The organism is Vibrio sp. Vb0937, from assembly GCF_033338855.1.
Map to the genome: position 1 here is coordinate 1 of NZ_JAWOTK010000009.1, position 57,671 is coordinate 57,671.

The following is a 57,671-nucleotide window of genomic DNA, read 5'->3' on the forward strand; positions in this document are numbered from 1 at the left end:
ATTTGAACAGCAAGTGTTGGCACTGAAAAAATTCGTATAACAAATTGTTCAAGAGTGATTCGGCACGCGTGGCATTTTTACTATGCGTTGGCTTTAGTGGTTAAGGTGTTATGCGGAACCTTCGGTATTGCGTGCCTCACACCTTAACAAGGCGTTAGGCTTCAAGGAGGAAGTTGTTAGTGCTGAAACGACACTGGACATCAGAAAATCTGGTCTTCTCTGAGTTTTCAAATGATGAGGCGCATTTAGCCAAGTCAATTTTTGACAGTAACTCAAACGTAAAGGTATTGGATCCAACGTTTAGAGAATGGCCTTTAGCTGAATATGAAAAACTGATCAATGAAAGTTGTCGGTCAAAATTACCTGATGACCAAGAAGCATTTTACCTAAGAAAAATCAGTACCAAGAAAGATGAGGTGGTTGGTTATGTGCAGTTGGAATTTCATGCTCCTTCTGACGGTACTCTTTGGCTCCCAATGTTAACTATTCTCCCGAGTTTTAAAGGTAAGGGCTTAGGCTCAGAAATTGTTAGTAGTGTCATCGCAGTAGCCCGTGAATATACAAAGATTCAGCGCCTAGGTTTAAATGTTTATGTGGAAAACATCCCTGCTTTTAGGTTCTGGTACAAACAAGGTTTCACACAAATCCGGGCTTTCGAGCCAGAAATAGAATTAGGCAAAGAGTACAATTGCTTAGTGTTATATCGTGAGTTAGAAGCCTAACAAAGCGTTCAAGAGTGACTCACAACGCGTGGCATTTTTGATTTGCGTTGAGCTAAGTGACTACGGTGCTTTGCTGAAGCTTTTGTATTGCGTTGTTCGCACCTTAACGCGGCGTTAGCACTGGGTTGGCATCAAAGGCTAAAAGTTTCTGTTTTTATTGGTTTCTTTTCCTCGCTTTACACCTGATCAAATGTGCCTTTCAGGTTCGCTCCGGTGGCACTAGATGTGAAGTTTTCGCTTTGAGTTTATCGTTTACGGTTTCTAACTTTCGGGCTATTTCTCTGGCGTGGTTTCTTTGGTGCTGAGAAATTTTCGGTAAAACAAGCGTTTCTTTGTCGTTGTTGTTCAAGTTCGAAGCCCGTATTCTTTGCTAAATTGAAGGCGGTGAAAAAGTGCAGTTTCGCATGTTTTTCTTCTAGCCAACTTACGTCTTGAAGTTTGTTTTTAGTTTGGCAGTTGTCCGTTTGGTTTCAGTGTTTTAAGCCATAAATTTAGTGCTATATTTCAATGCGTTGGTGTGTTTCAAAGGCTTTATGGGCGCGTGCTAACAAACAATTCAAGGGGGATTCGTAACGCGTGGCATTTTTACTATGCGTTAATTTTAGTGATTAAGGTGGTTTGCAGCGGCGTCGGTGTTGCGTTACTCACCCCTTAATTGGGCGTTAGAAAATTTGGAGAGTTCTGGTGTTTGAAAAAGTTGTACTTAGACGCTCAGAGAGCGGTATTCCCGTAACCAAAGGGGAGATCGCTGAGGCGTTATTGTTTTATCAAAATATTCACATCATTATTGACTACGCAAGTTTTCATGGTCTTGTAACTCAACTAGGCATGGATCTATTCTTGAGGCTACTTGCTTTACCATGTGTAACTGCGGTGTATACGGAAGAAATCCTGTCAACCTACAATGACAATAATGAGTTTTTGTATGCGGCAATAAAGTTTGTTGGGGATCAAGAGCGAGGGGAGTTACACAGCCGAAAGAAAAGGCTTCAATACCGAATTGAAAAAATGGGTTTTGATAGAAAGAAAGCTTTGAAATACGCAGAACGTTTTTTAAATCTAGTATCAAAACATGATCTATCAAGTGACCATTTTGTGAAAAATGGTATTACACGCAGCGCTAGAATACAACTTCAAGACCAAGAGTATGTTAATCAATGTGCTCAAAAGATTGTTTCCAATCAATTAGGTAAAGAAGAGATTGATAGTCGTTTGTTCTTAAATGTTGATTTCCTTAAGAACACAGAAAAATTTAAGATACACAGCAATATCGATTTTGATTTTATTACTTTTAAATCAAAGCGCCTTAATCCGAATTGTGGTGACTTCAACCAAGCTACCTTATTGAACCAAATTTTGGAATCTCATGCAGATCTATTGCTTTCATCACATTATGGAGGTGACTTTTTTAGCTCATCAGTTTCATCCCAATTGACTAATATAAAATTCTCTCAGGCAACTAAGAGGACTGAGTTAAACAAAAGTGAACTAGCTTCTTTCAAACATGTGGTTTTAAATGACTTTCCTTCAGTGAAGGAAGTAATAGACTCTGATAGACGATCATTTTCAGAATTTCTAAAATTATTAGAAAAATCTGACAGGTTTAAAAAATGGACAGTTGGAGTTAATCCTGATGTTGGCGTGGTTTCTGAATACCTAAGTGAGTTGGGTGGGCAGCACTGGTTGGAAAGAACCCCCGGAAAAACAATAAGGTATGCTTTGGGCTCAATGATATCTGCTTTTGAGCCATTTACTGGCTCGGCTTTGTCAATAGCAGACACACTAATTACTGACAAACTAGCTGTAGGTTGGAAGCCTAACCATTTTGTAAACAAGCACGTAAAACCATTTCTTAACGAGGAATAAATTTTCTAACAAAGCATTTAAGAGTGATTCCTTACGCTTGGCAGTTTCGCTTCGCTCAAGTATAGCCAAGCGTCGTCACACCTTAATGCGGCGTTAAGCGTACACATCGGAACCGATGTCTAAAGGAAACTATGAAAATAACAACATTAGTGGATAACACTCGGCTGGACGGTAGGCAAGATTTGGCTGTTGAGCGTGGGTTATCATTACATATTGAAACTGAATCATTGAATATACTATTTGATATGGTTGGAGGAGATACGTTTTGTCAAAATGCGCCTCTACTAGGTGTTGATATCGAACGCGTTGATATTGCGGTTATATCGCATCGGCACCATGATCACTGTAATGGTGCTGTAGATTTTGTTTCTCACAATTCTAAAGCCAACGTGTTTTTGAAAGATTGCGAAGAAAAAAACTACTATTTTCGTGCTTATGGCTTCAAAAATGATGTTGGTATCAATACAGATTTACTAAAAGACAGCTATGAGCGGCTCGTATTCGTTAACCAAACAACTGAAATTGCGCCTAATGTATTTGTTATTACTGATATAAGTACCAAACACGAAAAGCCAAAAGGGAACCGGTATCTATATACGCAATCTCAAAATGGATGGGAACCCGATACATTTGACCATGAATTACTACTAGTGATAAAAGAGCACGACGGTTTAGTTATATTTACTGGTTGTGCTCATAGTGGAGTTCTTAATATGGTTGACACTGCTGTTAGCTATTTTCCGAGTGAGAGAGTTAAAGCAGTCGTTGGGGGCTTTCACCTAGTTGGGTTGCCACTATTCGATAGTATCGGTGGGACTAAGCAAGACATCAAAGACCTTGGTCGCGCATTGTTACAATACCCCATTGATAAACTGTATACAGGGCACTGCACAGGTAAGAAGGCTTATGGTCTGCTAAAAGGAGTACTCGGAGAACGTTTAGAGGCAATCCCCACGGGAAGCTGTATTAATGTATAGCGAAAAGTACGCTTAACAAAGCATTTAAGAGTGATTCGCAACGCTTGCCGTTTTCGTTTCACTCAAAGTATAGGCAAGCGCCGCTCACACCTTAATGCGGCGTTAGCTGGTGCATGAGATTAGTATGGATATCAATAATGTAGATTTTGCAGATGAAGTTGTATCTAGTTTCAGTTATGACTCTATAAGTAAAGAAATGCAGCTTACTTTCCATTCTTTTATGCATAAGGGAAAGTCGGTTACTAAATCGCACACTCTAACAATTAGTTCCTGGTTGGAGGCGCAGAGTAGAAGATGGGAATCCACTGCGTTTGATGATTTTGAACAACACTTGGGGGTACCGAGTCTTTTGCTTAATTTCAGTTTTCAGGACGATCTTTGTTCTTTGGTCATTAATACGGTAGATGATCGTTACATTGAGTTAAAGTTTTATAAAGCTCAAATTGAGTTTGGTGAAAGTATCATCAGCTAACAAGGCGTTTAAGGCGGATTCACAACGCTTGGCGGTTTCAGTTCCGGTCAGGTTTAGTGTTTAAGGTACTAAGGTTTTGGTTTGGTGGTTGGCGTTGTTCACCACTTAACGCGGCGTTATGTGCTTATGAGGAAAATTGACATGGAAGTGATAGAGGCCAACCCTGATTTGGCCCCAATATTAGCGAGTTATGCGAAAGAATGCCTAGAATCGGGTATTCCAAAATATTCGGGTGTGGAGCAAGATCCGACAGCTTATTTGTCAGGTTTGGTCGAACGTTCAAAGGCAATCTCCGAGTTACCAAAGGGATATTTACCTAGTACAACTTACTATTGTGTATCGAACTCCGAAATTTTAGGTGCAATCCGAGTTCGCAAAGGTACTAATGCCAACGTAGAAAATATCATTGGTCATGTCGGCTACGAAACTAGACCGTCAGCTCGTGGTAAGGGTGTAGCCTCATTTCTGCTTGCTTGGGTGCGAGACCATGTTGTCACTGATTCAGTTATTGTTACTTGCTCAATTGACAATCCTGCATCTCAAAAGGTCATTGAAAACTGTGGTGGTGAATACCTCGGTAACTACACAGATGAGAGTGAGGGTACGGTAAGGCGTTACCGTTTAGCGCGCACATAACAAAGCATTCAAGAGTGATTCGCAACGCTTGGCAGTTTCGCTTCGCTCAAGTATAGCCAAGCGCCGCTCACACCTTAATGCGGCGTTAGTTGCCAACGAGAAAAACGGTACCTAAAGCAGAATGTTTCGGGCTAATGTCCGTGTGTTTCTGGCTAGGTTTTCGTATTTCAATTTCTAGTTATTAGTTATTAGGTGTTGTGGAAATCGTGCTTTGGCTCCTTGCGCGATTTGGGCTTTCTGTTTCAGAAGCTGATTAGCGTGTTGAAAGCCTGCTCTGCAGCATTGTCGTTCCAAAAGGTGTGTTTGGTGTTCAAAGTCCGTTTTCTGCGGCGTTGTAAATTCCAAGTGGTTTCAGTGACAGGCGCTTTGAAACTGCGCCTGATTTGAGTTTTCCAACATACGTAAAGCAAGTGTTGGCAAAACGGTAATCGGCTTCAAATCAAAGCTTTAGGTTTGGCAACTAACAAAGCATTCAAGAGGGATTCACAACGCTTGGCAGTTTTGGTTTTAATTAGCTTAAGTGTTTACGACACAATGGTTTAGGTTTGGTGGTGGCGTTGTTCACCCCTTAATGCGGCGTTATGAGCTAAAGGGTAATTAGGAGAATAGTTCTGTTGATCAGTATGGCTGTTTTTTGTGTCATTGTGGGTTTCTACTTTTGGTATGGAGAAAGTGATACGTCGGTAAAGGAAGCTGGTATTGCAATGCTTGCCTATATTGCGTATACGATTTTGTATTTGTTTGTTCCGCCTTTCCCTTTGGGCACGTCATCACAAATGGGGCAATTATACGGTTTTGTGCCACTGTTATCTTTTGGGGCCATTTTATTTCCTCATTTCAATACACAATCACCGGAAACAATAACACGAACAATCGGTTGGGTTGGCCTTATCACAGTTGCGCTTATCCTCGTTTGTTTCAAACTTTTTGTCTGGTAAGTGGGCAACGTAAGTACGCTCATAACAAACTGTTTAAGAGGGATTCGCAACGCGTGGCATTTTCACTATGCGTTGGTTTTAGTGTTTAAGGCGGCATGCGGCGGCATCAGTATTGTGTTGCTCACCCCTTAACAGGGCGTTAGCTGAAACGGGAACATTATGATATTTACAAGTTCACAAAATGATGGTGAGCACGGAATTATCTATGATCGTGAATTAACGGGCTATTCCTATAAAGGAACACCAGTTGAATTATGGCTTAGCAGATATTCTGGATATGATACGTTTGATGAATATAGTGCTCAGATTGTTACTTGCGATGACAAATGTGAAGAACTAGCTGCAAGTGGTGATAGAAAGAGTCTTTATGCTGTCCTAAATTGGGCAAGAAAAACTATAGATGGTCAACCTCACGTATTTGGGGAAACGGATTTAAGGCATAAAAAAGCATTGGCAGCAATTCACGGTGAAGGGGCAGAGCTATATATAGCGGGCTACCTTATGCTCGAGTTTGGTTATGTTGTTTCGCTAGCTAGTCCAAACATGCCTGGTTATGATCTGCTTGTCGTAAATCCCATCAATGGTAAGAGTTGTAAACTTCAAGTGAAATTTAGAACAAGTCATAACTCAACGTTTAAAATGAATGGATATGATTTCGACTTCCTCGTTGTAGTTGATAAACCTAAGCATACACACGTTACGGTTGATGCAGCTGACGGTAGTCAGGAGTTTCGAGCTGTTGCTAAGTTCAATACTTGGATAGTCAACCAAGGCGATGTGAAAAGTAATTGTGAGACTTTTGGTTATTTAAAGAACCCTCGAAAACAATCCTACTTTCATAACTGGCAGGAAGTTGTAGGTTTTCTCTCTTGATCGTTGAACTAGAATTTCAGCTAACAAACTGTTTAAGAGGGATTCGCAACGCGTGGCATTTTCACTGTGCGTTGGTTTTAGTGTTTAAGGTGGTCTGCGGCAGGTTCGGTATTACGTTGCTCACCCCTTAACAGGGCGTTAGGCTTTGTAATTAAGCAATTCATTTATTTATCATGGTACGATGTGCCAAAATTTGTTGTAAATTCGGATAGAAACAATGCTTAATAAACTTTTAACTTCACTTATAGCAAGCTTTTTATTATCAGGATGTGTCTACTCCGTCCATACTTCTAAGCTTGATACTCCAGTCAAAAAACCAGCTTTCGAAGGTCAGTTAACAACTGGTTTCCACTCTGAAATGTCGATCGATAATAGCGAAAAAATGGTTTCCATTGGTGATGACCTGTTTAATGTTGCTCGTTACAACAAGACGGTTAATGTTTATGAAGTTATTCCATTTTCTAGTCCTACAAATACTCGCTTCCCACAGAATCAGCAGTGGGTAGCAACTCACAAATATAACGATGGAGTATCTGGTGATCTTCTTGTGTATACGACGCCTGCATATCACCGTAGTCAAATTGGTATCATTTTGGACGACGATTATTCTCTTTCTACGTCAAAACCATTGGTGCAGCTAAGTGGTGCAAAAGAGGGGCGTCGTTGGAAATTAATAGGGCAGGGTAAGTTTTTTTCACTAAGGGAACAATCTAGCCGAAAGACTGAAGAGCCAACGTGGGGTTTAAGATTTGGCGGCGTTCAATCTGGTATGTATGTTTTTGAAATTGTGAATCGCTCTGAGTCGACGGTAACTGAAGTTCTACAAACAGTAAAAGTCACGGAACAAGACTTTATGGCCGGCTTTGTTGTACGAAACGTGTTTGTGAAAGGTACTCGAAGCTATAAATCTGGTGTAATTGGGTTTAAGGCTAAGGACCTGAAGGCAGCCAAAGCCTAACAAAGCATTTAAGAGTGATTCGCAGCGCTTGGCAGTTTCGCTTCGCTCAAGTATAGCCAAGCGCTGCTCACACCTTAATGCGGCGTTATAAATCAATTGAGGATTCATCGAAGAATGAAAGATATTGTTAAGTCTATAAAAGATAATGCGACATCTAGGCTTAAAATTCCTGTTGTAGGGGCGTTTGTACTTGCTTGGACAGTGCTAAACATTAATGGTGTATCACTGTTTCTGCTCGTAGATTCAACAACAAAAATTGAGATGGTTAAAGGAAAAAGTTGGGGGCTAATTGATGACTTCGTACTTCCTCTACTAGTTGCGGTCACGTACCTATTAGTTCTTCCTTTGCTAAATATGTTTTATGAATTCATTAATGATGGTCTAATCAATTTTCATCGAAATCGTCAGAGAAATATAACGGCAAAGAAGTTAGCAACACAGAAAAAGGAAACTGTAATTGCCGAGATAGAGTCAGATAAGACGTATCTACAAAAGCTAAAAGACAAGGACATTGATAATTGGCTAGAACAAAGAACAGCCCGAAATAATGAATTTATTGCCTTAAAAGAAAGATACTCAAAGTTAGTTACGGACTCTGCTGAAGATAAACGGAAGTCACTTGCTGAACTGTCAGAAACTAAAAGCCAGTTGTTTTCAATGCAATCCGAGCACGGGAATCTTGAAAAAGATCAACAAAAGAAACGGTTAGCTGTAGAACAAACGACCGATCAGTTGGAAACATTATTGAAGAGTATCGAAAATAGAGGTAGCGATGGGCAATTGACCGCTACTGATATGAAAAATATCAGAAAACTTATAGATTCTTTGCGCCTTGAGTTCTTTATATGGGATGAGGAAATACCGTTCTAGTGTGTTTGATTTATAACAAAGCATTTAAGAGTGATTCCCAACGCTTGGCATTTTTCATTCCATCGTTGGGTTTTGTGTTTACGGTGGTAAGGTTTAGTTTCGTGGTAGCGTTGCTCACACCTTAATGCGGCGTTATGTTTATCGGAGGAATGATGCCTGAATATGCTTTATTAAATAATGTTGTCGACCATATGGAAGAGCATGGTCATACATATAAAACCGTTCATCTCGATATAGACGAAAAATTGGTTCAAGAGATTAACGAGGTTAACAAAGGTAAGTCCACTCTTGAACAACTAGAAAAAGCGGCGGACAAGTGCTTAGCGCATGAATGGCTTAAGCATGCGTATTTAGGTGGTGGTAAGTACAACGGATTACAAATAACACCTAAAGGAATTGGTGTTGCTCGCTCTAAAAAGCGTTCGGATGAACTTAAGGCAAACAGGTCGTTTTTGAAGAAAACCTCAGATTACATAGAGGAACACAAGGGGCTTTTTGTTGTTCTAGGCTTTCTTCTAGCGCTAGCGACGCTTGGTCTTAAAGTGATGGAGTTTTAATAATGGATGACAGCAACTTTACTGTTGAACTTAAATGTCTGTTTTGTGACTGCCCATTAGAGGGGGAACCCGATCAGGAATTTTCTTCAGGGGACTTAATAAAATGTCAAAACTGTAACGAATTAAATGATTACGATGCGTTGTTAGACGTAGCGGCAGAAGAGGGGCTGACAATAGTTCAAGCACACTTAGACGACCATTTAAAAAAGACATTTGGTAAGCTCTTTAAAAAATAAACATAACAAATTGTTCAAGAGGGATTCGCAACGCGTGGTATTTTTACTATGCGTTGGCTTTAGTGAGTGGCATGCGGTAGCATCGGTATTGCGTTGCTTACCCCTTAACAAGGCGTTAGCCGTCATGGAGCTTGCTATACTAAAAGTGATAGAATAGTATCACTTTTAGTATTCCTTTGGAGCAGCTCTCATGAAAGTAGAACTAGTTACATCACTCAAACGTCAAGCAACTAAGATCCTCGCCGATCTCCACGACACCAAAGAACCAGTGTTAATTACTGAGCATGGTAAGCCGTCCGCGTATCTCGTTGATGTTGATGATTACGAGTTTATGCAAAATCGTTTAGCTATTCTTGAGGGTATTGCACGAGGTGAGCGTGCACTAGCTGACGGTAAAGTGGTAAGTCATGATGAAGCCAAGGACAAAATGTCAAAATGGCTGAAATAATCTGGACTGAACCAGCGTTGTCTGACCTCAACGATATCGCTGAATACATCGCACTTGAAAATATCGTAGCTGCGAAGCAGTTAGTGCAAACGATCTTCTCTAAAGTCGAACGCCTACAAACTTTCCCAGAGTCAGGTCGTATTCCACCCGAGCTAGAACATTTAAGTTATCGTGAAGTTGTCGTTAATCCATGTCGTGTTTTCTATAAACAAGACGGTGACAAAGTGTTTATTCTTCTTGTTATGCGTGCAGAGAGAGATTTGCGTAAGTTCTTGTTGAGTAAGCAATCACCTTTGGGAATGAGCGGCTAACAATCTGTTTAAGAGTGATTCGCAACGCTTGGCATTTTTACTATGCGTTGCGTCTAGTGTTTAAGGTGATATGCGGCGGTTTTAGTATTGCGTTGCTCACACCTTAACAGGGCGTTAGCACTCTTTGGAAGGAATAAAATATTGCTTTATAAATATCTATCTTTATCTTCATTATCATATAAAAGCATTATTTGTGACCAGCAAGTATACTTTGCTTCTGTTATGAGCATGAACGATCCGTTCGAGGGGCTACCAAGCTATAAACTGCCTACCCGACAAGAGGTGAAAAATCACCTAATTGAGAAAGGTGCAAAACGTAAAAATATAAATAAGTTATTACCTCGTGCAATGGAAGATATGAGGCATAATTATGATCGCGCTCGAACGGTGGATGAGGCATATGCGTCCGAAACTGGATTACTATGTATGACGCCACATCGAGACAACCTTCTAATGTGGAGCCATTATGCGGACTCTCATCAAGGTATTTGTATTGGTTTTGACATAAAGAGGCCATATGACGTTGAATTTGGTGTTGGTTATGATGTTGAGTACACCGAGAAGTATCCTGAAATTTGTCTTTTGCAACGCGACTGGTTGTACACAGAGGCTAAGGTAGGGAGAACTCTGATGAATCAGCAAGCTCGTGAAGACTTAATGACAAAGCAATTTTATACAAAGTCTAAAGAGTGGTCATATGAAGATGAGGTTCGATTCGTGAGACCTCCTTATGGCGAAGGCGTCGGCTTAATGCCTTTTCGTAAATCTCAAATTAAGGAAGTTATCATTGGGTGCAGGGTGCCAGAAAACAAAAAAGAAGAAATCATAGCTTTAGTTACAAAACATTGCCCAACCACAGATATTATTCAGTCTCACGTATCGAAACATGAATATGGATTGACTTTCGAGTCGCTTTCAACAGCGTGCTAACAAAGCATTTAAGAGTGATTCGCAACGCTTGGCAGTTTCGCTTCGCTCAAGTATAGCCAAGCGTCGCTCACACCTTAATGCGGCGTTAACTGGCACAGAAAATACGAAAGCACATTGATACGGTTTCTAGGTTCGGAGGTTTAGCGTGTTCGGTCGGTTTCCTTAGCTGAGGTAATGCGACTAATTTCAGTTTGGTACTTAAGTTTACTGATGTGAAAGGCGGCATAAAGCCTTCTAATAATATAAGGCGTTCGCGATTAGTTCGGCGCACTTACATCGCCGAAGTATGGTGTTGTGAGACGCATTTCAAACTAAAGATCAACGGTAATTTTTTTGTTAAACACATATTTGAGTTAGCTTTGCTAATCATTAATTAGCAAAACGAGCTTTGGCGAAAGTGGCTGAAAAATCGGCGAAAACTGAAATGCGCTCAGTTAACAAACTGTTCAAGAGGGATTCGCAACGCGTGGCATCTTCACTATGCGTTGGTTTAAGTGATTAAGGTGGTATGCGGCGGCATTGGTATTGCGTTGCTCACCCCCTTAACAGGGCGTTATGTGCTTTGGGAGAAAATGGAAATGGATATTCCCGACAGATTCAAAAATGTAAGATACGTTTCATCCCGCATTCCGGGTTGCAAAGATGATTCAGACTTAACGCTTGGAGCTAACTGTCAGGTCTTTGCTTATAACCTGCTCAGAGACTTCGGTCTAAATCCACCTAACTACCGTTCTAGTGAATGGTGGGATGACTCGGAGTTTAGTGAGGTGGTCACTGAGTTTAAGCCGCTAGATATCATGATGTACAACGACTTTACTGACTCATACGGAGCACACGTTGGGGTGTATGTCGGTAATGGACTCGTCTACCACCTTTCTTTATCCAATGGCGTACCCATGTTTGAGCGCCATTTAGACTTACTTCAACAAAGTAAGTATCAGTTTTTATTGGCGCTAAGCGTATAAAACAGTTTGGTGCATAACGTAAGTACGCACATAACAAACTGTTCAAGAGGGATTCGCAACGCGTGTCATTTTCACCATGCGTTGATTTTAGTGATTAAGGCGGCTTGCGGCGGCTTTTGTATTGCGTTGCTCACCCCTTAGCTGGGCGTTAGCCTTATTACGGGGAATTGAAGCCCTCAGCAGAGGACTCCCGATATAAATCACGGTTTAAAAACGTGGTCTAAAACTGCAATATGATACGCATTTACTTGTCCCCAACGTTCATCAGGAACTTTATTGATCTTACCTCCAATTTTTTGGGTGTAAGCTCTAGCTTCCAACCCTTTAGCTTTTGCTAAGGTCAGAATGATTGGGATATTTTTAGAGTTACAATAAGCGATAACTGTGTAGTAATCCTTATCTCCAAATTTATGCTCTAATGCAGCATTTGCCGCTTTAAATGCATCGTCGGCTTTTTGATTGGCTTTTGTAACTTCGGCATTTGTTCTAGAAATGTGAGCTTGTGTATTTAACTGAGCCTTTTCTAAGTTGTTAATTCGTTGGTCATGTTGAACTAGCAAATTAGCTTGGTTTAATAGTTGCTCCGCCGATGATAGTACTCTCTGTGCTTCGAAATATGCATCTGCCAATTGTTCTTGGACTTGCCATGAAAAATCATCGGTAAATGCTTTTACCAACATTGAGTACCCACGTTGTGTAATTAAAATAATTCCAGATGGCGGAATAGGGTGTGGGTAAGAAGCTGCAAATGCTTGGTCCGTAGGCATTGCTATGAAGTAGTGTTTGTTCTTAAGCAACTTCGATTGGTTTGCAGTAAAAATGTTGTAAGTAGTGTTTTGAGAAACTCTATGTTATTTGTCAATGTCCCACAAGGTTAGGACACGCTCGGAGTTAAACTCAACGACAGGGATCGTAACCAAAAGGTCATTAATACTCAAAGGTCAAATATGGATATTTACCCAGAAATCGAGTTATCTAAAGCGCAGCATAATGCAATTGAAGCTCTTAGAAACAAGTCGTTTCCTGAACACCAAGTTACTCGCTCTTACTATAAGCAACTCCCGCATATGAGAGTTCTGAATTACGAAGGTGATCAGTTAGTTGGTTACATGGGATTAGACTACAGAGCTGTTCGCGTTGGTGATGAAATTTATAAAGTATTAGGTGTGAGTGACTTTTGTGTCGAGAGCACAGTTCAAAGACAAGGTATTGGCACAAAAATGTTGTCTCAACTCAGCGAGTATGCGTCCACTAAAGATGTCGACTTCATCATTTTAGTCTCCGATTTGGAGCGTTTTTATGTGGCTAATGGTTATATGCGTCTTAACTCTCTAAGTTCTTGGTTGCGAGTTCACGAACATAAAAATTACGGTGTCGCTGTAGAGCAACTAGATGATTTATATGTTAAACCTATCAGCGGTAAAACTTGGGCTGTTGGTCATATAGATTGGTTAGGGTATATGTATTAGTCTGTAGTGGGCTAATAAATTGTTCAAAAAGAAATACTACACATGGCACTTCCAATTAGCGTTTCTTATACCTTACGAGCGCGTTTTCCCACAAGGAGTAATATGTGATTGTAGTAGCAAGGTTTTCTTTTCCTCATGAAGCGCATATTGCGAGAGCAAGCCTAGATAGTGTCGGAATAGAAAGTTACATCGCTGACGAGCACACGGTAAATACTCAGTGTCTTTATTCAAATGCAATAGGCGGCGTCCGTCTGATGGTGGCCGAAAGTGATGCAGAAGATGCGAAACAAATACTTAGTAGCGATTTCTCAGAATCATTGGGAAATGAAGTTGACGTTGATGAAGAAAAAGACGTTTGCCCTAAATGTAGTAGTAAAGATCTATTTGTATTTACAAAAGGTAAACGCCCAGCTTTCTTAGTTTTTATTTTACTGGGTTTTCCACTGTTTTTTTACAAGCATGGTTATAAGTGTAAGCAGTGTGGGGAGTTTAGTGAAAAACTTTAAATCTTTAGGTAACAAGGCATTAAAGAGATAACTTGTACTCGTAGTATTTTTACGATGAGTTAGGTCTAGTGCCTATACAAGAAGTCAGAGTTACTGCTTGCTTACAAGCAAAGCATTATACGATAGTGAAGGAACAACATTGAATGAGTGAAATTAAAACAATAGAGCAGTTAAAAGAAATTTACGCAGAGCCAAGTGCGAGAGCTAAAAATAAAGCGCTGCCTGTGCTGGATGTTCATGCGATTACATTAATTAATAATTGCCATTTTGCAGTTCTAAGTACCGCTGATTCACAAGGGTATATCGATCTCTCTCCTAAAGGAGGGGAGCCTGGCTTCGTAAAAGTTTTAGATGAATCAACATTGTTGCTCCCTGATAGCTCGGGGAACAATCGTATAGATAGTCTAAAAAATATCATTAGTAACCCCAAGGTAGGGTTGTTATTGATGGTAAATGGTATTGATGAAGTGCTCCGTATTAAAGGAATCGCAAGTATTCACACCGACTTCAACTTGATATCTGCTTGCCCCGATGGAAGTAAAGATCCTAAGGTTGTTATCAAAATAGTCATAGAGAGTATGTACTTTCATTGTGCGAAAGCGGTGATGAGAGGGAAACTTTGGTCTGATGACTATAAAGTAAATCGCTCAATTCTCCCTTCATTAGCTCAAATCTTTAAAGATCAACAAAAGTTAGAAAGTAAAGCGCTTAATCAAGAAGAGATGTTGAAGTATTACCAATCTAGCCTTTAGAACGAGCTTGGTAATATATTGAAAAGATAGCAAAATCAGGTTCGACCGTGCTCTGCGGAAGTATGGATTAGGTTTAGTGGGGATGTTACTGTCTCAATAGCGTTAGTTCACAAATAAACAATTGTTAGTCCAAATTTTAAAATGAAAAATGCAGAAAAATTTACTCTAGAAAATTACGTTTTGGCTAGTCCGGGAGTTAGGTGTGTTGGACAAATGATTGATCTTTTTGTCAGTTTTAGCATTTTTACTCTCGTTTTATGGGTCGGCTTAGAAATCGGTATTGAAAAAGAGCTTGTGCGCGCTACAGCAGTAACTGCGACTGTATCGTATTACCTTTTTTCTGATTGTTTACCAAATGGTCAAAGTGTGGGTAAAAAACTTTTGGGCATTGCAGTTATAAGTGCAAGAACGGGTAAAAAGTGCAATATTTTTCAGTCGCTCTTTCGAAATGTTATTACTCCATTCTTAGGTTTTATTGACTCAATTTTCATTCTTGGTAAAAAGAGGCAACGGCTCGGTGATAAGTTAGTGAGAACGGTGGTGGTAGTGCACTAGTTTGTTGAAAAAATTGATAGCGCTGAGGACTTGCGTTCAAGTCGGGCTTTGTTTTCGTGGTGGAGCAGCCTTGCTTAGGTGGTAGCGTTACTCACATACTTAATGTAGCGTTGTAAGAAAATTGGTATTGGAGTCCAAGTTTTATGTCAGAAAAAGAGAAAATGTTAGCAGGTGAGCTTTATGACCCAAGTGATGAAGAGTTATTAAAGTTAAGGTTGAGCGCTAGGTTACTAACTGAAAAATTGAATGCTACCTCTGTTGAGCATAAACAAAAGCGAGTTGAAATAACTAAGCACTTGTTCGGCACAACAGGTGACGATATTCATGTTGAATCTTCTTTCAATTGCGACTACGGATCCAACATTCACGTTGGAGATAATTTCTACGCTAATTTTGGTTGTGTGATTTTGGATGTTGCGGAAGTTAAGTTTGGTGATAACTGTTTACTTGGGCCTCAAGTTGGAATTTATACTGCGACTCATCCCTTAGATCCTATCGAGAGGAACAGTGGTTTAGAGCTAGCAAAGCCCATAAACATTGGTGACAATTGTTGGATAGGTGGCCATGCCGTAATCAACCCCGGCGTAACACTTGGGAACAACGTGGTGGTAGCCTCTGGCGCAGTCGTTACAAAGAGTTTTGGAGACAATGTCGTTGTTGGTGGCAACCCAGCCAGAGTACTGAAGGAAATCGTCACTAAGCGATAATAAAGTATATGGACTATTTTGAGCCTGAGTTTAGGACTTATGATCAACTCACCCCAAGCTTTGATGCGTTCAGCGGTTACTTGTTGACGCACTTGAATGTCTAAAATTTGCTTCAATATAGAATCGTTACACGTGGCGCTTTTGCCGTGCGTTGAGCTTGTTTAAAAGTCTCATACGAAATCATTTGTATTACGTGTCTCATACTTTTATTGGATTTTCGTCACCAATAACAAACCAAAAGGCTGGCTCCAAAATGTTAGTAACAAAGATTGAAACGGAACGATTAATTCTAAGAGAGCTAGTTGAAGATGATGCAAGCGAATTGTTTGACATCTTCTCAGACCATGAGGTCATGAAATATTGGAACTCTGGCCCTTGGGTTTCAATTGAAGAAGCGCGGACATTTATAGCCAAGAGTACACAGGCCATGAATAGCAATACAGAAGTGACACTAGGCATCTTCCTAAAGAGCAATGGCCAACTTCTGGGTAAGATAATGCTGTTTAATCACGTGAAAGAGTCTAGGCGCGCAGAAATTGGCTTTGGCGTTAGTCGTCATTTCTGGGGTAAAGGCATTGTATTAGAGGTGGGAACTGCATTAATCGAACACGCATTCAAAACACTGAATTTACGTCGAATCGAGGCTGAGATAGATCCAGACAATGCTTCTTCAGGTAAAGTCTTGGAACGGTTAGGTTTTATAAAGGAAGGTTTCCTTAGGCAGCGTTGGGAAGTGAATGGAGTAGTCTCAGATTCAGCAATTTACGGGTTGTTAGCTAAACCCCTGGACAGCGTTTAGTACCCAGCCTTAAAAGCATCTAATAGATCTAGCCTGCTCGTACTCAATACACAGCCTTACACTTGACGGCGAGGTTTCTTGAATTGACTTGGTGGTCACAGAATGTACTATCACGGATAGGACTTACTGCAAGGATAGCAGCATGAGCGAGAAATTGTTTTGGGTTAATCCCTACCAAACAGAACTTAACTCAAGAGTGACCAATGTAGACGGAAATAAGGTTGAATTGGACCAGACTATCTTCTTTGCAGAGTCTGGAGGCCAAGAGAGTGATAAAGGAACGATTAATGGTATTCCGGTTTTGATTGCTCAAAAGTTAGGTGTTCGACTTATTTACACATTGGAATCCTCTCCAAATTTTACTCTTGGTGACATTGTAACTACGAATATTGATTGGAAGCGTAGATATGCCTTAATGAAGCTACACTTTGCGGCTGAAGTGGTGCTCGAGATGTTTTATCAGCGTCGGGAAGGCATTGTTAAGATAGGCGCGCATATTTCTGAAAATAAGAGTCGCATAGATTTCGAGTGGTCTGAAAGTATTGGCCCGCTATTGAAAGAAATTGAAACTGATGTGCAAGATTTGATTAACTCTGATTCAGTTATTATTAGTGACTTTTCCGATCAAGAGAGTGAAAGAAGGTATTGGAGAGTGGATGGGTTTGCGCAAGTGCCTTGCGGTGGCACTCACTTAAAGCGCACATCAGAAGTCGGCCAAATTCAATTAAAACGCAAGAACATCGGTAAAGGCAAAGAAAGGGTAGAGATAACCTTATGCTCGTAAGTCGATAGGGCATTAGAAATAGATTCCTAACACGTGGCATTTAATTCATGGTGAGATTCACATTTGCGATATGAAGGTTGAGATTGAGGGCGTGTTGGCTACTTCTGAACGAAAGGTTACAGGGGTGAGAGGATGATATGTCGAAAGTAACATTGAAAGGCTTTATTTTAGTTCCGGAAAAGGATTTAGAATTAGTAAAACATGAGTTAATAATTCACAAAAGGCTCACGTTAGAAGAGTCGGGCTGCCTTACTTTTCTTGTGACTCAAAGCTCGACTAATCCGTTTCGTTTTGATGTCTATGAGGAGTTCGTCGACAAAGCCTCTTTTAAACAACATCAGGAAAGAGTTCAAGCCTCACATTGGGGAAAAGTAACAGCCAATGTTAAACGGCAATACGAAATCTTTGAATGTGTGCATGACTAATCGAATCGGAGTGATTTAGAGCGTTTACGCTTTGTTTTTTAGATTGCTCTACGCTCTACTATGTTGCTTTATTCATCTATTAACCTGGCTTAGTGTTCTTAATGCTTTGCCGTATTAAATCTAGAAATTTTAATGGAAGTGTTATGTTTAGAGTTGTGTATGAATGGCGTGTGCCAAGTGAAAAAATGGATGAGTTTCAAAATATATGGCGTTCGACGACAGATTCAATTCATGAGTCAGTAGATGGGGCGCTTGGTAGTTTTATGCTTCGTTCTTACGATGTACCGGAAAAGGTTTTAACTATTGCCAAGTGGCGAACACGTGAAGACTGGGAGCGGTTTTGGGGAACTAGTAACCCAGAAAAAATGAAGAAGATGAGTGAAATTGCAGAGCGTATTTCAGTTGAACCATTCGATGAAATTGAAGATAGAACTAAGTAGGGCAATAGAAACGTTAAAGTGGTGCCTAATGAACAGTTTGGCGGATAATATGAAAGACAGCCTTAACCAAGGAATAGGGTTATGCAGATTTTAATCGTTGGAGGTAGTAAGGGGCTAGGAAGGTTCTTGGCTACGAACTTACAGGGTACAGAAATTTATGCGATTTCTAGATCAAAGCTAGTTGAGGAGGGAGTCGCTTCTGTTTGTATTGACGTTGATCCCGATAAAAAACCAGATTACACGTGCTTCAAAGGTGTAGAGTTTGACATCATAGTTTATTTGGCGTCGATGTGGGGAGAGTCTTCAGAATTGACAACAAACGAACTGATTGAGTTTATGAATGTTGGCCCGATTGGGTATCTTAATTTAGTCAATGAGCTTAACGCTTTAGGTTCACTTAACGATAAATGCAATATTGTATCTATTGGCTCTACAGCAGAGCTTTCAGAAAGTAGTGAATACCCTGCATTCGCCCTCAGTAAAAGATTACTCAAAGATATTTCTAGCCAGCTGCAAAACGTTTATCGTGATTACCGCTTTACTCATTTTACAATAGGTGGGATCGGGCATGCTGAAGAGGAACGTATTGAGTATTCGAGTGTTTTGGAGATTATAAATATGCTAACTAAGCTTGATCCAAACACATACCTTTCAAATATGTATATAAAGTCCAAGCTAGGAATGTAGCTCTCAAGCTGTATTACGTACCTGCTCCTATGGTTTGGCATCATGTGCATTCTTTTTATTGAGCTATGGTTATAACTCCAATGAAAGGAGTTTACTTATGTCATACATTGATGGTTTTGTCGCTGCAGTACCGACAGCGAATAAAGAAAAGTATATCGCACACGCAAAAATAGCAGCAGAAATGTTCAGGGAGTTTGGGGCCTTAAAGGTTGTTGAGACGTGGGGGAGTGAAGTACCAGATGGTGAGATCACATCATTTCCCATGGCAGTTAACGCTGAAAGCAACGAAACCGTTGTGTTTTCGTGGGTAGTCTGGCCTTCAAAAGAAGTTCGAGACTCAGGGTGGCTGCGGATTATGGGTGATCCTCGAATGAGTCCAGATAATAACCCAATGCCCTTTGATGGAAAGCGTCTCATTTATGGCGGATTTGATGTTATTTTGGAGCAGTAAAATACCAAAGAATCTCAACTCGATTCGTGACACTTGGTGTTTTAATCAGTATTACGCTTCTGATGTACGTTCAATAGAGTATTCCGCGATAAGTGTTGATAAAACTCCATTTGGAGGCTTAGAGTAAAAATGGAAGAGATAAATTATTCACTGATTGTCGTATCAGCTATCGCTGCCATCGCTAGCCCCGGACCTGCAACTCTTGCGATAGCAGGCACGTCAATGAACCACGGTCGGCGCTTTGGTGGGTATTTGGCTGCAGGTGTTTTAACGGGGTCTTTATTTTGGTCAACCTCAGCCGCTTTTGGTCTCGCAACCATACTCTATAGCAATGTTTGGCTTTTTGAAATTCTTAGATATTGTGGGGCATTTTATCTTTTATATTTGGCTTTAAAGTCCGTACATTCTGCCTGCAACATCGAGCAGCTAAAGTTACCCAAAACATACGTAACGACAAAGAAGGGTAACTACTTAACCGGAGTGTTAATTCACTTAACTAACCCAAAGGCTATTCTGTTTTTCGGTGCGCTTTATTCGATAGGGGTTCCTCCTACGGCCAGTCCGTTGGAATTGTTGTCGGTCATTTTTGTTGTAGGGCTGGTTAGTGCTTTGGTTTTCTTTGGCTATGCTTTTCTTTTCGCGTATAAAAAGGTCAGGCAAACCTATCTCAGATCCAAAGCAGTTTTTGAAGGCGTGTTCGCGTTATTTTTTGGTGCGGCAAGTATTAAGTTGCTGCTTAGTGAGGCAGGAAAATGAAGCACAAAAGGCTTGAAGAAATAAGAATAGATAATCTATCTGATTTGACGGTCTATTAAGTATACTAAGTAGCCGATTTGTTAACTTCCATAAGAGCTGCTGGCTAGAAAAAGCTTACAACCAAACGATGCTAAATATTATCATTCAAAGGGCTAACAAAGGCCCATAATTTAATTCGTATCACTGTTCATGATTGTGCTCTTCGCGCAGTGCTGTAGTATTAGTAACGTGTTGTTAATACTAAATATAACCAATTGAAACCTGGACGTTGCATTACTTGTAGTTCGATGAAATGTTATCCCGCAAGACGTTAATTTGGAGAAAAGAATGGATTCAAACTCACTATTATTATTTGTTGTCGCTTGTCTCGCTATCAACATGATTCCTGGACCTGATGTAATTTATATTGTTTCCAATACAATGAAAGGTAAATTATCTGCTGGGCTGAAAGCGGCTCTGGGGCTTGGTATTGGTTACTTTTTTCATACACTAGCGGCATGTTTAGGTTTGTCAGCAATAATTCTGAGTTCATCTTTGGCTTTTAGCGTTGTTAAATGGTTAGGGGCCGCTTACCTAGTTTATTTAGGTGTTCAGTCATTACTGTCTATGTGGCGTGGAGAAAGTAAAATCGTTGAAAACAAAAATGTTGATAATAATAAAAATGTGTTTGTTCAGGGGGTTATCGTCAGCGTCTTGAATCCAAAAGTAGCGCTATTCTTTCTCTCGTTTCTGCCTCAATTTATTGATACGTCTGCAAGCTCAACATCAATGCAATTATTAGTACTTGGCTTGCTGTTCAGCGTACTTGCGACGACATGTAACGTTTTGTACGCATCTGTGGGTAATTGGGTATTTAGTCGTCCACACTCTCAGCGTTATTCAAGAACTCTTGAAGGTGTTTCAGGTATTCTACTTATCAGTCTAGCGAGTAAAGTGGCATTTAGTGATCGTTAGATACAGGGCATTTTATTCTCGTGATTATTATATGGCTAATGTTTGCTCAATCTATACGCTAAATGAGTGCTATTGCATAGGTTGAATCACAAATTTCAAAAATACCAATAAGTGAACGTATTTATTTATAGTATGGTTGGCGCGATTTTATCGTAGCTAGGTTAATAACATGAAAAATAAAGTAATTCTGTGTTCCGCATTCCTTTTGGGTTTGTCAGGTTGTGCTTCTGTTCCTACTGTTGATTCGACAGTATCAAATCAAATGAAATCATTTGAAGCACCTCAAAAGGGGAACGCAGGGATTTACATTTACCGAGAAGATGCTTTTGTCGGAGCAGCGCTTAAAAAGTATGTTTACGTCGATGGGGAATGTATTGGTGAAACCGCTCCTGGTGTATTCTTCTACCATGAGGTCGAAGGCAATAAAGAACATCAAGTAAGTACAGAGTCTGAGTTTTCTGAAAATCACTTAACTATCTTAACGGAAGAGGGCCGTAATTATTTCGTTAATCAATACATTAAAATGGGTGTATTTGTTGGTGGTGCGGGCGTAGAACTCGTAGACGAAAGCAAAGGTAAAGCAGAAGTACTAAAAGTCGACATGGCAGAAAAAGGAAACTGTTCTTCGATCTAGTTTTACAAACAGACCGCTTTTTAGATTAAAAAACACATTATCAATGTAACCCAACGCTTGATGAGATCCATTCAGCGTTGGGTTTTGTATTTTTGGCAAACAGTATACCTATTTCAGACCGCATGATTTGCCACCTCCTAGCTTGAGCCCACTTATTGTTCAAAGAATCTACTTGTGAAACGTGAATTTTCGAGAGGATTTCGTAGGGAGCAATCCTACAAACGCGATTAACAGATATGCCATTCCATCATTAACCTTGTCGAGTGTATTGCTAAACTAGGTAGCGGTGTGTCTCCTCTCATTAAACAAATAATAGGTATATCAGTTTTAGCTTCTATGCCTTTACATCATGCACTCGGAGCGCAATTTAAAATCAAAGGGCTAACACCAATATTAGAGAAAAATCTTGAAAGTCACCTTACACCACTAACGAAACTCTCTGTTTCAAACATTACCTCAAATCGACTAACGCAGATGGTTAATAATGCGTTAAACCCTTATGGCTACTATCATTCCGAGCTCAATGTTCGGAGATCAGAGAATGATCTCATCACGCTTGAGGTTGACGCGGGGGAGGTTATGTTGGTCAAAAAATCTAATATTGCTGTGTCGGGAGAGGCCAGTAACGATCAAGATTTCATCGAACTAATTAATCAAGCTCAACTTAAACAAGGGCAGCCGTTGCTTCATTCTGAGTACGACACGCTAAAACGAAACTTGATTTCATTGGCTCAGCAAAAAGGTTACTTAGATGGACGTTTTATCGAATCGTCTTTGGAAGTCATTCCAAGTTTGAATCAAGCTCATGTGAATCTGCATTTCTCTAGTGGTTCTCGTTACCAATTTGGAGAGCTCTCTGTCCTTACGTCGGGTATCGAAACGGCTCGAATAGAAGCGATGAGAACATTTGAGTGGGGCGACGATTTTGACACTTTGAAATTGAGTCAATATCAGGCCGATCTCTCCAGTACTGATTGGTTTCGCAGTGTGATTGTGAAAGCGGATTTCGAGGAGGTATCCGATGGTCATAAGGTGCCGATAGAAGTGCTAGCAGAGCCGAATTCACGCAATATTGTGCAAGTCGGCGGTGGGTATTCGACAGACTTGGGGTTACGCGCTTCGCTGAATTGGAGCAAGCCTTGGTATAACGCACGTGGACACAGTTTTGAGGCACAAGCGTACGCTTCCAAACCGGAACAATCGCTATTACTTGGTTACAAAATTCCCACACAAAATGTTCTAACGGATTACTACGGGATTCAGTTTGAATCTAAGCATGTCGACTATCGAGACACATCGAGTTTTTCTAATGATTTATCGTTTGAAAAACACTGGCAGTTAGACAGTGATTGGCAAAGCACCATGCACGTTCGTTATTTGCAAGAGAGTTATCGACAAGCGTCGGAGAATAACGAATCACAGTTGTTATTACCGGGGGTGACATTTTCACTGCTTGATCGTAAGAACGATCAATTAGAAGTAAAGCACCGTCACGTCTACTCATTGGAATACTCAGACCCCAATTTTTTCTCGGATTCTCGTTTGCTACGTATTGAGGGCAATAGTGTTCTGTCTTGGGACATTAGTGAAAAACACAAGTTTCACTTTCGTTCTAATGTTGGCATTAATGTCGCTGACACTTTGAGCGATATTCCATCATCATTACGTTTCTTTGCGGGAGGTGATGGCAATCTTCGTGGTTATGGTTATGAGTCTATCTCTCCGAGAGATGAAAATGGCGATTTAACCGGTGCTCGTTACATGTTTACTGCTGGGCTGGAATATCAATATCAGGTCTACCGCCAATTGTGGCTTGGGGCATTTTATGATGTCGGTGATGCCTTCAACGATAGGGTGGATTGGAAAAGCGGTACAGGGTTGAGTTTGATATGGAGCTCAAAATACGTGCCCGTCAAAGTGGATTTTGCTTACGGTTTAGATGCTCCTCAAGGAGACCAATTCCGCGTTCACTTTTCGCTAGGCACGCAGTTTTAGCGGGCATTAAAAAGGCTCTCATCCTTGCAGATAGAGAGCCTTTTTAAGTCTTGATTGTTTAGAGTTCGAACTCACCATTCAGTTTCTTGAATATCCAGTTAGGCGCCTTATGCCATCCACCATAGTTTGGATTCTTAGTATGGATCTCATTCATTGATTGCCACTGAGTTTGGCCTTGTCCATCTCGAGATACTCGCCAAAACAGTTCATCTTGTTGTCGAGTTAAGTAGTGCATGACATGTTCTGCAAAGGCTTCGCTTTGGACCAACACACCAAATTCCACATTGAGGAAATCCGATCTTGGGTCGAAGTTTGATGAGCCGATATAAGTCAGCCGATCATCGAGTATCACCGTCTTATTGTGATAATAAGTATCCGCATGGAAGTAATGGTCATCATTTTTCGCTTGGTTTTTGTACTCAAGTATATGAACGCCCTTATCCAACAAGGTTTGGCGGTGCTCCTCGTAATAAGCCGGAATAAAGCCAGAATCATTAGAGGCAGACGAGTTCGTCATTAACGTGATGTCCGCTTTTTGCTCCATCAAGGTATCAATAAAGGCAAATTCACCATCACTTGGTACCACATAAGGCGTTGATATCACTGCTTTGGATGCAGAGGTTATTTGTTGCCAAACTTGGTGTTCTGTACGTTTTCTAAAGTAGGGTTTGTTGTTTTCTAACTTGTTTAATGAGTCGAAAAAGGGGGTGACTTGCGCAGCGATGAAGTCGGGACTGGTCAGGTGTTTAACCTGTTTTTCAACTTCAGCCAGAATGATGCTTTTGTCTTTCTCACCTTTATTAAGCGCTTTAGTAAACGCGGAATAGTTTGGGGTAACGTTAACGATGTTTTCTATTGGCGTGACATGCTCGCTGTCCCAAAGCTGTTGGTAGTTTTGGTCGAATGCTCGAATAATGCTGCCTTTGAACAAGACATCCATATCAAAGAAGTTGGCTTTACGGCTGTAACCAAAATAGTCGTCGCCAATGTTACGTCCACCTAGAATCATCCATTGATGGTCGACGTTGAAGTACTTCTCGTGCAGACGATTGTCCAAACGTTGTTGATGAGTAGAGAAGTTGACAGCGCGACCAATCCAACCTGACTTACGTGAATCAAACGGATTGAATAGACGGATTTGAATGTTGTCGTGAGCACTGAGATCAGCAAGCCATTTCTCGTTAAACACCAATAAATCATCGAGAGTGAGTCGAACTTGCACGCCACGATCTGCTGCTTGTTTGAGTTCATTGAGTAGCATCAAACCAAGCGTGTCACTCTCCCAAGAAAAGTAAGTCATATCGATGCTTTGCTGAGCATTTCTTACCAGCTCAACGCGACGCGCAAAGGCTTCCGGAGCGGTAGGAATTAAGTAAACTTTGGCTTGATGCTGAGTAGTTTGCCAATTGGCTTCAAAATCCGGTTCAACTTGAGGGTAGGGCTGAGCACAGCCAACTAATAGTGCACTGAAGATAAAGAGTAGCAGAGCACGGAGGGCGTTAGGAAACATGAGTAAACCTTCCTAATTATGTTCAAGGAATAAGGATGAAAAAAGCCAGTGAACTGGCTTTTAGGTATTCGGTAACGAGTTTTTAGTGACTGAAGATGACGTTACATGTGACTCAGAATCAGCCCAAGCTCCTCGAGACCGTTGAGGCGACCTTGGCGCAGTTTTGGATCGATGCCTGAGTGATGAGCATTGTCCCAGTCTTGCGTGGATTGAATGCCGCCATCGTTATCGATCAGCAATACTCGGTCAGTCGCACTGCTGTATTGGAAGTCCTCAAATAAACGTTCGCTAAACCACATACGAGAGAGTTCGTTCATCATTGCTTTGTCTTTGCTACCTGGACGAACACTTGAACCATCGAGTTTTAATGCTTTATTAAACACAAATGGTAATTCCGATGCATTGCAAGCGCCCACAATACAACTGATGCTTTTGAGTAAATCGCCAACGTCGAGATCGCCATTTTCACCTTTGGTGTTGTAAGTCCATACGTTGAATCCAGGTTTGTAGTCAAAGTAGTAGAAGCTTGGCGTTGCTCCTGTTGCTTCTTCAGTTGAAACTTTATGACGGTTTGGACCCGTGAAGAGCAAATCATGCAACGTGGTTTTGAATTGCTGCATGTTTTTGGACGCGCCATTCAGTTCGCTTTCATGGTTAGGGAAGAAGTCAGCCAGAGCAAGTAACTCCGTGGTTGAATCGGAGTTCCCCAAACCGAAGAACAACTTAGTCATCGCCTCATAAGCGGTGCTAGGTAGCAGTTCCAATAAGTCAGAAAGATCGAGTTCAATTGAAGCTGAATCGTTGAGTAATGAACGATATTCGGTGCGTAAACGGTTTAAGTTCGTTTCCGATTCTAGCCACTCCACCATGTATTCGACGATTAAGTTTTCGTCACCACTTTCAATGATTTCTGGCGCTTCTTGGCTCAAGATTTCAATAATAGTTGGGATCAAAAATGTCAGGCTCGGCAGCATGCCCAGAGTATTGCTTTCTGCACTGTTTGAGCCAATTACCGTCGGTACGATCCATTCACTCTCAATGGCTTGCTCAGTAAAGTGATAGCCTGGTACTTCTTTCACAAGAAACGCTGGTGGGCGATGCTCGATGTAAGGCGCAAATGGCATCAACGTAGATAATGGGCTGTTGTCGCGTGTTGGACTGATAACCGGAATATTCGCGGCGGTCAGTACCCAGTTCTTAAGACGTTGAATAGGATCAAGCATCTCGCTTTGTACCTTCATGATCTCTTCAAGTGGTAGTAACGCAAGATCTTCAACGCTTTGCTCTGGTCTTTGGCTCTTGGCAACATCGTAACTTTTATATTCAAAGCCGTAAGGGTTGCTTTGCATGATGGCACGTTGAAAGTGCTCACCTGCGATTGCAGCATCGCCTTTTGATTGCTGTAAAATTCCCACCGACATGGCACCTGCACCTTGACCCATGAGTGTCACGTTTTGCGGATTGCCGCCGAATGCCTCTATGTTTTGTTGAACCCATTCAAGCGCGTGTTTTTGATCGCCTAGACCAAAGTTACCGCCCTCTGGGTTGTCCAAACCATCGACCCAAACACTGCCCAACAAGCCCAAACGATAGTTAAAAGTAACTGCAATAAACGGGTTACCATCGTCAGCACCTTGTGCAACCACCATATCACCATGAATTAGCGGTTCTGAGCCCGCGCCGTATTCAAAGTCTCCACCGTGAATAAAGACATACACTGGCAAATCTGCGTACGCTTCTGTCCCTGCTGGTCGCCAAATGTTTAGGTTCAAACAATCTTCTGATTGCGTTTGTGCCGTGGTTTTTAACTGCGGGCACGCATCACCGAACTGAGTCGCATCAATATCGCCTTCAAGTGGGACCGCAATGCTGTGCTGAAAGCGGTCTGCTTGCGCAAATTGGATACCTTTGAACGCCTCTACCGCTGCCAGTTTTTCATCCGCATCAAGAGGCGTGATGACAAGGGACTCTTTGGTCGCTTGAATGGTTGCATCGCCAATTTCCAAAGCGATATGCTCTGGTGGTAAGGGTTGTAGTGGCTTCGGGCCGTTAGGAACGCTAGGTTTACCAGAGTCATCACTGCAAGCAGCTAAGGCAAGAGTGATGGTAATGGCTAAAGTTGAGCGATTGAGTAAAGTCATTGTTATGTCCAAAAAGTCATTTGGTGCGTACACCGAAAATGTTAAACGGCATCTAACAAGCGACGTCCTGACGCTTTGGCATTAATCCGTGAATGGTTGGATGGCTTGTTGTATTGATGGCTCAAATGGTAGGACATCGGCGACAGTTTCAGTAATCGCCTTTGTAGGATGCAGTCCTACCATCGTCTAGGGGCCGGCTCTTTATGAGAGCTAGAAACGGTAACCAAGATTTAAGGTTACTGACTCTCGAGTTTCCCCTTTGTTATAGAGAAAGGTCAGGTTGTAGTTTTTGCCGATTTGCTTATTGAAACCAGTCAAAAACGCCCATTGATTAAGATCTACACCAATGTCGTAATCGAATTCGATATCACCGCTTTTTACATGCCCGTCCATTCGAGCGTCCAGTCCTTGATATTCTGCTCCGACAAAGAACTGCGTGCGATAATCGACAAGTTGATAACCCAACATCGGCTGTACAGTAACAATACCATCGCCCCAATCATCTAAGCCCTTTAAGCGAGTTTGCGAATAGGTACCAGTGACAGAAGCAAAGAACTCTTTATAGCCAACCGAAAGGGTTGTACCTATACCACGAAGGTCATATTCCAAATGCAGCGGCACGTCTAAGCGTCCGCGACTACAAAGTGCAGATAAACCATCGCAAAACTTATCACCTAATCCTGGCAGTTTATCGTTCAGCTTATCTTTTATGTACTGGCCACCTTCACCCGTGTAGGCGGCATCAACATTGGCATCGACATTAACTTTTCCGATGTAACCAAATACATTCCAAAATGGCAGGATGTTTACATCGCCACGAAGCGTCATGCTCTCAGCACTCACGATGCCGACACTGTCTTCTGGATCAAACAGTTCATTAAGGCCGATGCCTTCAATCGTGAAATCATTAAATGGAATATTCATATCTTGATTTCGATACGCTAGCGATACACCAAACGGCAGAGGCAAATCGATACCTTGACGACGAACCATATCACCCATTAAAGGAAAAACGCGGTCTAGCTTAACACTGGCTTCTTGCATGCGTGGATCAGAGACCTCATTCAAGCGTTTTTCGTCTAGTACTTGCACGCCAAGCTTATCTTCATAAATCGCTACCGGTTTTACGCTGCTCATCATTTCGAGGGGTTTATTTTTCTTTGAACCAACTATCTTGGTGTTTTTACTGGCAATCGCAATTTTGCCTGATGTTAACTTCTGGAAGAGGATCTCTTGATCGTAAGAATCCACTTGGTAGTTGTGATGTGTGAACGGTTTATCGTTGGTAATGACCATACGTTTCGGTTCACCATTAACCAACTCAATATCAACGCTTAAAAAGCGAAAGTAGGCGATATCTTGAGGAAGACCGTATTTTGAGTAATTAAAACTGATGATCACATTACCATTCTGATCCTCTTTGGCTCTTACTGATGACGGATCAAAACTCTCCGCGTAGTTTCGAAGGCGGTATTCTGTTCGTGTGAAAGCTTCGATCTCATCAAGTACTTTTTCATTTTCATCGAGTTGTTCAGGGTTGTACTTGATACGCAGATCAATGTTGCCTTTGTTATCGGTGTTCTTAACCAAGTAGACGGACGAATCGCGAACGCTATCACCGATTTTAACACTTCGGTGGGCATGCTCGACCAAATGCTCGCCTTGAACTAGAGAGCTGATGGCCAGTTTTGGTAAATCATGACTGATACCATATTTGTCGAACAGTGCTCGGCCTTGCTCGATTACTTCGTTGTAGGTCGTCGTCTCTTCAGCGGCGAAGCCAAAAGTGGGGGTAGTAAGCATTAGTGCGCTCGCGAGCACAGTAAGAGAAGACGTCTTGCCGGCGCGTAATTCAAAAAAACTCATGACAGTTTCCACTCTGAATAGTCTCAAACCTTCGAGACTCAGACAGTTAATGTGTCACTGAACTTCTTGTTCAGTTAGATAGATATGTTTGCTGTGATTGACGTTGTGAATGCATGGTTTTCGATTGCATTTCGTGAATCAATGAGAGGATTTTATGAGGTGAAGAGAAATACCGTTAATCGCTTTTGATGGATACTATCCTCGCTTTATGGGTTACGAAAGAATAATGGCTAGCTCACAAACAAACAGCCCCGCATAGCAGAAGCAATGCAGGGCTTTAGTTTCAAGAACGGAGGTGACGCTTAGACCGTAACGCGAACACGAAACAGATCAGTAAACAACTTGGCAATCATCAAAATAATCATAATGTTTACCAGCATCAGCAAGGGCGTTTCAATTCGATACGCTGGGGTTAAATTGAGCGCTCCTGATGTCAAGACAACCAATAAGTTAATACCTAGAATTCTGTGTACCATCAGTTTTGGTGTGGAAAAGACTTTCCAAATTACGATGATGTTGATGAAGTAGAATAGCCCAAGCTGCCAAAGCTCGGTCATCATTGGCATTAGGAAAATGTATTGCAATAGAATCACCGTGCCAGTGCCTATCACACCAAAAAATGCATCTTTAATAATGCTTGGTGGCATAGTAGGAACGATTGAAGAGAACACGCCTGCTAGCATCGGAAAAATGAAACCTCCGGGTACGGGCAGATAAATCCAGATCAACAAAGAAGTGACGAACATGGAGACACCTTGCAATACCTTTCTGCCGTCTTCATTCAAATGCTGGATAAACGTTCGATGCTCGTGATGCCAAACCGTGTTTTTCTCTCTTTGCATGACATAAGCAACGTGACCAATGAGCGACGTACTTGGATTTTTAATATCAAAGCTTTGCAGTTGCTGCGTTAGTGTTGGCCAATCGATCTCACGACTTTGCGATTTATCTGCTTGTTCTAGCAATCGGTCTTGGATTTGTGCCATCTCATTTAAACGCGCACGCCATAGCTGACGATGTTCTTTCAAGTGGTAGCTGCCAGTAAGTGGTAAGCCGACCAGTTGGAATAACTTTTCTATGTTGGCGGTGTTGGTCTCAAGAGCTTCAATATCTATATCATTGGGCGATTTCATAGCGTTAAGCATCGCCTCTCTGCTGGCCTCAAAACGTTGAATGAAGTTTTGTTCTGTACTGACTGGCCAAACTAATCGGTACACAACAGAAAACGTGATCACACCAAGAATAGTCTCTTGCATGCGAAGAACAGCGAAGTGGAACGTTGCTTGACTATCAAATCCTCCCATACATGCGATGATGGAGCACACAGCAAAACCGATAGAGAACACATAACCATACTTTTCGTCGCTCGACATAAAAATGCACGCACCTAAAAACAAGGTGAAGAAGGTGAGAAACAAAAAGCGATCTTGAGAAAACGTCGTGATGAGGAAAAAGGCATAACCGATGCCAAGGAGGGTTCCTAATAAGCGATTATGACCTTTGTTTATCGAGTGAGCGAAGCTTTCATTTAATGCCATTACCGCGACTGCGATCGCTGCCCAATACGGTTTCTCCCATTGAAACCATAAGGCAAGGCAGATCGCGATAACGATAGACAGCGCAGCTTTGATTGCTTCTTTGGTTGAGGCATTAAACATACATTCCACCGCATTATTGTTTGATGATTTTGATAGAGGCCGTCATACCAACACGTAGTTGAAAATCTTTCGGTAAGTGATCTAATTTAACTTTAATTGGAATGCGTTGAGCTAAGCGTATCCACTGAAAGTTAGGGTTCACATTGGGCAAAAGATCGTTACCAGTACTACCATCTTGTTTCGCAATGCCGTAGCCAATGCTTTTGATTTTTCCTTCCAACACAGCTTCATTGTGCATCATTAAGGTCACGTAGGCTTTATCTTGTGGATCAACGCCAACTAAATCCGTTTCTTTGAAATATCCTTCGATCCAAAAGCTGTCTTCATCAATCAAAGCCACGACTGGGGAGTTAGCGACGACTTGAGAGCCGACGCGTAAGTTCAAATTAGTTATATAACCATTCGTTGGCGCATAAACTTTTGTGTAATCAAGGTTTAGCTTGGCTTCTTCAACATTGGCTTTCGCGAGCTCTACGTTGGCAACGGCTGTCTCCACCGCATTGTCTAGGTTATTCAATGTCAGTACAGGTACAGCGCCAGGTGTGCGCTTTTCTAACTTAAGTGCTCGCTGCTCTTCATTTTTGGCCTTTGCTAGTAATGCAATGGCTTGCTTTTGAGCTGCTAGCGCTTTGTGGTACGCCGCTTTATAGATGCTTGGGTCAATCTCAAACAGCAAATCGCCTTGTTTCACTTGCGAATTGTCTTCAACGTAGACTTGGATGATTTGTCCTGTTACGCGGGGGGTTATAGAAACGATGTGCGCGCTAACTTGGCCATCTCTAGTCCAAGGGTTGTCAGAGTATGATTGGTAGTAGCTGAAAATCACGGTGCCAGCGGAACACAGTAGTAGCAGTGTGATGAGATAACGTTTTATCACGGAATTTGCCTCAAAATATCGTAATGAATCGACCAATAACGCCAGTAAAAATCACAATTAGGCTTAGCTCTGCGAGTGCAGGAAATGCAACGTATTTGTGGAGTCCCAGTTTTGTAGCAACGGTTCCGACCAAAATGGTGAGCATGTAAGCCAATGCAATAACCAGCAACAAGGGTGGGAAGTAAACTTCGCCCCACACAAGTTCATGTGGCATTGAGTTCATGGTGTTTTTCTCTATTAACTTGATGAATGGAAAGATAAGGCAAATGATGGCATCCGTGATAATCGCTTTTGGAGGACCTAATCCATCAAACGAAAGGTGTTATGCGCTATATAGAGGGAATGATGCAACCAAACCGCTTTTTGAAGCGCGAAAACAAAAATAAAATTATTTTGCGATTTATCTGGTGTTCATTGCAGAACGCTAAGTTATTAAATTTTCGACAATTATTGATCGATTTTTGCTTTTGAATATGCGAAGTGATGGTTTCATCCTTCAAATGGGATTACGAGTTGTGAGATTTTGTTCCTAATATTCGCTTCGAAGCAAACGAGATGCTTTTTAAATTAAATAATCCAACAAATATGAGTGACAGATTATTCGTTAGATTATTTGAGTTTTATATTTATTAGTAAGAGTAAAATTGTCATGGAAATTATTTCTAACCTTTTTGACATGGCACCATTTGTTGCTCTCTTTATTACGCTCTCTCTCGGTTATATGGTAGGTAAAATTACCATTGGTCGATTTGTTCTTGGCGGTGTTGCCGGAACATTATTAATGGGTGTAATTATTGGGCAATTTGGTGTTCATATTGATCCCGGCGTAAAAAGCATTTTCTTTGCGCTCTTTATTTACGCTGTAGGGTATCAAGGTGGTGCGCAGTTCTTCAAAGCACTGAACTTTAGAACCATCAACATTCTACTTTCCGCTGTAGTGATGACGGTGTCTGGCCTGCTTTGTGTACTAGCAGCAGCTTGGATGTTCGATCTAGACAGAGGTACGGCAGCAGGCCTTGCAGCTGGTGGTTTGACTCAATCGGCAATCATCGGTACAGCGGGTGATGCGATCGCACGTCTTGGTGGTGTGACAGAAGAAGCGAAGCACCTAATGCAGACCAACGTCGCAGTAGGCTACGCGGTTACGTACATCTTTGGTTCGCTTGGTCCAATTCTGATGGTGACATGGGTATTCCCAACACTGATGAAGTGGGATATCCGAGCAGAAGCGATTGCGCTAGAAGAGAAAAATTCAAATGGTAAGCGTGATTTAGCGCCGGGTGAGTTCAACGCTGTCACAGCGCTGGTTACACGAGCATTTAAAGTGAGCAAAGATGGTGGGCTAGCAGGCAAAACCTTAGCTCAGTTAAACCAACACGCTCTGGCTGCTTGTATTGAATTGATTCAACGCGATGGCAAAGTGCTAGACGTGGACAAATTCACAGCACTGAAAGAAGGGGATGTCATTGTTGTAACAGGCCGCCGTAATGCAGTACATCAGCTGCAAGATGGTTTAGCTGACAATGAGATTGCACTTCCAGAAGGCTATGAAGTTATTGAAGAAAACCGTCAATTGATCGCAGACAACCGCAAACTGATTGGTAAGTCGCTGCAAGAGATTAAAGAGGCTTCGAACCAAGGCTCTATGCGCGGTATTTATGTGACAGACTATATTCGTGAAGGCAACTCAATTGAAATGACGCCGGATCTTGTGGTGAAGAAAAACGACGTCATCCAGCTTACAGGTACAGCAAAAGACATCAATCGCGTTGAGAAAAACATTGGTCAGCGAATGGGCTCAGCAAACGTGACTGACTTAATCGTGCTTGGTATGGGCATGGTGGTGGGTCTATTAATTGGTCTAATCAGTTTTAAGATTGCTGGTATTCCCGTCACTATCGGTTCTGGTGCAGGTTGTTTGATCTCAGGTTTGATCGTCGGTTGGTTGCGTAGCCGCAATCCGCATGTTGCTCAGTTTCCTGTGGGTGCCGCGAACTTTATTCGAGATTTCGGTTTGGCAGCATTTGTGGGCATTGTTGGCCTTGAGGCTGGCCCTCAAGCGGTCGACACCATCAAAGAACACGGTATGTCTCTGTTGTTCCTTGGCATGGGTGTAACGATTATCCCTCAGATTATTTCGTTCTTCTTCTCATACTTTGTATTGAAGATTAAGAACCCAGTTGAAGCACTTGGCTGTGTTACAGGTGGACGAAGTGCGAACCCAGCATTCGCGGCTTTAATGGAAAAAACAGGTAACGCAACGCCAGTATTCTCATTCACTGTGACTTATGCAGTCGCCAATGTACTGCTTACCCTATGGGGTCCAATTATTGTCGGCATTATTACTTTAAACGCAGGCATGTAATTTAAATAAATTCGAACACTCTTATCGCCTAATTAAATAGGCGGTAGGGGAAGTATTATCCAAATTTTACTAAATAATAGATTCAGGTAAATATTATGACTACGCAAAACACAACAATTGATTTTTCAAAATTTGCAGATTTAAGCCCATTTGAATTAAAAGATAAACTTATTGAAGTGGCACAAACTGTTCCTGACCGCGCTTTATTAGATGCAGGTCGTGGTAATCCTAATTTTCTTGCGACACTACCGCGTAAAGCGTTCATTCGTTTGGGTGAGTTCGCAATATTGGAAGCCGAGCGCACTTATTCATACCTAGATGGTGGTTTCGGTGGCATTCCAGATGGTGTGGGCATTGTTGAACGCTTTGACACGTTTGCAAGCAAGAATAAACAAGACCAAGGCGTACAGTTCTTGGAAAAGTCGCTGAGCTACGCAAAAGACCGTTTGGGTCTAGAGAAAGAAGCATTCTTGAATGAACTGGTTAACGCATACCTTGCATGTAACTACCCAGTGCCACCACGTATGTTGACGAACATCGAAACCGTTGTGAAGCAATACATTGCAGAAGAGATGTACGGCCCAATGCCAATGACGACAGATTTCGATCTGTTTGCAACTGAAGGCGGTACGGCGTCTATGACGTACACCTTCCAAACTATGTTCAACAACGGTCTATTAAAGAAAGGTGACAAGGTTGCGCTAATCACTCCAATCTTTACGCCGTACCTAGAGATCCCAGAGCTTAGTGAATACGAACTGGAAATCGTTGAGCTACGTCTGGATGAGACAACATGGCAACTGCCGATGGCTGAAATCGAAAAGCTTGCAGATACAGACATCAAACTGCTTTGTGTCGTGAACCCAGCAAACCCAGCGTCTGTGAAGTTCTCGGATGAAACTCTGGATAACCTATCAAACTTCGTGAACAACGAACGTAGCGACCTGTTCATTGTGACTGATGATGTATACGGCACATTTGCGGACGACTTTGTCTCACTGTTCGCGAAACTGCCATACAACACGCTTTGTGTTTACTCGTTCTCGAAGTACTTCGGTGCAACAGGCTGGCGTTTAGGCTCGATTGCGATTCAACACAACAACGTGTTTGACGATGCAATGCGCAGCCTTCCTGAAGCGCGTCAACTTGAGTTGGACGATCGTTACAAAACGCTGACTCCGGAACCTCGTGAGATCAAGTTTATTGACCGTATCGTTGCCGACAGCCGTAGCGTAGCGCTTAACCACACAGCAGGTTTGTCGCTTCCTCAACAAGTTCAAATGGCGCTGTTCTCATTGAATTGTCTGATGGACTCAGAGAAAAACTACAAAGAAGCATGTAAACGCATCATTCGCGAGCGTTACAAAACTCTGTACAAAAACATGGGTGTAGAAATTGAAGAAAACAAAGATCGTGTGGACTACTACACACTGCTTGAGCTCGACACTCTGGGCGGCAAATTGTACGGACCAGCCTTCGTTGAATGGTTCAAAGCGAGCGAGAAAGGCAAAGACTTCCTGTTCCGCCTTGCACATGAAACCGGCGTTATCCTACTTCCAGGCCAAGGCTTCGATGTAGTGCATGCATCAGTTCGAGTTTCGCTAGCAAACCTTACTCACCACGAATACGAGCTTATCGGTCATGCAACACGCAAAGTGTTGGATGAGTACTTTGCTGAATTCAAAGGCTAATGAATCCAGCCTGATTAAGAATAAGCCTCGGCGTTGTCGAGGCTATTCCGACCAAATAAGCACAGTGCGCGGCATTGTGTTTATTTAGTCGCCAAGCTAACAAACTTCCCTATTAAGAGTGACTTATGAAAAGCATTATTTCTATTCAATCTCATGTGGTTTATGGCCACGCCGGAAACAGTTCTGCAGTCTTCCCAATGCAGAGAATGGGCCTCGAAGTATGGCCAATTCACACGGTTCAGTTTTCAAATCACACTCAGTACCAGCAAGGTTGGACTGGACAGAAGTTTGGGGCAGATGAAATTCATTCTCTAATGAGAGGCTTAGATAACATTGAGAAGTTAGGCGAATGTGGCGCGATACTGTCCGGTTATCAAGGCAGCGCAGAGCAATGTCGAGCGGTGGCCGAAGCGGTAAGTTTAGTCAAATCGCGTAACCACAGCGCGCTTTATGTGTGTGACCCAGTTATGGGTGATCCAGACAAAGGTTGCATTGTGGCAGACGGTGTCAAAGAAGCGATAAGCCATAGCTTGTTGCCCATCGCTGATGTGATTGTTCCTAACCAGTTTGAACTGAGCGAGTTAACAGGTGTGAAAATTGACTCTCTTTATGATGCGGTCACTGCATGTAAAAAAGCCTTAGAGTTAGGACCGAAAATGGTATTGGTGAAACACCTGCATGCACTAACAGATGACGACTTCAGTATGATTTTAGCGACGCCGAAAGCAAGCTATTTGGCCCAACGACCTAGTGTTGAATTTGCTATGCAGCCAGTCGGTGTCGGTGATTTAATTTCTGCGATTTTTACCTCTTGTTTGGTGAAGAAGATGTCTCCTGTCGCAGCCTTCCGTCATACACATAACGCCGTTTACGGTGTATTGGAGATCACAAAAGGCTATGGCACATGGGAGCTACAGACGATCAATGCCCAATACGAATTTGTCGAACCGACGCATGAGTTCAACGTCGTGAAAATTGCTTAGCGCAGTACCTAATTAACGGAGAAGCGTAAAGTTAGCATATAGAAACTTGGCATAATTGCTTTGATGGATAGCATCCTACAATCGCGATTATGGGGTTTAGCCGTGCCTAGCTATAGTAACTCCACACAACGAAACGGACTTCATTTTGACCCAATTAACTTCAAACTGAGTCTCTGGTCATACGCCAGAGAACATTAAATGAGACTGATTATGAATCGTTTAATTTCCTCTGGTGTGACGGTTGCACTTTCGCTGCTGATAGTAGCTTGTAGTTCACCTCATACGCTGGATGTTCGTGTTTCTCAAAGCAACTATAAAGATGTCGAGATCGCGAGTTCGACACCAAATGAGCCACTTCGAATGTGGGCCAATGAAGCGCCGGATTTTCTCTACTCAGCGCACAATCAAACCACACCGATCAAAGTAGAGGGTGAACGGCTCAATATTTTGGCCTTATCGGGTGGTGGCGTAAACGGCGCATACGGGGCCGGCGTTTTGATGGGGCTACAGGAAAAGGGGGAGCTAAAAGATTATGCCATCATTACTGGAGTCAGTGCTGGTGCCCTAATCGCTCCTTTTGTTTTCATTGGCGGTGATGCGATGCCAAAGATGAAAGAAGTCATGCTCAACATCAATGATAAGAATATTTTGGGTAAGAAGAACTTCTTAAATACCCTGTTTAAGGACGCGTTTACCGATGGTGAGAACCTCTATGATTTCATCGCAGACGCTTACCCTGAGCCCATGATCGAGGCGATGGCGCAGCAACACCGCAATGGTAAACGCCTCTTTATTGGCAGTACCCATTTTGATTCAGGCGAACTGGTGATTTGGAATATTGGTGCGATTGCGAACAGTGATTTAGCGGACAAATCTGAACTGATTTACAAGGTGCTTGCTGCGAGCGCATCGATCCCTGGTGTTTTCCCTCCACAATTTATCGATGTTGAACATGATGGAGAAACTCTTGAGGAGTTACACGTAGATGGTGGTCTCGCAGCGCAGGTGTTCTTTAATCCGTCTAACTTCAACTATCAACAAATCTCAGATGCTTTGGGGTTAGAAAAAGCGCCTCAGTTGGATGTGATTCGCAATGGTGCGTTAAAAGCGCCGTATCGTCCACTAAAAGACAAAGGTTTAGACTTGGTATCGAAAAGTGTCTCAAGCCTTACGCTAGCGCAAACTCGTGGTGATCTCTATCGAATGAAATACATCAGTGAAATCAACGATATCGAGATGCAGTTTACCTACATTGATCAAGATTTTAGATACGCCAAAGTAACGAAAGATATGTTCGATCACCGCTACTTGCTGACGATTTACGAATATGGATTCAAAAAAGCCACCCAAGGGCAACTTTGGGTAACTGAACTCCCTTAATACAGGAAAACGATACAATGAAAAAAGCCGTTCTTACACTCATGATGCTTACCGCTTCCGCGACTGCATTCGCCCAAAGTGGAGCCCATCTTGACCAGCAAAAAGTGGATAGTGATATGCAGCAACTGTCTGCAATCAAAGAAGAAGGTGCAGCCTTTATCATGATTGACGAGAACTCGAGTTACGTGGCGGTCGAGTTCGTGGGAAAGTGGGAAGAGATCAACAACTATGTGTCACACAAAGAAGCGAAAAAACGTAAATTGGAAAAAGTGAACAAGCAGTTCGTGTACTCTCAGGTCGGTGAAACGTTGGAGTCACTTGAGCAAAAAGTCGTTGACCACATTTACGCTGATCAACCTAAATATTTCAGTGTCGATGTCTACCGTGATTACTATGGTGACTCAGGAGAATTCAACTATTTAGCTCGTGTCGTTGAGTACAACTAAGTGAGAGAAAACCTACTGAAGCTAGTAGGTTTTTTTGTGTCGTCGAGAAGGAATTCAAACGCAGATTGTTTCCGTTACCAAGTAGCAATTCTACGATCTTGTGGTAATTTAATTAGATAACTCTAAAAAGTAAGCACAACCTATGAATTTTAGTTTTGAACAACTTCTCGCGTTCGTAACCGTTTATGAACAGCTTTCGTTTAGTAAGGCGGCGGTCAAACTCAATAAGCACCGAACCACAATAGGGCAGGTGATTACCAATCTTGAAGATCAACTGGCGGTCAACCTGTTTGAGCGAGTGGGGCGCTCGGTAGAACCGACAGAAGATGGTCATCTTCTTTACCACTATGCTAAGCAAACCATCGAACAAGCACGTACTTTCGATAAAGTCGCATTAAGTCTAGCTTACGGTGGGTTAGAGAATGTTAGTATCGCCTATTCAAGCGCTATACCACACCGTTTTCTTGTATTGCTTCGTATTCAATTAGCGGCAGATTTTCCGATGATGCGAGTTAACTTTCTTGTTCGTAATCGCAACGAAATTAAAGAGGGTTTACAGAATGGTGAGTATCAATTCGGTATTGTCAATGTGCATGATAGTCGAGCAATACATAGTCTGGATGCGACGTTTTTAGGTCATTTTGAATTTGTTCCTTTCGTCCAGAAAGGTGGTGAACTCGCTTCTGTGGCACCAGATCGAGTATTGACAGCCTTGAGGAATAGTAAACAATTTGTACTGCGTTCTCTTATTGAAGAGGGAATGGGCGAAAAAGTCATCGTAAGTTCGAACCATGAAGAGGTCGACCAATTGGCCCTAGTAGTGAAAATGGTTGAAGCAGGTTTAGGATGGGCGATTCTCCCCAGAACGTTTGCCCATTCGGAGTTTTCTAATAATCATATAGAGCCAGTGGAAGCTTCTGAATTATTGGAAGGTTTTAAGTTTGGTTTTGGCCTATGGTGCCAACCCTCTAAGCAAGTCGGTGATGTAAAAAATTCAATCATGAAGGTCGTTACAGAATACCGAGAGAAAATAATCCGCGATATGACTTAGCGGCGACATGTATCTTGCTCATCCCTATCAACAACAAGACTCAATGTGAGTCTTGTTTTTTTGTGTCTGAAAAACGTTATCTTTCTAGCGAAGACTAATGTCTATTGGAAGGATATGACCCTCTATATGAGAGTATGGAATCCATACTTTTTGGCTTAATCTAATCTCGCTCAATGGGTAAGCCCAGAGCAAAAAGTGTTTTTACCATATGTCCGCTGCAAGGACGCAGATTTTCAGCCGGGTTTAGTTACCCGGCTTTTTTATAGTAATAGAAAATGTCAGCTGTCACCCCAAGCTCTCTGTTACAACTGGCTTGTTACTTCGCTTAGCAATCCAGTACGCAACGCTACCCCAAAGCACGGTGAGTGCCCAAAGCGCCGTCCAATGTGGAGCGACTTGTTGCCAGGTTGCCCCCATTTGGTTTAGCGCTAAGAAAGCTTTTATCGCCCAAGTGCTTGGGCTTAAATCAGCAATCCATAATAAGGGAGTAGGTATGGCTTCAATCGGCCAAATAAAACCAGCCAAGAAAATGAGCGGCATAGAGCTCACTAGGACGACTAAGGTGACAAGTTCACGCCGAGGTAATAAGTAACCTAGCCAGAAGCCTAGTCCGCAACAACCTAAAAAGAACGGTAACAACATAGACAGCAATTCGCCCGCGTTGGCGATATGGTTTACGTTTAAGCGTTCGAAGCTAAAACCAAAATAATAGGCGCCGAGTAAATAATAAATTGCCACAAATACTAACGTTCTCACAAGCAGCAGCGATCCCGTTGATACTTGTGACCAATAGCCACGACCATGACGCTGTGTTCCCGTTTGCAATCCAACCGCCATGATTAACGTTTGTTGTAAAATCAGAACAAATACTGCCGGCACTACGTATTCGATGTAACCCATGGTTGGGTTGAACGTCGGTTTCATATTAAGCTTAATAGCAGAGTAATTATGGCTAGCCATACTCATGGGCACACCATCTATCACCATTTTACTGACTTTCACTTGGGCCCCTAATGTGCCTCCCGCTTGGGCCAATCCTTCTACCACGGTTCCGTACACGAGAAAATACGAGGCGTCCGCAGCGTAGGCTAGAGTCGGGCTTTTACCTAGCATTAGGTCTTTGTAAAAGTGTTCCGGTATGACTAAAAAACCGGTGATCTCTCGTTGTAAAAATGCTTGCTTTGCATCGGCAATCGTATGAAGTCGAGTGACTACGTTGACTTGTGGGGTGGCATCAACCATACGTTCCAGCTTTAAACTCGTCTGACTACCATCTAGATTAACAATCGCGATTGGTTGTTCACGAGGCGTTTGTTGTGCATAAGGCAAAGGGTATAAAAACGAGTAAAATACGACACCACCAAACACGGTCAACGTAACGACTGGATTGGTTAGAACGGCCTTAAGTTCCGCTTTAATCAGTTGCCACAATGTCATACCGCCTCCTTCGCTTGGCGTGTTGATGAAGCTGTTCGATGTTTACCCATCAAGGCTGCGGTAATGAGCAGGGGCACAACGTAACCAATCATAGGCCATAGCGAGCTTAAAGATTGTGCGGCCGATGCTCCATAGCTTGCTTGACTCACTTGTACTTCAATGTAATGGGTAATCGGCAATAATGAACGCCATGCATAAGCGAGCGTGTTCATGTCAGAAACTGGGAATGTAATTCCCATGAACGCGAAGCTTGGAGCCGTAAATGCGCCAGCAAAACTCATCGCACGTGCAGGATCCATCGACAAGAAGAAGAACAACGCTCCCATAATGATACAGGCGATAACCGTCGCCAATTGTGCTAATAGCATAATCACAAAACTGCCTTCCATTGGCCAATCAAGCACGGAATAAAACCAGTACAAGAACAACGCACCTTGCGCCATAAAGACCGGAATGTACTGACTTAATAGGGTAGTGAGCCTGGCGTATGGCTTTTCGCCCAAAAATGCAAAGCTATTCTTTCCACCATAAATGCGAAAGTGCGCGGCAAGAATCAAAATAGTGCTTACTACAATACATATTTGCCAAATGGCTGGCACGATAGCCGTTACCAAAAATTGTGCGTAGTTATTGTTACGGTTAAATAATGCGGTTATTTGTGTCGACACGGGTACAGCCTGTCCAGCCGCTGCTAACGTTGTGGTGTTACCCTTAGCCAAGTTGCCCATTACTTCAACCTGAGCGTCGAAATAGCCTTGTGCTTGCGCAACGGCAGAGTTGATCAGTTTCGCTACCAAAATGTACTGACTGTTGTAAAAGACAGAAAGTTGAGGTAGGCGGTGCTGGAGAATATCTTGGTCGAACTTAGATGGGATGACCGCGTAAGCGTAGATATCGCCTTCAATCATCGCATTTTTTGCTTCGCTTGTACTGGTGTAGTGATAGTTAACAGCCAGACTCGACGACGCATCCAAAGATTGAATGAGCTTTCGAGAAAGTTGGGAATGTTGTAGATCAACCACACCGATTGGCAGATCCCGGGCAATGCCCGCAGAGAACACTCCCCAAATCATCATCGCGAGCAAAATCGGTATCCAAGTAAGGCACGAAAGCAACCACTTGTCTCGTCGTAAGATATGCCGCTGTGAAATCTTAATCGTCATAGCATTAACCTAGTGGTTGTGATTAAAGTTCAACGACAACACTCATTCCCATACGCAGTTCAGGTTCGGGTTGAGCTGGACGAGCTTCTACTTCAAAGGTACGAAGATCAAAACCTTGAGAAGCATCGGTTGCTCTCCACGTTGCAAAGTCACCCATAACGGCAACATGCGTTACTTTGAACTCAACATTTTTGTTTAAGGCAGGCAAATAGGCATCAAAGGTTGCTCCTTTTTTAAAGTGTTGAAGGTAATCTTCACGCACATTCAGTGTCGCCCAGGCATCTTCTGTATCTATCACAGTAACTACTGGGAAGCCCTGAGGTGCTAATTCACCACTTTGAAGCAGAACTTGAGAGACTTCGCCGTCGAACCAGCTGTAGATCTGAGTATCTTTCGCATACGCTTCTACTTCGGCTACGGCACCTGATGCCATGCGCGCTTTTTCCGCCGCAGCCACTTTGGTTTCACTTCTAGCGCCTTCTTTTGCCATTTCATACATTTGAAACGCAGCACTTTCTGTGTATTTCGCTGCTTGCCACTGAGTTAAAGCTTCATCGCGTTTTTGTTCTGCAACCACGCCATCGTTATAAAGGTTATTCACACGATTGTAGGTTTTTTCCATTAAATTCGCAGCGGCTTTGGCTTTCATCCACTGATCTTTTGCTGCTTGGATTTGTTGCTCACGTGCGCCTTTCTCAGCTTCTTGAGCTAAGGCGTCCGCCGCTTTTTCACCTGCTTTTGCTTGTTCTAACTTCGCTTCAATTTCAGGACTATGAAGGGTAAAAATAAGCTGACCTTTCTCTACATCGTCGCCTTTACGTACCATGACCTCATCAATACGCCCTGGGACTTTTGAGGAAATGCTGTATTGCTGGGCTTCAATTAATCCCTGTAAGCGGATCGGTTCTGGTTGATAGGCTTGGTAAAATTGATACCCAACCCAAGAGGCAACACCCAAAGCACAAAGTGAGAGTAAAACGGGTTTTAGTGATTTAGCTGCCATGATTTATTTCACCTCTTTGGATGTTGAAGCAGGGATATAAGCGGTATTTTGATATTGTTCGAAGCTGTTCATTTCACTGCTCAATGCGAGTAGCTTGGTTAAAGATATTAAATAGCGGAAACGCGCCGCTGAACGTTGTGTTTCTATACTCGCGACATAAAGTTGTGCATCCACAACATCCAGAGAAGACGACAGACCCTGAGTAAATGCTTTTTCACGCAAGCGCAGATTTTCGTTAGCGAGTTCAATGCTAGATGCGAGCCCTTGTACTTCATCAATGGCTTGCTGAGCCTCCAAGTATGTCTTTTGGACTAACAGCGATAAGTCTTGTTTGGCTTGGGACTTTAATGAGTCGACCTGCGAGACGACGCTTTGAGCGGCTTTGACTTTTTCGCTTCGCCCTGATGATTCAATCAGTGGAATGCTGACACCAACACCAACTAACCAGTCAGGCTTCATTTGGCTTGCGAGAGAATCGTCTTCATACAAGCTGTAGTCGCCGTAAAGATAAACTTCAGGGTAGTATTTCCCTTTTTCTGCTTTGATTAAGCTAGAGGCTTGTTTGTGTTTAGCGCTCAGAAGTTCTAACCCCGGATAGGTAAGCAACGTTTGATCGACAAAAGCAGTAAGAGGGGGAAGACTGTCGTTGATAAACAAAGATTCAGCGGGCTCTACGGCATCATCTTGTGCGAGTAATTTACCTAATGCAGCCTGAGCGATACTCAAATCGCTGGCTGCTTTACGTGTTTCTACAGATGCTTTATCTAAAGAAGCCTCGGCTTGCAGGCGCTCAACGTGCGCGATTTGTCCTTGCTCTTCAAGCTTAATGGCAAAATCTCGATGCTTTTTTAGCCCTGCTTCAACCGCTTGCCGCGTTGCGAGTACTTCCTTTGCCAGTACGACAGAAAAGTAGTACTTCGATAAATCTTCAAAACGCGCTTGTTGTTCCATTAGAAGCTGACTTTTCGCCTCATCCGTTTTGCCTTCTGCTGCTGATTGAGCCGCAGAAATTCGACCACCAGTAAAAATTGGCCAAATCGCACGAATAGACGAAGAGAAAATATCGCGCTCGGTTATGGTCGAAGTGGTATTAGCTAAGGCACCAAAAATAGGCTGAAAAGCAGGAGGTACGTTAATGTGTGCTCCTGTGCTGTCTAGGATCTGTTTTCCCGAAAGCGTGATATCGGTATCTAAACGCGTGTAATTCGCGCCAATAGTAACCTGAGGTAAGTTGAGATTGCTGGTGGCACTCTCTTGGTATTGGTAGTTCTCGACGTTTGAGCGTTGAGCTTTGAGAGAATAGTTGTTTTCTAGCAATAGCTGCCATGCGGTATCAAAAGTGATCGGTGCCGCATGACAGGCAAGGGAAATCGAGCTGCTAAGTAAGCCCAGTATCCAAACCTTTCCTGTTTTTTTCATAATGGCTGCTTTGTCGTAGAGTATTAGCTCTAATATAAAGGATTCGTAACTGCGTGTTAAGTAGGAGGGAAAATTGGGCAGTAGTATGCGCCCAGTTATATTTGTGCTGGGCGCGGGAGATGTTACAAATTTATTTCGTATATGGACAGTGAAACTCCGCTCTCCACTCTAGCTGACGAGAACCTCGCATCGTATTCAATAGATCTTTTCCACTCATTTGAGGGAACGATAACAGGACTTTGAGATCAGAAGTACCGCCTCCGTTTTTTTCATAAGCCCTGACGTGTGTAAATGTTGAATACATATTCTCTGACAGCATCGCCTTATTCAGGCATATTCCAAAGGTATCGCGTTCCATGTTTGGTGTTCCTTCTAACTATAAATGCACCTCTGTTTATAGTTTTCCAGTTTTCAGATGGTGTCTAAGTGTTTGTCATATAGTCAGTATTTGTATTTTGTTTTATTTGTGTCCAAACCACTGACGTCAATGTTGAGCTTTTAATAGACTTCCAGCTTCACTGCTTTCAAACCGAAACTCTCATTGGTTTCGTTGATTAAAAATTATACGTTGTAAAGTCTAAAAACGCCTCAAAAACCGCTAAAATCGATGTGATCGCGATCATGATTTTAAGGGCAATTTATGTATGGAATTGAGTATCAGAGAGGAATGCTAAATTTGGTGAATGGTTGTAATTTTATGTTTCAGCTCGTCGATTAATTAACCGTAAACTCTGCGGTTTGTTTGCCTTCCTCACAGATTTATCACCGCGACAACGTCATGCTGTTAACTGAGTGTTAACGTTACGCTCAAGAGTGAATCACAAGGATGTATCAATGAGTTGGAAAACCATCAGCTTTCGTAAGCGGATGCTCATTATTATGACGCTATCGGGGTTGATAGAGCTGTTATTGCTTGTCGCCGCGGGGTTCACTTATCTCAAAATCAATCAAGAGCAAGAAATGGGAGAAAAAGCACTGGGTGTTGCCCGTTTTTTAGCGGACTCAGCGGTTGTTCGTGAAATGATCGAAACCCAAAACCCCCAGCCATACCAACTTCGCTTTAGAGAATTAACCGAAGCCATAGGTGCTGCTTTCATCGTTATTGGCGACCATAAGGGAGTACGCTTAATCCACCCTGTTGATGAGCGGTTGGGCAAGCCAATGAGAGGTGGCGACAATCGTCGAGCGCTAGAACAGGGGTTGTCTTATGTTTCGACGGCACAGGGCTCGTTAGGTTATTCAGTTCGTGGTAAAGCTGCGATTTTTGACGAGCAAGGGAACATCATTGGTGTGGTTTCGGTTGGCTATTTGCTCGACCGACTGCAAGACCGCATCGAACCATTTTTGGCCTTTTTGATTTTAATGGTCATCGTAGTTGTCGTCGCTAATGCCATTGTATCCAATTATGCGTCGAGAAAGTTTCAGCGCGCCATTTTAGGCTTTGAGCCTGAAGAGATAGGGCGGTTGTACGGCGAATTAGAAGTGACGATGAGCACCATCAAAGAGGGCGTGTTAAGCATTGATGCCCAAGGGATACTTCGCTCGATAAATCGTAGTGCCTGCCAGATTCTCGGTATTGATAGAGAATCAGCGCTCAATAAACCTTTGACTGACACGCTGCGTGATAGCGATCTATATACAGTATTAGAAAGCGGGCAGGAAGATCATGATATTGAAATATTCCTTAATCATAAGCGCCTGATTGCAAATCGCTCTCCAATTTATGTTGATGGAAAAATCGTGGGGGCGGTATCGAGTTTCCGTTTAAGGGATGAAATTAATGATCTAACCGAGCAGCTATCACAAACCAAGGAATATGCAGATTTGTTACGTTCGCAAACCCATGAGCATCGAAATAAGCTCAACACCATTAGTGGGCTAGTACAAATGGGTGAGCTTGATGCGGTGCAAAAGTTAATTGGACAAGAAACCGCACACTATCAAGCAATGATTGAGTTTTTAAGAGATACCGTTAAGGACCCGCTAATTGCAGGTATGTTGCTTGGAAAAACTGAACGTGCTCGCGAGTTAGGCTTACAACTGGTGGTTGAGGAAGGCAGTCGTCTGGAGCCCCTACCTGAGTGGCTAAATTCGGAAGACCTTGTCACAATTTTGGGTAATTTGATTGATAACGCTTTCGATGCCACGTTAACTTCAATTCGCGATGAATCAAATGTTGCGTCAGAACGCAGAAACATTGATGTGTCCGTTAGCGATTACGGAAATGAAGTGATACTTGAGGTGATAGATCATGGCTGTGGCCTCCCAAAAACAGTGGATCCACAAACATTATTTACAAAAGGCGTTTCGACGAAATCTCGTCAAAATCGAGGTGTTGGGTTACACCTTGTCAATCAGCTTGCTACTCGATATCACGGCCATGTTGAGATGATACCCAATACAAATTATGGGACAAGAATAACGGTGTACTTACCCAAGGAAGAACAAATATGAGTATGGCGACTCGCGTAATGATCATTGAAGATGATCTGGCTATTGCTGAGCTGCACCACAAATACTTAAGCCAACTGACAGGTTTGGAAGTGGTTGGAATTGCGACCACGAGAATGGAAGCAGAAATGCAACTCGACATTCTTAAGCCAGATTTACTATTGATGGATGTCTATCTTCCCGATGGCACAGGGCTTGAGATACTAAATACACTGCGTGCAAGTAACCAAACGTGTGATGTCATTTTGATTACAGCCGCAAGGGATGTCGATACGTTACAACAGGCGATGAGGGGTGGCGTTGTCGATTACCTGTTAAAACCAGTGATGTTTCCACGTTTAGATGCCGCACTGAAAAAGTATGTGTCCCAACGCCAACAACTAGACATCGTAGAGAGTTTGGATCAGAACCTCGTTGATAAAATGCTGCAGTCTCACGCCAATCAAGACAACTTGCCGAACCGATTACCAAAAGGGATTGATGGTGTAACCCTAGACAAGATCAGAGAGTTGTTCCCAAATGGCAGTGTGCTGACCGCTGATGAGGCAGGTGAAAAAATCGGAGTGAGCCGAACAACCGCTAGACGTTATCTTGAGTTTCTTATCAGTACTGGTGAACTAGAGGCTGATTTAAACTATGGGTCGGTAGGTAGGCCAGAAAGGTGCTATAAAAAAGTGACACGGTAGCGTTTATATTGATGCTCTATGCAAAATAAAAAGCGATGGCTTGTTTTAGAAACCATCGCTTTACAAATTACTGCTGTTCCGTTCTAAGAGGCTAGAAGTTGTATTCTAACATCGCTTCGATAGAGCGCTCAGCGCCAAACCAACAGTTATTTTTGTCGTAACAAGAATAGTATTCTTTATCGAATAGATTGCTTGCAGAAAGCGTGACGCTAGCCCCTTTCATTGATTCAGATACCGTTGAGAAATCGTAACTTGCTGCTAAATCAAACAAGGTGTAGTCCGGTACTTTTTGACTATTCTGTGCATCAATTTGTGCTTCCCCGACATAGCGAACGCCAGCACTGGTACGAAGGCCTGAAAGATTTCCTTCAAAGAAGTAATTTGCCCATAGAGAAGCCGTTTGCTCAGGTACCCAAACCGGCGTTTTACCTTCTTGGTTGTAATAACTGTCCTCGGTAATCTCCATATCGGTATATGTATAGCCTAGAGTGAAATCAGCTTGTGCTGTAACTTGCCATTTTGCCTCAAGTTCAATACCTTGTGATACCACTTCGCCCGCTTGATAGTTCGGTGCATAAGGATTATTCGGATCGGTCAAGATCGCGTTTTTCTTCGTAATATGGAAGAGTGCTAAGTTACCTGAGATATCACCAGATAATGGGGCGTATTTAAAGCCTAACTCCCATTGATGACCGGTTGATGGCTCAAATGCTTTACCAGAAGAGTCGGCACCCGCAATTGGCTCAAAACTTTCCGAGTAAGTAAGGTATGGCGAGAGACCAAAGTCTAGCTCATACAAACCACCGACTCGGAAAGATACGTTGGTATCGTCTAACTCTTCCTTGCTCTTGGATACTGTTCCTAGATAATCGCTAACGGCGTCTGTATTTGAATCGTATTTATCCCAACGAAGACCTGCAATCATTACAAGTTGGTCGTAACGAACTTGATCTTGGAAATAAACGCCAATCTGCTTCGTTTTGATATCCAAGTTTTGTTTGTATTGGAAATTCAGTGCATTACGATCAATGCTGTTGTGGTCAGGATTAAAAATGTCCTGAGTTAGCGAATACCCAAGCGTGTCTTTGTATTTTACATCTGAATCTAGATACTGATAATCAAGCCCGAACAATAAGTTATGTTCAAAATTTCCTGTTTTAACGTAGCCCGATAGTTGGTTGTCAATCACAAAGGATTTGGACTTTTCATCGGTTAAATAGGCATTTCGACCAACGGTACGGTTATCCGCTTCAAGTGCACCGTTATATGTGTTTTCCTGATAGGCATCGGCGGTCATGTAGCGGGCATTCTGTAGAAATTGCCAATTGTTGTTAAAGTCGTGTTGGACTTTGTAACCCATCATCAGAACTTCGCGTTCGTAAGTGTTCCAGTCCTCATCCCCCAAATAGGTGCTTGGTGACATCGAGCCAAGTGGGTTTTTAATCACTGAGCCAGATGCAGGCACAGTCGTGTAGATACCTGCTGATGGATCATTTTGATAGTAAACATTCACGTTCACTAATGTGCTTTCTGTCGCTTGCCAATTGAAAGATGGGGCGAGTACATAACGTTCGTCTTCAGACGTATCGGCTTGACCATCTCGCTGTTTTGCCAGGCCGACGATACGGTAATCAACATTAGAATCACCAATTTGTCCTGTGGTGTCGAACGTCAGTTCTTTTAGGCTGTTAGTCCCTGTACTAATCGAGACAGAGTGCGAGGGTGTTGACTGAGGCGCCTTGGCGATAATGTTGACCATACCTCCTGGTGGAATATTGCCGTAAAGAACAGACGTTGGCCCTTTAAAAACCTCGATTTGCTCAAGAGCAACGGAATCGACCTGCGGTTGAAGGTTCCAACCGTTGTACAGCAAAGGAAGACCATCATAAAAGTTGGTGTAGTTAATAAAACCACGAATATTGAATAGGTCAAGTCGGGAAACGGCACCACCACGCAATTCTGTATTTACGCCAGGCGCATAACGCAATGCTTCGCTCACCGAGTTTACGCCGCGTAGGTCCATGTCATCTTTAGTGATTACCGTGATCGCTTGCGGTGTTTCCTCCGGTTCTAAAACGGTTTTAGTTGCGGTGTTTCGGTATGTTTCTCCTAGCACCGTAATCGTTTCGTGTTGGGATATGCTCTCAGTTGCATTGGCGTGGCCAGCGAGCAATGCGGATACGACGATAGCAACCGCTGAACGATGAAATCGAATCGGACTTTCCATATTTATAAATTCCACTACTTTTTCTATTTATTGATAATGATTGTTATTTGTATTCTATATTCAAAGAAATAGGAAAAGTTAACAATTTGGTGCAAAACACTAATCTTTGGAACTTATTCTTCTGTTCTTAGGTTTTAAAGATAGCGCGTCGTTTGGCTCGACAGGAATCCAATACTGCATTTGTGCTTGTTCGCTATCAACATCATAACCTTCTGGATAAAGCTCTAACTCATAACCATCGATAGCATGATAATTAGAGTAGGGTAGCCAATGTAAAATAAACCATTCTAGCGTTGAGGCGAGCTCTGATGCTTTGCCTATGTGTGTAATGACGGCGTAGGTTTGCTCAGGAACAGCCAAGAGGTCTAACCCCGAGTTGGAAGAGTTCGTTGATCTTGGTGCGTTTGCTGTTGGACTGCACTCATAACCTGCCCAATACTCAAGTTGTTGGTTGTTTGAATACGCTTGAGTCACATCAATCACGCCAAAGTAACTACTTTCCGAATTGTTAAGGTTTTCAGATGAATAAAGACGTGACCAAAGTGACGGTACTTTGGATTGGAAATCGGGCGTAGCGGAAAACAATCCGTGAATAGGTTCATGATAACCAGCAAGTTCAAAAGCCGGTTTTGTTTCTATTCGAACTTCAATAAAGCGCTGATGTTTTTTCTCTTCTTCTGGTGTCTTACGCAGCGTCAAAGGTTGCCTCAACCCGGAGAGTTGTTGCGTTTTTCGATATTCGCGGGGGCTTTTTGAAAACATATTCCTGAACGCACGGCTAAATGCGTGTTCAGATGTAAATCCCATTTCTATCGCTATATCTAACGAGCGGTCAGAAGTATGGATTAAGCGCTCAGCCGCAAGGCTAAGTTTAAGCTCTCTGATGTAGTGAGCGACGGATACGCCAGTGTGTTGTTGAAATACGCGTTGCAGTTGCCAGCGCGACCAACAACTTGCTTTCGATATTTCATCTACGCTCAGAGTGCTGTCTAAGTTGGTGTGAATGTAGTCAAGCACCGATTGTATTCGGTTTATGGGATGTGGGTTAATGGCGCTTGATTTCATGGCGTTCTACTTTCACATTAATAGTGATTTCATTATCTTTAATTGAGTATCATTATCAATAGGATGATGAAATAAAAAGTAAGTAACACAGATCACGATAAAACTGTAATGGATTGCAAGGATGAGTAATTATTGTCCATATTAGAGTTTTTGCTTAAATTTTGGAGCGTTCAGATGAAACTTTTTTTATCAATAAAATACAATCGCTTATGACGTTTTGTGCAACTTATTTAAACGTTTGCACTGGCAAGTGTTGATGTAAATCAAATAGTCGTAGACAATATTGCCCCGTGTCGGACTCTCCTCCAGCGAGTACAGTGTGTACTTTTGAGACATAAGTGACTTAAATGACCTCAATACGTCGTGTTTCCAAGAATCGGAAATGCAACTTCTTGAGGTTCTTTGGGCCCATAGACTTTACCTATCAACGTAATAGGTAAGACCAATTTTCTATTTTGAGGTGCCATTGATAGGGTTGGCTCATTCTCTAGCCGTATCCGGGCACACAATAAGTACCTCGTTTTTAAGGGAAAGATGATGGTAATACCAGAAAACAGCAGCATCGTTATTTTTGGTGCTTCAGGTGACCTTACGTACCGTAAGCTCATTCCTGCTTTATACCACCTCTACGCGAACAAGCAGCTTCCAGAGAATTTTGCCATTCTGGGTGTAAGTCGCACTGAATACAGTGATGAGTCTTACCGCGCGAAGCTGAAAAAATCGCTTCAGGAAATGGAAAAGACTGAGCCAGAAACGCTTGATGCATTTATTAACCATCTGCACTACCAAGCAATTAATACTTCTGACACACAAGATTACGGTAAGCTATCTTCTCGCTTAGACCAACTTGCGGACGAATATCAATTCGAGCAACGCAATACGCTTTTTTACTTAGCAACCCCACCAAGTTTATACAGTGTGATCCCTGCAAGTCTTGCAGCACATGGTCTTAACAGTGAAGAGGATGGCTGGAAACGCCTGATCATTGAGAAACCATTCGGCTATGATCTTGAATCGGCGCGTATTCTGGACAAAGAAATTCACGAGCACTTCCAAGAGCATCAAATCTACCGAATTGACCATTACTTAGGTAAAGAAACGGTACAAAACCTACTTGTGCTTCGTTTCTCTAATGCGATGTTTGAGCCGCTTTGGAACCGTAACTTCATTGATTACGTTGAAATCACAGGCGCAGAATTCCTTGGCGTAGAGGAGCGTGGTGGTTACTACGACAACTCTGGTGCTGTGCGCGACATGTTCCAAAACCACTTGCTACAAGTATTAGCAATGGTAGGTATGGAACCACCAGCGCAAATCAATGCAGACTCGATGCGTGATGAAGTGGTAAAAGTGCTTCAATGCCTAAAGCCATTAGACGAAAACGCTCTGCGCAACGATCTAGTATTAGGCCAATACACGGCGTCTGAAGTCCGTGGGCAAAGCCTACGCGGCTACCGTGAAGAGCCGGGAGTTGCAGACGATTCTCGTACAGAGACTTACATCGGTTTGAAAGCGTACATCAACAACTGGCGTTGGAATGGCGTGCCATTTTACGTGCGTACTGGTAAGCGTCTTCCAACACGCGTTACTGAGGTGGTTATCCACTTTAAACAAACACCGCATCCTGTGTTTGGTCAAAACGCACCAGAAAACAAACTGATCATTCGTATTCAACCAGACGAAGGCATTCAAATGAGCTTTGGCTTGAAAGAGCCAGGCGCAGGCTTTGAAGCGAAGGAAGTGAAAATGAACTTCCATTACGCTGACCTGCAAGAAACGCAAATGCTAACGGCATACGAGCGTCTTCTACTTGATGCTTTGAATGGTGATGCTACGCTATTTGCACGTAGTGATGCGGTGGAAGCGTGCTGGCAATACGTACAGCCAATCTTAGATTTTAAGCAAGATCCACAATCCCTCTTCGGGTACGCATGCGGCACTTGGGGGCCTAAAGAGTCAGATGACTTGTTACAGCGTGATGGCCGTGCTTGGCGTTTCCCATGTAAAAACTTAACAGATACGGATTACTGTGAACTATGATCAACCATAAGATCTACCAAACAGCAGAACAGGTAGTTGAAAGCCTAGCTAACGATATGAAAGCGTTTAGCGAAATGGGCAGACCTGTTCACATCTCTCTTTCTGGCGGCAGCACTCCTAAAATGCTGTTTAAACTACTGGCTTCAGAGGCTTACGCAACCTCCATTCAATGGGAAAACCTCCACTTTTGGTGGGGTGACGAACGTTGTGTTGCCCCTGACGATGCAGAAAGCAACTACGGTGAAGCGAACACATTGTTGTTTAGCCAAGTAAATATTCCTGCAGAAAACATTCACCGCATCCGTGGCGAAGATGAGCCTAAAGCAGAAGCCGAGCGCTTTGCAAAAGAGATGGCAGAGGTAATCCCGAATGAAAACGGCACACCTGTGTTTGACTGGATCTTATTAGGCGTTGGTGCAGATGGTCATACAGCTTCTCTGTTCCCTGGCCAAACGAATTATGATGATGCGAACCTATCTCTTGTGGCGTCGCATCCTGAATCGGGCCAACTTCGTGTGTCGAAAACCGCACGCGTATTAGAAGCAGCGAAACGCATTAGTTACTTAGTGCTTGGTGCAGGAAAAGCGGACATTGTTGAAGAAATTAACAGTTCACCAGCACACGCACTGCCATACCCAGCGGCTAAGATTCAAGCGAAATCGGGCCTAACGGAATGGTATTTAGATTTAGACGCGGCAGCAAAAATTGCTTAAGACGCTGCTCGTCGATGAAATAAAATTGGAGAGAAACAATGAAAGGTGATATCGGTGTAATTGGCCTAGCAGTAATGGGTCAAAACCTTATCCTAAACATGAACGATCACGGCTTTAAAGTGGTTGCTCACAACCGTACTGCTGCTAAAGTAGACGAGTTCCTGGAAGGTCCAGCAAAAGGCACGAACATCATCGGTGCATACTCTCTAGAAGAACTAGTAGAGAAGCTAGAAACGCCGCGTAAAGTAATGTTGATGGTTCGCGCTGGTGACGTTGTAGACAAGTTCATCGAAGCGCTAGTACCTCTGCTAGACAAAGGCGACATCATTATTGACGGTGGTAACACTAACTACCCAGATACAAACCGTCGTGTTGCTGCACTACGTGAAAAAGGTATCCACTTCATCGGTACTGGTGTATCTGGTGGTGAAGAAGGTGCGCGCTTCGGTCCATCTATCATGCCTGGCGGTGCTGCTGAAGCATGGGAAGCGGTTAAGCCTATCTTCCAAGGTATCGCTGCGAAAACTGACGCTGGTGAGCCATGTTGTGACTGGGTTGGTAACGATGGTGCTGGTCACTTCGTTAAGATGGTACACAACGGCATCGAATACGGTGACATGCAGCTTATCACAGAAGCTTACCAGTTCATGAAAGACGGTCTTGGTATGTCTGCTGACGAGATGCAAGCAGTATTCGCTGATTGGAACAAGACTGAACTAGACAGCTACCTTGTTGAAATCACGGCTGACATCCTTGGCTACAAAGATGAAGACGGTGAGCCTCTAGTTGAGAAGATCCTAGACACAGCAGGCCAAAAAGGTACTGGTAAATGGACTGGTATCAACGCACTAGACCTAGGTATTCCACTAACACTTATCTCTGAGTCTGTATTCTCTCGTTGTCTATCTGCACTGAAAGACCAACGTGTTGAAGCTGAGTCTTTATTCGGCAAGACAATCACACCAGTTGAAGGCGACAAGCAAGAGTGGGTTGATGCACTACGTCAAGCGCTACTAGCTTCTAAGATCATCTCTTACGCTCAAGGCTTCATGCTAATGCGCGAAGCGTCTAACGAAAACGGTTGGGACCTAAACTATGGTAATGTAGCCCTAATGTGGCGTGGTGGTTGTATCATCCGTTCTGCGTTCCTAGGCAACATCCGTGATGCGTACGAAGCGAACCCAGACATCGCATTCCTAGGTTCTGATGAGTACTTCAAAAATATCCTACAAGGCAGCCTAGCAGCGTGGCGTAAAGTAGCAGCGAAGTCTCTAGAATCTGGTATCCCAATGCCATGTACGATTTCTGCGCTATCTTTCCTAGACGGTTACACAACTGCTCGTCTACCAGCGAACCTGCTTCAAGCTCAACGTGACTACTTCGGTGCTCACACTTACGAGCGCATTGACCGTCCACGTGGTGAATTCTTCCACACTAACTGGACTGGTACAGGCGGCGACACAGCGTCTACAACTTACGACGTTTAATCCGCGGTCAGTAAGCTGATCAAAGCAAAAGGGTGCCCAAGTGGCATCCTTTTTTGTTTTTGCTTTTACGGAACTTCAAGAGCGCCTAGGCGCTCTTTTCAGTGGTCGTTTTCTTGTTTTGATAAAACCTGTCTTTTAGGTAGAGAATTGCACTGACCACAAGAGCCACTAAAGAAACAGTGAATAGGGCGTACATGCTGAGAATCCATGCGAATGTGGCCGTCAAGAATGCAATGAAGGAAAACATTCTGCTGAAAGACATCACATGGCCAAGTTTGTTACTTTTCATAAACGCCTCCCGAAGCTAAGTGGGGATAGACAATTGTGGTTATATGCCACACTTTTAATTGTCTGCTCTTTTGGGACGTTTCACACAAAAAAGTGGCTAAAGATTTCTCAAAAAAGGTGAAATATTGAACTGGTAGACAAATCGTTAAACTGAGTTGCACAGATATGACTTCGGTTGTCTATCACTTCAAAGTTTTTAACTACGCAGATTAAGGGCATGTAGCGCTATTATTATCGTATTCGAACTCTACGATACACAATTGCAAGTGAACCTACACTCGTAAGCTCATCCCTGTCGTCAGTTACAGTAAAAGCTTTTTTCTCTGTTTAACAATACCTTAGTAACTACGGGCAATTAAATCTGTTTTTCGATCGAAACTCAGATTGCACAAAAGGTGAAAAAGAGTGCTAGGTAAGCCTCTAAACTACGCCTATAATTAGCGCCCACATGGAGGATGTTTATTATATGAACATCCTTTATTTTTTGAAACTAGCAACAAGGATCCAGTAAAACATGTTTTTCTGGTTTTGTTTACGTCGACCAAGAAGGTAATTAACACAGCAAATTGAGGTTCTAAGATGACTCTTAACAAGTACTTTGTTTTCATTCCAGCAGAATTGGAACAGGAAATGCACAAGGACAATCAAGTGATCTCTGAGAAGGAAACTCAACGTCAGGCATTAGTAAAACAGGCACAACAACAAGGCGGCCTGTAAGCTAGGTTTCAAAGAGAAAGAGCACCGCAACGGTGCTCTTTTTGTATCTGAGGTCGTAGAATTAACTTAATATGCCAAGGCTTTTCAACTTTCTGTAAATGGTATTTCGGCTCACACCAAGCATACGAGACGTTTTGCTAATGTTCCCCTGGTTGGCTTGATATGTTTTGAGCAACTTATCTTCGACGGTTGCACGCAGTTCTGAAGTTGGTTCAGCGGATGCTGCTCCTTCTTGAGCTTCGCTGAGTTTCTTACTTAGGTGGGCTGGGACGTGTGTGAGTTCCAATATTTCTTCACCTTGCGCCATTAAGGCGGATACTTTGATTAAACTATCGAGTTCACGCAAATTTCCTGGCCATGAGTAAGACAGCATCAGAGAAAGTAGGTGAGGGCAAAGCTGTTGTTCAGATTCGGCGTGACGCCGATGAATGTTCTCAATCAGTTGTCGTTTGTCATCACGTTCCTCAAAGCGAGGTAGCTCAATGATCAAGCCATTAAGGCGATAATACAAATCTTGGCGGAACAATCCTTCGCTGACCAAATGTTCCAGATCTTTATGCGTGGCTGCAATGATTTGCGTATCGACTTGAATACTTTGGTTTGAACCCACGGGAAGCACGGTTTTATCTTGCAATACATGGAGCAAGCGGCTTTGAGCTTCCAAGGGTAAATCTGCGATTTCATCCAGAAACAAAATCCCTTTGTGTGCTTGGCGAATTTTCCCCTGATAGCCTTTGCTGTTTGCGCCAGTAAAGGCACCGGCTACGTAGCCAAATAATTCAGATTCAACCAGATCTTTTGGTAGCGCTCCGCAGTTAACGGAAACCAACGGTCCCGTTTTTCTCTGGCTGTTTTTATGAAGCGCTTTCACAAACTCGTTTTTGCCAACACCAGTCTCTCCGAGAATCAACAAACTGATGTCTTTATCGATGACGCGATTGGCTTGCTGCCAACAGTGCTCAACAGCGGAGTCGCCATAATGAAGATCATTGGACGCCGCTACAGCACGAGACTCGACCTTGCTATCTTTATCGGTAAGCGGTTTTGTTTTGAAAACGAAAGGGTGCTCATTTCCCCGAGTGGATAGAATGTCGTCTAAGGATTGCCCAATGATACTTTTTTGCGCAAAAAGTTGAGAGGCTACTTGATTGTGAGCCAAAACTTGTCCGTCTTCATTTGCAATGATAATTCCTTGCCAACCACTATTCAGTAAACCTTTTTCGCACGCTAAATCCACACGAATATGCCCTTGTGGAATCAAGTTAAGTAGTTGATTCTCCACTTGCTGGACCATGTTTTGTACTAGTACTTGCGTTGAGAAGTCATGTCTCTTT

The 57,671-nt window shown here is 42.7% G+C and carries 58 protein-coding genes (1 of these 58 running past the window's edge); 42 read left to right on the top strand and 16 right to left on the bottom strand.

The window, feature by feature from the left end:
* Window positions 1–179 precede the first annotated feature (179 nt).
* The 15 genes from R7P67_RS13385 (at window position 180) to R7P67_RS13460 (ending at window position 11,759) form a co-directional block, all read left to right on the top strand.
* Window positions 180–722, top strand: a complete 543-nt coding sequence (locus tag R7P67_RS13385; RefSeq protein ID WP_053812759.1) for a GNAT family N-acetyltransferase — start codon at window positions 180–182, stop codon at window positions 720–722.
* Window positions 723–1,406: 684 nt separating this feature from the next.
* The gene (locus R7P67_RS13390; protein WP_262653870.1) at window positions 1,407–2,588 is read left to right on the top strand and encodes a hypothetical protein; all 1,182 of its coding nucleotides are present in this window, start codon (window positions 1,407–1,409) and stop codon (window positions 2,586–2,588) included.
* 131 nt (window positions 2,589–2,719) lie between these two features.
* Complete coding sequence (locus tag R7P67_RS13395) at window positions 2,720–3,565, top strand: MBL fold metallo-hydrolase (RefSeq protein ID WP_262653872.1); 846 nt, start codon at window positions 2,720–2,722, stop codon at window positions 3,563–3,565.
* Between the two features lie 124 nt (window positions 3,566–3,689).
* A complete protein-coding gene (locus R7P67_RS13400; protein ID WP_213870749.1) occupies window positions 3,690–4,037 on the top strand; it encodes a hypothetical protein in 348 nt (115 codons plus the stop codon).
* 141 nt (window positions 4,038–4,178) lie between these two features.
* Entirely contained in the window at window positions 4,179–4,673 is a 495-nt protein-coding gene (locus R7P67_RS13405; protein ID WP_225466792.1) for a GNAT family N-acetyltransferase, read from the top strand.
* Window positions 4,674–5,296: 623 nt separating this feature from the next.
* Entirely contained in the window at window positions 5,297–5,611 is a 315-nt protein-coding gene (locus R7P67_RS13410) for a hypothetical protein (RefSeq protein ID WP_230818582.1), read from the top strand.
* A 159-nt stretch (window positions 5,612–5,770) separates the two neighbouring features.
* Window positions 5,771–6,484, top strand: coding sequence for a hypothetical protein (locus R7P67_RS13415; protein ID WP_262656489.1), 714 nt, complete (start codon window positions 5,771–5,773; stop codon window positions 6,482–6,484).
* Window positions 6,485–6,701: 217 nt separating this feature from the next.
* Window positions 6,702–7,442, top strand: a complete 741-nt coding sequence (locus tag R7P67_RS13425; RefSeq protein WP_239933178.1) for a hypothetical protein — start codon at window positions 6,702–6,704, stop codon at window positions 7,440–7,442.
* A gap of 114 nt (window positions 7,443–7,556) precedes the next feature.
* Window positions 7,557–8,312 (top strand): hypothetical protein, encoded by a 756-nt coding sequence (locus tag R7P67_RS13430; RefSeq protein ID WP_262653879.1) that lies wholly within the window; start codon window positions 7,557–7,559, stop codon window positions 8,310–8,312.
* Between the two features lie 134 nt (window positions 8,313–8,446).
* Entirely contained in the window at window positions 8,447–8,869 is a 423-nt protein-coding gene (locus R7P67_RS13435) for a hypothetical protein (RefSeq protein ID WP_262653880.1), read from the top strand.
* 2 nt (window positions 8,870–8,871) lie between these two features.
* Complete coding sequence (locus tag R7P67_RS13440; protein WP_006958828.1) at window positions 8,872–9,105, top strand: hypothetical protein; 234 nt, start codon at window positions 8,872–8,874, stop codon at window positions 9,103–9,105.
* A 190-nt stretch (window positions 9,106–9,295) separates the two neighbouring features.
* A complete protein-coding gene (locus R7P67_RS13445) occupies window positions 9,296–9,553 on the top strand; it encodes a type II toxin-antitoxin system Phd/YefM family antitoxin (protein ID WP_005448240.1) in 258 nt (85 codons plus the stop codon).
* A complete protein-coding gene (locus tag R7P67_RS13450; protein ID WP_262653885.1) occupies window positions 9,541–9,864 on the top strand; it encodes a type II toxin-antitoxin system RelE/ParE family toxin in 324 nt (107 codons plus the stop codon). Before R7P67_RS13445 ends, R7P67_RS13450 begins: the two co-directional genes overlap by 13 nt.
* 141 nt (window positions 9,865–10,005) lie before the next feature.
* On the top strand, window positions 10,006–10,794 hold the full coding sequence (locus R7P67_RS13455; RefSeq protein ID WP_256903273.1) for a DUF2971 domain-containing protein: 789 nt from the start codon (window positions 10,006–10,008) through the stop codon (window positions 10,792–10,794).
* Window positions 10,795–11,288: 494 nt separating this feature from the next.
* Window positions 11,289–11,759, top strand: a complete 471-nt coding sequence (locus tag R7P67_RS13460; protein WP_256903274.1) for a hydrolase — start codon at window positions 11,289–11,291, stop codon at window positions 11,757–11,759.
* A 200-nt stretch (window positions 11,760–11,959) separates the two neighbouring features.
* Here the strand turns inward: R7P67_RS13460 and R7P67_RS13465 are convergent, their stop codons facing one another.
* The gene (locus R7P67_RS13465; protein ID WP_256903275.1) at window positions 11,960–12,439 is read right to left on the bottom strand and encodes a hypothetical protein; all 480 of its coding nucleotides are present in this window, start codon (window positions 12,437–12,439) and stop codon (window positions 11,960–11,962) included.
* 267 nt (window positions 12,440–12,706) lie between these two features.
* Between R7P67_RS13465 and R7P67_RS13470 the strand changes: the two genes are divergently transcribed.
* The 15 genes from R7P67_RS13470 (at window position 12,707) to R7P67_RS13540 (ending at window position 23,673) form a co-directional block, all read left to right on the top strand.
* Entirely contained in the window at window positions 12,707–13,228 is a 522-nt protein-coding gene (locus R7P67_RS13470; protein WP_031781316.1) for a GNAT family N-acetyltransferase, read from the top strand.
* A 104-nt stretch (window positions 13,229–13,332) separates the two neighbouring features.
* Window positions 13,333–13,734 (top strand): DUF2007 domain-containing protein, encoded by a 402-nt coding sequence (locus R7P67_RS13475; RefSeq protein ID WP_262653889.1) that lies wholly within the window; start codon window positions 13,333–13,335, stop codon window positions 13,732–13,734.
* 143 nt (window positions 13,735–13,877) lie between these two features.
* Window positions 13,878–14,486 (top strand): pyridoxamine 5'-phosphate oxidase family protein, encoded by a 609-nt coding sequence (locus R7P67_RS13480; RefSeq protein ID WP_262653891.1) that lies wholly within the window; start codon window positions 13,878–13,880, stop codon window positions 14,484–14,486.
* A gap of 141 nt (window positions 14,487–14,627) precedes the next feature.
* Window positions 14,628–15,041 (top strand): RDD family protein, encoded by a 414-nt coding sequence (locus R7P67_RS13485; protein WP_021707760.1) that lies wholly within the window; start codon window positions 14,628–14,630, stop codon window positions 15,039–15,041.
* A gap of 143 nt (window positions 15,042–15,184) precedes the next feature.
* Window positions 15,185–15,748, top strand: coding sequence for a sugar O-acetyltransferase (locus R7P67_RS13490; protein ID WP_053306980.1), 564 nt, complete (start codon window positions 15,185–15,187; stop codon window positions 15,746–15,748).
* A 253-nt stretch (window positions 15,749–16,001) separates the two neighbouring features.
* Window positions 16,002–16,547 (top strand): GNAT family N-acetyltransferase, encoded by a 546-nt coding sequence (locus R7P67_RS13495; RefSeq protein WP_262653893.1) that lies wholly within the window; start codon window positions 16,002–16,004, stop codon window positions 16,545–16,547.
* Window positions 16,548–16,689: 142 nt separating this feature from the next.
* Complete coding sequence (locus R7P67_RS13500) at window positions 16,690–17,331, top strand: alanine--tRNA ligase-related protein (RefSeq protein ID WP_005377082.1); 642 nt, start codon at window positions 16,690–16,692, stop codon at window positions 17,329–17,331.
* Between the two features lie 137 nt (window positions 17,332–17,468).
* Entirely contained in the window at window positions 17,469–17,756 is a 288-nt protein-coding gene (locus R7P67_RS13505; RefSeq protein WP_158173947.1) for a putative quinol monooxygenase, read from the top strand.
* Window positions 17,757–17,899: 143 nt separating this feature from the next.
* Window positions 17,900–18,196: an antibiotic biosynthesis monooxygenase family protein gene (locus R7P67_RS13510; RefSeq protein WP_031781322.1), complete on the top strand. Its 297-nt coding sequence runs from the start codon at window positions 17,900–17,902 to the stop codon at window positions 18,194–18,196.
* 81 nt (window positions 18,197–18,277) lie between these two features.
* A complete protein-coding gene (locus tag R7P67_RS13515) occupies window positions 18,278–18,883 on the top strand; it encodes a hypothetical protein (RefSeq protein ID WP_151514848.1) in 606 nt (201 codons plus the stop codon).
* Between the two features lie 97 nt (window positions 18,884–18,980).
* A complete protein-coding gene (locus R7P67_RS13520; RefSeq protein WP_005387184.1) occupies window positions 18,981–19,334 on the top strand; it encodes a DUF1428 domain-containing protein in 354 nt (117 codons plus the stop codon).
* 129 nt (window positions 19,335–19,463) lie between these two features.
* Window positions 19,464–20,090: a LysE family translocator gene (locus tag R7P67_RS13525; protein ID WP_151514847.1), complete on the top strand. Its 627-nt coding sequence runs from the start codon at window positions 19,464–19,466 to the stop codon at window positions 20,088–20,090.
* Window positions 20,091–20,417: 327 nt separating this feature from the next.
* Window positions 20,418–21,044, top strand: a complete 627-nt coding sequence (locus tag R7P67_RS13530; RefSeq protein ID WP_033907480.1) for a LysE family translocator — start codon at window positions 20,418–20,420, stop codon at window positions 21,042–21,044.
* 169 nt (window positions 21,045–21,213) lie between these two features.
* Window positions 21,214–21,678, top strand: a complete 465-nt coding sequence (locus R7P67_RS13535) for a DUF2846 domain-containing protein (RefSeq protein WP_005377099.1) — start codon at window positions 21,214–21,216, stop codon at window positions 21,676–21,678.
* Between the two features lie 336 nt (window positions 21,679–22,014).
* Window positions 22,015–23,673 (top strand): autotransporter assembly complex protein TamA, encoded by a 1,659-nt coding sequence (locus R7P67_RS13540; protein WP_246543053.1) that lies wholly within the window; start codon window positions 22,015–22,017, stop codon window positions 23,671–23,673.
* Window positions 23,674–23,731: 58 nt separating this feature from the next.
* On the opposite strand, the gene R7P67_RS13545 is transcribed toward R7P67_RS13540, so the two are convergent.
* The 6 genes from R7P67_RS13545 to R7P67_RS13570 form a co-directional block, all read right to left on the bottom strand.
* A complete protein-coding gene (locus R7P67_RS13545; protein ID WP_318086001.1) occupies window positions 23,732–25,183 on the bottom strand; it encodes a phospholipase D family protein in 1,452 nt (483 codons plus the stop codon).
* 101 nt (window positions 25,184–25,284) lie between these two features.
* The gene (locus R7P67_RS13550; RefSeq protein ID WP_262653899.1) at window positions 25,285–27,324 is read right to left on the bottom strand and encodes a carboxylesterase family protein; all 2,040 of its coding nucleotides are present in this window, start codon (window positions 27,322–27,324) and stop codon (window positions 25,285–25,287) included.
* A gap of 210 nt (window positions 27,325–27,534) precedes the next feature.
* Window positions 27,535–29,190 (bottom strand): hypothetical protein, encoded by a 1,656-nt coding sequence (locus tag R7P67_RS13555; protein ID WP_017821369.1) that lies wholly within the window; start codon window positions 29,188–29,190, stop codon window positions 27,535–27,537.
* Window positions 29,191–29,492: 302 nt separating this feature from the next.
* The gene (locus tag R7P67_RS13560) at window positions 29,493–30,848 is read right to left on the bottom strand and encodes an FUSC family protein (RefSeq protein ID WP_054579570.1); all 1,356 of its coding nucleotides are present in this window, start codon (window positions 30,846–30,848) and stop codon (window positions 29,493–29,495) included.
* Window positions 30,849–30,861: 13 nt separating this feature from the next.
* Window positions 30,862–31,725: an HlyD family secretion protein gene (locus R7P67_RS13565; RefSeq protein WP_005377105.1), complete on the bottom strand. Its 864-nt coding sequence runs from the start codon at window positions 31,723–31,725 to the stop codon at window positions 30,862–30,864.
* Window positions 31,726–31,735: 10 nt separating this feature from the next.
* Window positions 31,736–31,948, bottom strand: coding sequence for a DUF1656 domain-containing protein (locus R7P67_RS13570; RefSeq protein WP_005377106.1), 213 nt, complete (start codon window positions 31,946–31,948; stop codon window positions 31,736–31,738).
* Between the two features lie 426 nt (window positions 31,949–32,374).
* Between R7P67_RS13570 and aspT the strand changes: the two genes are divergently transcribed.
* From aspT to R7P67_RS13600, 6 genes are all read left to right on the top strand, one after another.
* Window positions 32,375–34,090, top strand: a complete 1,716-nt coding sequence (gene aspT, locus R7P67_RS13575) for an aspartate-alanine antiporter (protein ID WP_262653903.1) — start codon at window positions 32,375–32,377, stop codon at window positions 34,088–34,090.
* Between the two features lie 95 nt (window positions 34,091–34,185).
* Window positions 34,186–35,781: a bifunctional aspartate transaminase/aspartate 4-decarboxylase gene (locus R7P67_RS13580; protein ID WP_262653905.1), complete on the top strand. Its 1,596-nt coding sequence runs from the start codon at window positions 34,186–34,188 to the stop codon at window positions 35,779–35,781.
* A 125-nt stretch (window positions 35,782–35,906) separates the two neighbouring features.
* Window positions 35,907–36,764: a pyridoxal kinase PdxY gene (pdxY, locus tag R7P67_RS13585; protein WP_258661326.1), complete on the top strand. Its 858-nt coding sequence runs from the start codon at window positions 35,907–35,909 to the stop codon at window positions 36,762–36,764.
* Between the two features lie 210 nt (window positions 36,765–36,974).
* On the top strand, window positions 36,975–38,144 hold the full coding sequence (locus tag R7P67_RS13590; RefSeq protein WP_222712642.1) for a patatin-like phospholipase family protein: 1,170 nt from the start codon (window positions 36,975–36,977) through the stop codon (window positions 38,142–38,144).
* Between the two features lie 17 nt (window positions 38,145–38,161).
* Window positions 38,162–38,590 carry a hypothetical protein gene (locus R7P67_RS13595; protein ID WP_005377111.1) on the top strand — a complete coding sequence of 143 codons (429 nt, stop codon included), beginning with the start codon at window positions 38,162–38,164 and terminating at the stop codon, window positions 38,588–38,590.
* Between the two features lie 142 nt (window positions 38,591–38,732).
* Window positions 38,733–39,641 carry a LysR family transcriptional regulator gene (locus R7P67_RS13600; protein WP_017821360.1) on the top strand — a complete coding sequence of 303 codons (909 nt, stop codon included), beginning with the start codon at window positions 38,733–38,735 and terminating at the stop codon, window positions 39,639–39,641.
* A gap of 285 nt (window positions 39,642–39,926) precedes the next feature.
* Here R7P67_RS13600 and R7P67_RS13605 read toward each other — a convergent pair whose 3' ends face one another.
* The 5 genes from R7P67_RS13605 to R7P67_RS13625 form a co-directional block, all read right to left on the bottom strand.
* Window positions 39,927–41,078 (bottom strand): ABC transporter permease, encoded by a 1,152-nt coding sequence (locus tag R7P67_RS13605; RefSeq protein ID WP_137282070.1) that lies wholly within the window; start codon window positions 41,076–41,078, stop codon window positions 39,927–39,929.
* Window positions 41,075–42,241: an ABC transporter permease gene (locus tag R7P67_RS13610; protein ID WP_262653908.1), complete on the bottom strand. Its 1,167-nt coding sequence runs from the start codon at window positions 42,239–42,241 to the stop codon at window positions 41,075–41,077. The genes R7P67_RS13605 and R7P67_RS13610 overlap by 4 nt, the downstream gene beginning before the upstream one ends.
* A gap of 22 nt (window positions 42,242–42,263) precedes the next feature.
* Window positions 42,264–43,244, bottom strand: coding sequence for an HlyD family secretion protein (locus R7P67_RS13615; RefSeq protein ID WP_005377122.1), 981 nt, complete (start codon window positions 43,242–43,244; stop codon window positions 42,264–42,266).
* Window positions 43,245–43,247: 3 nt separating this feature from the next.
* Complete coding sequence (locus R7P67_RS13620) at window positions 43,248–44,663, bottom strand: TolC family protein (RefSeq protein ID WP_104975368.1); 1,416 nt, start codon at window positions 44,661–44,663, stop codon at window positions 43,248–43,250.
* A gap of 130 nt (window positions 44,664–44,793) precedes the next feature.
* Window positions 44,794–45,021 carry a hypothetical protein gene (locus tag R7P67_RS13625; protein WP_005377125.1) on the bottom strand — a complete coding sequence of 76 codons (228 nt, stop codon included), beginning with the start codon at window positions 45,019–45,021 and terminating at the stop codon, window positions 44,794–44,796.
* Window positions 45,022–45,497: 476 nt separating this feature from the next.
* Between R7P67_RS13625 and R7P67_RS13630 the strand changes: the two genes are divergently transcribed.
* Window positions 45,498–47,117, top strand: a complete 1,620-nt coding sequence (locus R7P67_RS13630) for a sensor histidine kinase (protein WP_213898659.1) — start codon at window positions 45,498–45,500, stop codon at window positions 47,115–47,117.
* On the top strand, window positions 47,114–47,800 hold the full coding sequence (locus tag R7P67_RS13635) for a response regulator (RefSeq protein WP_167415241.1): 687 nt from the start codon (window positions 47,114–47,116) through the stop codon (window positions 47,798–47,800). Before R7P67_RS13630 ends, R7P67_RS13635 begins: the two co-directional genes overlap by 4 nt.
* Before the next feature lie 91 nt (window positions 47,801–47,891).
* Here the strand turns inward: R7P67_RS13635 and R7P67_RS13640 are convergent, their stop codons facing one another.
* Window positions 47,892–50,027, bottom strand: coding sequence for a TonB-dependent siderophore receptor (locus tag R7P67_RS13640; RefSeq protein WP_170890281.1), 2,136 nt, complete (start codon window positions 50,025–50,027; stop codon window positions 47,892–47,894).
* Window positions 50,028–50,126: 99 nt separating this feature from the next.
* On the bottom strand, window positions 50,127–51,092 hold the full coding sequence (locus R7P67_RS13645; protein ID WP_033906176.1) for a helix-turn-helix domain-containing protein: 966 nt from the start codon (window positions 51,090–51,092) through the stop codon (window positions 50,127–50,129).
* Window positions 51,093–51,629: 537 nt separating this feature from the next.
* Between R7P67_RS13645 and zwf the strand changes: the two genes are divergently transcribed.
* From zwf to gnd, 3 genes are read left to right on the top strand one after another with little or no spacing between them, the layout of a single operon-like run.
* Complete coding sequence (gene zwf / locus R7P67_RS13650) at window positions 51,630–53,132, top strand: glucose-6-phosphate dehydrogenase (RefSeq protein ID WP_017634563.1); 1,503 nt, start codon at window positions 51,630–51,632, stop codon at window positions 53,130–53,132.
* Window positions 53,129–53,845 carry a 6-phosphogluconolactonase gene (gene pgl, locus R7P67_RS13655; RefSeq protein ID WP_005387158.1) on the top strand — a complete coding sequence of 239 codons (717 nt, stop codon included), beginning with the start codon at window positions 53,129–53,131 and terminating at the stop codon, window positions 53,843–53,845. The genes zwf and pgl overlap by 4 nt, the downstream gene beginning before the upstream one ends.
* A 38-nt stretch (window positions 53,846–53,883) precedes the next feature.
* The gene (gnd, locus tag R7P67_RS13660; RefSeq protein WP_005377160.1) at window positions 53,884–55,332 is read left to right on the top strand and encodes a decarboxylating NADP(+)-dependent phosphogluconate dehydrogenase; all 1,449 of its coding nucleotides are present in this window, start codon (window positions 53,884–53,886) and stop codon (window positions 55,330–55,332) included.
* Window positions 55,333–55,417: 85 nt separating this feature from the next.
* On the opposite strand, the gene R7P67_RS13665 is transcribed toward gnd, so the two are convergent.
* Complete coding sequence (locus tag R7P67_RS13665; protein WP_005377162.1) at window positions 55,418–55,621, bottom strand: hypothetical protein; 204 nt, start codon at window positions 55,619–55,621, stop codon at window positions 55,418–55,420.
* Window positions 55,622–56,199: 578 nt separating this feature from the next.
* Between R7P67_RS13665 and R7P67_RS13670 the strand changes: the two genes are divergently transcribed.
* The gene (locus R7P67_RS13670; RefSeq protein ID WP_005377165.1) at window positions 56,200–56,337 is read left to right on the top strand and encodes a hypothetical protein; all 138 of its coding nucleotides are present in this window, start codon (window positions 56,200–56,202) and stop codon (window positions 56,335–56,337) included.
* 61 nt (window positions 56,338–56,398) lie between these two features.
* On the opposite strand, the gene R7P67_RS13675 is transcribed toward R7P67_RS13670, so the two are convergent.
* Window positions 56,399–57,671 carry the 3' portion of a sigma-54-dependent Fis family transcriptional regulator gene (locus R7P67_RS13675; RefSeq protein ID WP_262653914.1) on the bottom strand. 494 nt of this gene lie beyond the right edge of the window, so the window shows 1,273 of its 1,767 coding nt (coding positions 495–1,767); its start codon lies off the right edge, out of view — the gene reads right to left on this strand; the stop codon is at window positions 56,399–56,401.

What these genes read in the sequence shown, in the direction of transcription:
- R7P67_RS13395 (WP_262653872.1), top strand. Translation starts at nt 2,720, where the DNA reads ATGAAAATAACAACATTAGTGGATAACACTCGGCTGGACGGTAGGCAA.
- R7P67_RS13400 (WP_213870749.1), top strand. Translation starts at nt 3,690, where the DNA reads ATGGATATCAATAATGTAGATTTTGCAGATGAAGTTGTATCTAGTTTC.
- R7P67_RS13405 (WP_225466792.1), top strand. Translation starts at nt 4,179, where the DNA reads ATGGAAGTGATAGAGGCCAACCCTGATTTGGCCCCAATATTAGCGAGT.
- R7P67_RS13410 (WP_230818582.1), top strand. Translation starts at nt 5,297, where the DNA reads ATGGCTGTTTTTTGTGTCATTGTGGGTTTCTACTTTTGGTATGGAGAA.
- R7P67_RS13415 (WP_262656489.1), top strand. Translation starts at nt 5,771, where the DNA reads ATGATATTTACAAGTTCACAAAATGATGGTGAGCACGGAATTATCTAT.
- R7P67_RS13425 (WP_239933178.1), top strand. Translation starts at nt 6,702, where the DNA reads ATGCTTAATAAACTTTTAACTTCACTTATAGCAAGCTTTTTATTATCA.
- R7P67_RS13430 (WP_262653879.1), top strand. Translation starts at nt 7,557, where the DNA reads ATGAAAGATATTGTTAAGTCTATAAAAGATAATGCGACATCTAGGCTT.
- R7P67_RS13435 (WP_262653880.1), top strand. Translation starts at nt 8,447, where the DNA reads ATGTTTATCGGAGGAATGATGCCTGAATATGCTTTATTAAATAATGTT.
- R7P67_RS13440 (WP_006958828.1), top strand. Translation starts at nt 8,872, where the DNA reads ATGGATGACAGCAACTTTACTGTTGAACTTAAATGTCTGTTTTGTGAC.
- R7P67_RS13445 (WP_005448240.1), top strand. Translation starts at nt 9,296, where the DNA reads ATGAAAGTAGAACTAGTTACATCACTCAAACGTCAAGCAACTAAGATC.
- R7P67_RS13450 (WP_262653885.1), top strand. Translation starts at nt 9,541, where the DNA reads ATGGCTGAAATAATCTGGACTGAACCAGCGTTGTCTGACCTCAACGAT.
- R7P67_RS13465 (WP_256903275.1), bottom strand. Translation starts at nt 12,439, where the DNA reads ATGTTGGTAAAAGCATTTACCGATGATTTTTCATGGCAAGTCCAAGAA.
- R7P67_RS13470 (WP_031781316.1), top strand. Translation starts at nt 12,707, where the DNA reads ATGGATATTTACCCAGAAATCGAGTTATCTAAAGCGCAGCATAATGCA.
- R7P67_RS13480 (WP_262653891.1), top strand. Translation starts at nt 13,878, where the DNA reads ATGAGTGAAATTAAAACAATAGAGCAGTTAAAAGAAATTTACGCAGAG.
- R7P67_RS13485 (WP_021707760.1), top strand. Translation starts at nt 14,628, where the DNA reads ATGAAAAATGCAGAAAAATTTACTCTAGAAAATTACGTTTTGGCTAGT.
- R7P67_RS13490 (WP_053306980.1), top strand. Translation starts at nt 15,185, where the DNA reads ATGTCAGAAAAAGAGAAAATGTTAGCAGGTGAGCTTTATGACCCAAGT.
- R7P67_RS13495 (WP_262653893.1), top strand. Translation starts at nt 16,002, where the DNA reads ATGTTAGTAACAAAGATTGAAACGGAACGATTAATTCTAAGAGAGCTA.
- R7P67_RS13500 (WP_005377082.1), top strand. Translation starts at nt 16,690, where the DNA reads ATGAGCGAGAAATTGTTTTGGGTTAATCCCTACCAAACAGAACTTAAC.
- R7P67_RS13505 (WP_158173947.1), top strand. Translation starts at nt 17,469, where the DNA reads ATGTCGAAAGTAACATTGAAAGGCTTTATTTTAGTTCCGGAAAAGGAT.
- R7P67_RS13510 (WP_031781322.1), top strand. Translation starts at nt 17,900, where the DNA reads ATGTTTAGAGTTGTGTATGAATGGCGTGTGCCAAGTGAAAAAATGGAT.
- R7P67_RS13515 (WP_151514848.1), top strand. Translation starts at nt 18,278, where the DNA reads ATGCAGATTTTAATCGTTGGAGGTAGTAAGGGGCTAGGAAGGTTCTTG.
- R7P67_RS13520 (WP_005387184.1), top strand. Translation starts at nt 18,981, where the DNA reads ATGTCATACATTGATGGTTTTGTCGCTGCAGTACCGACAGCGAATAAA.
- R7P67_RS13525 (WP_151514847.1), top strand. Translation starts at nt 19,464, where the DNA reads ATGGAAGAGATAAATTATTCACTGATTGTCGTATCAGCTATCGCTGCC.
- R7P67_RS13530 (WP_033907480.1), top strand. Translation starts at nt 20,418, where the DNA reads ATGGATTCAAACTCACTATTATTATTTGTTGTCGCTTGTCTCGCTATC.
- R7P67_RS13535 (WP_005377099.1), top strand. Translation starts at nt 21,214, where the DNA reads ATGAAAAATAAAGTAATTCTGTGTTCCGCATTCCTTTTGGGTTTGTCA.
- R7P67_RS13540 (WP_246543053.1), top strand. Translation starts at nt 22,015, where the DNA reads ATGCCTTTACATCATGCACTCGGAGCGCAATTTAAAATCAAAGGGCTA.
- R7P67_RS13545 (WP_318086001.1), bottom strand. Translation starts at nt 25,183, where the DNA reads ATGTTTCCTAACGCCCTCCGTGCTCTGCTACTCTTTATCTTCAGTGCA.
- R7P67_RS13550 (WP_262653899.1), bottom strand. Translation starts at nt 27,324, where the DNA reads ATGACTTTACTCAATCGCTCAACTTTAGCCATTACCATCACTCTTGCC.
- R7P67_RS13555 (WP_017821369.1), bottom strand. Translation starts at nt 29,190, where the DNA reads ATGAGTTTTTTTGAATTACGCGCCGGCAAGACGTCTTCTCTTACTGTG.
- R7P67_RS13560 (WP_054579570.1), bottom strand. Translation starts at nt 30,848, where the DNA reads ATGTTTAATGCCTCAACCAAAGAAGCAATCAAAGCTGCGCTGTCTATC.
- R7P67_RS13570 (WP_005377106.1), bottom strand. Translation starts at nt 31,948, where the DNA reads ATGAACTCAATGCCACATGAACTTGTGTGGGGCGAAGTTTACTTCCCA.
- aspT (WP_262653903.1), top strand. Translation starts at nt 32,375, where the DNA reads ATGGAAATTATTTCTAACCTTTTTGACATGGCACCATTTGTTGCTCTC.
- R7P67_RS13580 (WP_262653905.1), top strand. Translation starts at nt 34,186, where the DNA reads ATGACTACGCAAAACACAACAATTGATTTTTCAAAATTTGCAGATTTA.
- pdxY (WP_258661326.1), top strand. Translation starts at nt 35,907, where the DNA reads ATGAAAAGCATTATTTCTATTCAATCTCATGTGGTTTATGGCCACGCC.
- R7P67_RS13590 (WP_222712642.1), top strand. Translation starts at nt 36,975, where the DNA reads ATGAATCGTTTAATTTCCTCTGGTGTGACGGTTGCACTTTCGCTGCTG.
- R7P67_RS13595 (WP_005377111.1), top strand. Translation starts at nt 38,162, where the DNA reads ATGAAAAAAGCCGTTCTTACACTCATGATGCTTACCGCTTCCGCGACT.
- R7P67_RS13600 (WP_017821360.1), top strand. Translation starts at nt 38,733, where the DNA reads ATGAATTTTAGTTTTGAACAACTTCTCGCGTTCGTAACCGTTTATGAA.
- R7P67_RS13605 (WP_137282070.1), bottom strand. Translation starts at nt 41,078, where the DNA reads ATGACATTGTGGCAACTGATTAAAGCGGAACTTAAGGCCGTTCTAACC.
- R7P67_RS13610 (WP_262653908.1), bottom strand. Translation starts at nt 42,241, where the DNA reads ATGACGATTAAGATTTCACAGCGGCATATCTTACGACGAGACAAGTGG.
- R7P67_RS13615 (WP_005377122.1), bottom strand. Translation starts at nt 43,244, where the DNA reads ATGGCAGCTAAATCACTAAAACCCGTTTTACTCTCACTTTGTGCTTTG.
- R7P67_RS13620 (WP_104975368.1), bottom strand. Translation starts at nt 44,663, where the DNA reads ATGAAAAAAACAGGAAAGGTTTGGATACTGGGCTTACTTAGCAGCTCG.
- R7P67_RS13625 (WP_005377125.1), bottom strand. Translation starts at nt 45,021, where the DNA reads ATGGAACGCGATACCTTTGGAATATGCCTGAATAAGGCGATGCTGTCA.
- R7P67_RS13630 (WP_213898659.1), top strand. Translation starts at nt 45,498, where the DNA reads ATGAGTTGGAAAACCATCAGCTTTCGTAAGCGGATGCTCATTATTATG.
- R7P67_RS13635 (WP_167415241.1), top strand. Translation starts at nt 47,114, where the DNA reads ATGAGTATGGCGACTCGCGTAATGATCATTGAAGATGATCTGGCTATT.
- R7P67_RS13640 (WP_170890281.1), bottom strand. Translation starts at nt 50,027, where the DNA reads ATGGAAAGTCCGATTCGATTTCATCGTTCAGCGGTTGCTATCGTCGTA.
- R7P67_RS13645 (WP_033906176.1), bottom strand. Translation starts at nt 51,092, where the DNA reads ATGAAATCAAGCGCCATTAACCCACATCCCATAAACCGAATACAATCG.
- zwf (WP_017634563.1), top strand. Translation starts at nt 51,630, where the DNA reads ATGGTAATACCAGAAAACAGCAGCATCGTTATTTTTGGTGCTTCAGGT.
- pgl (WP_005387158.1), top strand. Translation starts at nt 53,129, where the DNA reads ATGATCAACCATAAGATCTACCAAACAGCAGAACAGGTAGTTGAAAGC.
- gnd (WP_005377160.1), top strand. Translation starts at nt 53,884, where the DNA reads ATGAAAGGTGATATCGGTGTAATTGGCCTAGCAGTAATGGGTCAAAAC.
- R7P67_RS13665 (WP_005377162.1), bottom strand. Translation starts at nt 55,621, where the DNA reads ATGAAAAGTAACAAACTTGGCCATGTGATGTCTTTCAGCAGAATGTTT.
- R7P67_RS13670 (WP_005377165.1), top strand. Translation starts at nt 56,200, where the DNA reads ATGACTCTTAACAAGTACTTTGTTTTCATTCCAGCAGAATTGGAACAG.